The following is a 57671-nucleotide window of genomic DNA, read 5'->3' as shown; positions in this document are numbered from 1 at the left end:
CAGGCTCTGCTCGTTGGCCTGAGCGTTGGCAGCGGTCGCGATATTTCGAATCGACTTGCGACCCTCTACTTCGAGCAGACCCTGCAGATATTGCATCCCATTACGGCGCTGGTCGCTGCGAGAAAGGGAAGCAAATAACAAACCCGACATCTCGGAAAGAATGTCGCGAGATTCGGTGGCGTGCATCGACTTGTGCACCGATCGTGCATTACTTGCAGACACCACGGCAGCGTGCACGCCATCACAGCCTTAGCTCGGAGGGGACGAGGCAATGTCTAGAGAAGGAGGATCCGGATAGTTCTGGGATTTTAAAGCAGCCTACGCCTTTTTGGCATAGGAGTCACACATTTTGAGTAAGGGAGCACGTCATTAACAGTGCGCCCATGCTGACCACACATCAGCAATATCAAATCGGTGGTGACTACCCACCTAAAGCATTAGGCAAGCCTTCTGTCAACCAGTGCTCGACAGCGTCAGCAGCACAACGGTGCAGTCTCGCAAGCAAAAATTCTATTCAACAGCAGGGAGCTGCCTCATCAAAGGAAACCTCGCGCAGCCGCAAGAATCCGCGCGCTCGGCGGCACAGACGAAAACCGGTTGGCCGCTGGTGAGCGGCCAACCGGTGAGCACTACGCGACGGCGACGGCGGCGCCAAGCCGCCGTGACCGGCGCCGAGGCCAAGCAGCCACCCCGGCGCCGAGCGGATCAGCCGTTCTTGCCGTTCTGCAGCTCGCTGACGAAACCGGTCCGCCAGGAGGTGTACTTCGGCTGCCAATCAAGGCTGCGCTTGGCGTTGGAGTTGTCCGCGCCACGCAACTTGGTCATGAACGCCACGCCCCAGTCGCCCACGGCGAGCTTGGCCATCATGGCGGGCGCGCCCTTGGGCTTGCGCGCGCCGAGGATGTCAGCCAGCACCGGCAGCCAGACGCTCATCTGCGCCGGCTCGTCGTCGACGATGTTCAGGCTGCCAGTTCCATGGCTCTGCACCGCCGCCAGAATGGCAGTCGCCGCGTCGTATGAATGGGTGAAGGAGAAGGTGGAGGTGCCACCGCCGACCAGCGGAACCTTGCCGGCCCTCACCTGGTTGACGAAGGAGCCGTCGCTGGCGTAGATCGAACCCGGACCGTACAGGTGGCCGAACCGCAGCACCAAGCCGTTGGCTTGGGCGGTGAGCCGCTCGAGTTCTTGCAGAGCTTCGAGCACCGGGGCGAACTGCTTCGGGGGGGCCTGCCACAGCGGAGCGCCCTCGGCGGCCGGCGTGCTGGAACTGGGGTCATAGGCGTAGGCCAGGCCCTCGGTGACGACTCGGCCCACCCCGGCCTCCGAGGCCGCCTCGATCAGGTTACGAGTGCCCTCGGTACGCAGCCGATTGGTGGCCTCGAAGTCAGCGGCCAGCTTCTTGGGGTTGATCTCGGCCGGGATGGCGGTGGCGATATGGACTATGGCGTCGGGCGCTTGCTCGCGCACCACCCGGGTGATGGCGCCGCGGTCCAGGATGTCGGCGACCACAGCAGTCACGCCGACCTGATCCGGCGCCTGGCTACGACCCCGCGACACCGCGACGACCTCATGGCCGGCCGATATGAGCACCGGGACCAACTGCCTGCCGATGACTCCGGTCGCGCCCGCTACAAGAACTCGCATGATCCCCTCCGGGATTACCGCCCCGGAGCTGACCGGGGACCTGGATTATGGCGACTCACCTTTGGCGTTCAAAGCCCCAGGCCGTGACACGTCTGCCTGTCATTGTGAGAGCCCATATAGTGCTAATACCGGAGCGAGTGTAACGCATTCCGTAATTGCGACCCACTCCCGGTCCTCTGCTCAGGACCGGCTGGACACACCCAGCCGCATGGCGCCGTCCAGCCGGATGACCTCGCCGTTGAGCATCGAGTTCTCCACGATGTGAGCCACCAGCGAGGCGTACTCGTCGGCTTGGCCCAATCGCCTGGGGTGCGGCGTCTGGCGCACCAGCGCGTCGCGCGCCTCATCGGGCAGCTCACCCAGCATCGGGGTCTCGAACAAACCCGGCGCCACCGTCATGACGCGGATCGCGTGCCGGGCCAGGTCGCGAGCCAGCGGCAGGGTCATGCCGACGATGCCGGCCTTGGACGCCGCATACGCCGCCTGGCCCCGTTGACCGTCGTAGGCGGCGATGGAGGACGTGCAGACGATGACACCCCGATCGCCGAGCTGGGGGGTGTTGGCCGACATGGCCTGAGCCGCCAGCCGGACCACGTTGAACGTGCCCATCAGGTTCATGCGCACGATGTGGTCGAACTCCTCGAGCGCGAAGGGTTGCTCGCGGCCGAGCACGCTTCCGGTCCTGGCGACTCCGGCGCAGGTGACCGCGATGCCCAGCCGGCCCAGCCGCTGAGCGGCCTCGACAGCGGCCTGCACGTCCGCCGACTCGCTCACATCGCCGGCCACGAAACAGACGTCGCGGCCCAGCTCGGCCTGAGCCTTCTCGGCCCGCTCGGCCGAGCGGCCCATCAGCACCACCTGCCCCCCGGCGTCAAGCAGCCGCCGGGCCACTGCCAGCCCGAGACCGGAGGTGCCACCGGCGATGAGTGCGACGTTGCCCACGATGTCCATGCTGTCCGCTACCTTTCCTGCCCGCTCATCGGCTGCTCTTGCCCGCTCACGGGCGGTCTGGGCAAGGACACCGGCCGTCCGCGGCAGGCGGCGTCGTCGGAGACCGGCCGGGACGCCGCACCTGTGAAGCCAGGCGTCCGGCGCGCGAGGAACGCCGCGATGCCTTCGGCGGCGTCGGGGGTCCTGGCGACCCTGCTGAGGGTCAGCGACTCGTCCTCCAGCTGCTCGGCGAGCGAGCGCCGCGAGGACTCGGCCAGCAGCCGGTTGGTCTCACCGTATGCCTGGGTCGGGCCTTGAGCCAGTTGCTCGGCGATCGCCCGGGCCCGGCTCAGAGCCGAGCCGGGCGGCCCGGACTCGGTGCACAGCCCCCAGTCCACCGCCTCCTCGGCCGGCAGCACGTAACCGGCCAGGGTCATCCGCTGCGCGCGGCGCAGGCCCAGCAACCGAGGCAGCCGGTAACTCGTCGCCGCGTCAGGGGAAAGTCCGATTGCCGCGTAGGCCGAGCGGAACGTGCTGCCCGACTCGGTCACCGTCACATCGCCCAGGCAGGCCAGCCCCAGGCCGGCGCCCGCCACGTGGCCCTGGGCCGCCACGACCAGCGGCGCCGGCATCGCCGCCAGCCGCGCCATCGCCGCATGCAGGTAGCCGGTGACGGCGCCGAGGTGCTCCGGCAGGTCCGGCTGCCCCAGAAAGCTCTTGAGGTCCCCGCCCACGCAGAAATGGTCGCCGGCGCCTGAGATCAGCACACAACGGCTGGCGGCGGTGCGCTCCAGCAGCGTGGCGGCCAAGATCTCCCGGGCCAGCTCGAGGTCGATGGCGTTGCGCCGGTGCGGCCGGTTGAGCATGAGGTGGGTGAGCCCAGCTTGATACCTCACGCTCAGCCGACTGAACACCACGCTGTCGCTGTCGCTGTCGCGCTCGCCGTGACCGGCCGCGGTGTCGGCTGCTGTCAGCGCGGCCGCGGTGGCGGCGTCGGCTGCGGTCATGCGCGGCTCCTCCCGAAGCGGTTGGTGGCTGCTGTCGTCCGGGACAGCGGGCTCACCAGGGCCGGACGTAATCCTCGGCCTCAGGCCACCGGATGATCGTGCCGCCGTGGCTCATGCCGGCGCCGAAGGCGACCAGGGCCACCACGTCACCGGGCTTCACCCGACCCTCGTCCAGGGCCTCACGCAGCGCCAGGGGGACTCCCGAGCCCGAGGTGTTGCCCAGTCGCTGCACCGTCGTGTGCGTCTTCTCCGCCGGCAACCCGATCCGCTCCATGAGCGTGTGAATCAGGTGGTAGTTGGCCTGGTGGAAGATCACCAGGTCGATCTGGTCCATCACCAGCCCGCTGTTCTTCACCAGCTCCTCGACGAAGTCGGGGATGCGGTCGAGCGCGTAGTCCCGAACCGAGCGGCCGTGCATGTAGCAGAAGTTGTCGCCGAAGTGCGTCTGCTTCGGGTTGCCGTCCGGCCAGCTGCGCTTTTCCCTTTTGACAAAGGCAGTCTCGTACGTGGTGGGGTCACTGCGCATGAGGGCCGAGGACAGCCCCACCCCGGGCCGGGTGGGCTCGAGCAGGTAGCAGGCCGCCGCGTCACCGAAGATGACCCCGACCGTGCGGTCCTCGGGGTCAAAGAGCTTGGTGGTCACGTCGGAGAGCACCACGGCCACCCGCCGGTACTGTCCGGAGGCGACGAACTTGGCCCCGACGTCCAGCGCGAAGACGCCGCCGGGGCAGCCACCGCTGTTGACGTCGAAGCCGGGCACGTCGCGCATGCCCACCTTGCGCATGATGGCGACCGCCGCGGCCGGAATCATGTGGTCGGGCGTGTACGTCCCGCAGATCACCAGGTCGATCGAGTCAAGGTCCACGCCGGCTCGCTGGCAGGCGTCGACCAGCGCCGCGGCGCCGAGGTCTGAGGTCCCCTCTTCAGGCGCGGACCAGTGCCGGGTCTGAATGCCGATGTTCTCGTTGATCCAGGCGTCGGTCGTCTGCAGTCGGTTCTCGAGGTCGGCATTGGTCACTACGAGCTCGGGAATCCGGCCTCCGATGGCGGTGATCCCGACTCCGTAGCTCATGCCCTGTGTCATGTCTTGCATGGTGAAGAGCTCCTCGTAGCAGTCGTAAACGGTGGCTCTCGGCCTGGAATCGGCGACTAAGCCGAGATCGCGGGACTCCGAACACGAGCGAGCCTGTCCTCGTATGGCTGGCGGTCCCGGCTCGCCGGAAGGCGATCGAGACGGTGCGGCCGCGACGGGCGAGTTGTCACCCGATTGCCCCTGCTGGGACAAATCCGGCCAGCCGGACCGGACGACAACCATGGTCGGCGCGGATGACTGCTACCTGAAGGGCAATCAGAGTGCTCTATCTCCACCACCCGACGGGGTGGCCGAATAATGCGCCACCAGGCGCCCCTATTGGGTACCCCACCCGATGCGCCGAAAGAACTTGCGATATTTGGGGGTGAATTGTTGTATCCCTCAACCGCTCGTGTTTATGGTCAGGGCTCATTGACGCGCTCTCCGAGCACGTGATTTTCACTTTCCTAACGACAACGCGAGGAACCACCCTGTCTCGTGTTCGGCTGCCCTCCGCCTCGGATCGGCAGCCGACCGTTGGTCCCTAGCTATTTGGAGGCTAAGTGGACAGCGCCCTGTTCGACGCGGGGTCAGCACCCGCGGCGCAGCAACCCCAGTGGGAGGACCTCCCGCAGGTGTTGCGGGTCCGCGAGCAGCTGTCGGGCAAGCAGCCGCTGGTGCGTGCCGAGGACGTGGCTGCCCTGCGTGCGCTCCTGGCTCGGGTCGCTGACGGGCGCGCCCACGTCGTGCAGAGCGGCGACTGCGCCGAGGACCCCGAGGAGTGCGACCGGACCAGCGTGCTGCGCAAGGCGGCCCTGCTCGACCTGCTCGCCGCCACGATGACCCTCACCACCCATCGCCCGGTCCTGCGGGTCGGCCGGATAGGCGGGCAGTTCTGCAAGCCGCGCTCGATGAACACCGAAGAGGTCGGCGGCCTGGTGTTGCCGCCCTACCGAGGCCACCTGGTCAACCGGCCGATGCCCACTCTCGAGGCCCGACGGCCCGATCCTCAGCACATGCTGTCCGGGCACTCCGCCGCCAGCCAGGTCATGGATCACCTGGGTTGGCGCGACGCGGCGGCGCCCCCGGTGTCCCAAGGCCCGATCTGGACCAGCCACGAGGCCCTGCTGCTCGACTACGAGGTTCCGATGCTGCGGCCTGCCGAGGACGGCAAGCTGCTGCTGACCTCGACGCACTGGCCCTGGATCGGCGACCGCACCCGGCAGTTGGACGGCGCCCACGTCGCGCTGCTGGCAAGGCTGGTCAACCCGGTCGCCTGCAAGGTCGGACCACGCATGACGGCCGAGGACCTGCTGGCCCTGTGCCAGCGATTGGACCCGGACCGGGTTCCGGGCCGGCTGACCCTCATCGCCCGGATGGGCGCGAACTCCGTCAGCACCTTGCTGCCACCTCTGATCAGAGCTGTCCGAGCCGCCGGCCATCCGGTCATCTGGCTCAGTGACCCGATGCACGCCAACACGGTCAGGGCGCCATGCGGACTCAAGACCCGCTACCTGGAGTCGATCATTCGCGAGGTTCGCGACTTCCAGATCGCGGTTCGCGCCAGCGGCGGCACACCGGGTGGGCTGCATCTGGAGACCACTCCCAACAACGTCAGCGAGTGCGTGGCGAACGAGGCCGCGGTGCACGAAGTCCCCTACAACTACACCTCATTCTGCGATCCGCGGCTGACAGCGGAACAGGCTCTGCTGGTCGCCTCGGCATGGCAGTCCGAGTCCGAGCTCACCGCCTGTGTCGAAGCCGAGTTCGCGACCGGCGAGCCGGCCGACCCCGAGCTGCAGACGGCGGGATCCGGGCGCCGGATGGCCGGCCAGGCCCGGCTGGCTCCGGCGGCAACCCGGTTGGCGCCAGCACACCGGTAGCGGCGGCATATTAGGCAAGGCGGAGCGATGGAAAGCATGGACAACAAGACAGCGGTCGTGACCGGCGCAGCCAGCGGGATCGGTGAAGCCGTGGCGTGGGCACTCGGCCAGGCCGGTGTGACCGTCGCCGCGGTGGACCGGGACCGCGATCGGCTGGAGGCCGTCGTCGCCAAGATGTCGGCCGACGGCATCCGGGCCGAGGCGTTTCCCGCGGACGTGACCAGCTCCGCGCAGGTGCAGGCCGCGGTCGAGGAGATCGAGAACCGCCTGGGCCCGCTGGACTATCTCGTCAACGCCGCGGGCGTGCTTCGGATGGGACCGGCGCGCTCCCTCAGCGACACCGACTGGCATGACACCTTCGCGGTCAACGCCACCGGCGTCTTCCTGATGTGCCGGGCGGTGGTCAACCGGATGATCCCGCGACGGAGCGGGGCGATCGTCACCGTCGCGTCCAACGCCGCCAGTGTCGCGAGGATGGAGATGTCGGCCTACTGCGCTTCCAAGGCAGCGGCCACCATGTTCACCAAAAGCCTCGGCCTTGAGGTGGCCCAGTATGGAATCCGCTGCAATCTCGTGGCGCCGGGGTCTACCGACACCCCCATGCTGCAGTCGATGTGGCACGACGAGAACGGACCGAAGGCGACCCTGGAGGGCAACCTCGACGCTTACAAGGTGGGCATTCCGCTGCGCAAGCTGGCCCGCCCGTCCGACATCGCCGACGCGGTGGCGTTCCTGCTGTCCGACCGTGCCGGCCATATCACCATGCACGAACTCACAGTCGACGGCGGCGCCACTCTCGGCGTGTGACCGCCCCATTCAAGCCACGCGCGGCGAAAAGAGGACCTTATGGCCGGAATCCCGACCATCGCTAACTACTTCCAACCGACAGTCGACAAGTTGCCCACCAACATCGCCACGTGGGTGCCAGACCCCGACCGGTCGGTGTTGCTGCTGCATGACATGCAGCGCTTCTTCCTGCGCCCTCTTCCCGAGCAGCTGCGGGGTGAACTGGTGTCCAACGCGGCGCAGGTGCGCCAGCAGTGCGCTGCGCTGGGCGTGCCGGTCGGCTACACCGCGCAGCCTGGTGACATGTCCCCGGAGCAGCGCGGGCTGCTCAACGCCTTCTGGGGCAAGGGCATGCGGGCGTCCGAAACCGACCGCAAGGTCGTCGAACCGCTCGCTCCCGGAGAGGATGACTGGAGCTTCACCAAGTGGCGCTACAGCGCGTTCCACCGCTCCGACCTGCTGAGCACGATGCGCCAGCACGGCCGTGATCAGCTGATCCTCTGCGGGGTCTATGCCCATATCGGAGTGCTGATGACCGCCGTCGACGCCTACAGCCATGACATCGAGACCTTCCTGGTCGCCGACGCGGTGGCCGACTTCAGCGAGCGGCACCATCTGCTGGCGCTGGAGTACGCGGCCAGCACGTGCGCCGTGGTGCTGAGCTCGAAAGAGATTTTCGCATGAGTGTTGTCTCTGTGGGCAGCGAGGTGCTGGATCAGATCTTCTGCCCCGACCCCCCGCCGTTCGCCGTTCTCTTTCGTCCCGAGGCCACCGGCAGGAACACCCTCACCGTCCTGCTCGGTGATGTGAGCCTGCCCGGATCGCTAGCCGAGCTTCCCCGGCCGGCACATGACAGCCTGACCGGGCCCCGGCACGAGGTGCTCGCGGTCATCCCGTACCGCCAGATAGCCGAACGCGGATACAGCTGCGTCGACGACGGAGCGCCGCTGATCGCGATGACGGTCACCAGCCAGGCGACCGTGACCCGCGGGCAGCTGACCGATCGGATCGACGACGCCCCGATCAGCCTCACCGTCGCAGGATTCGACATCGACGACGCCACCTACGCCGAGACGGTGCGTCGGGTCCTGGTCAACGAGATCGGCGAGGGCGTGGGCGCCAACTTCGTCATCAAGCGGTCCTTCGTGGCCGACATCAGCGAGTACACGCCGCAGAGCGCGCTGGTTCTGTTCTCGCGGCTGCTGGCGCGGGAGTCCGGCGCCTACTGGACATTCATCGTCCATGCCGGCGGGCGCACCTTTGTCGGCGCGACGCCGGAGCGGCACGTGAGCATGCGCGGCGGGACCGCCATGATGAATCCGATCAGCGGCACGTACCGCTACCCGGCATCAGGGGCGACCCTGGACGGCGTCCTGAAGTTCCTCACCGACGCCAAGGAGACCGACGAGCTGTACATGGTCGTCGACGAGGAACTCAAGATGATGGCTCAGATCTGCTCCGGTGGCGGCCGGGTGGTCGGGCCCTACCTGCGGGAGATGGCGCAGCTGGCCCACACCGAGTATTTCATCGAGGGCCATAGCGTCCTCGACCCACGCGACGTCCTGCGCGAGACGATGTTCGCGCCCACGGTGACCGGTGGCCCGTTGGAGAGCGCATGCCGGGTCATCAGCCGCTACGAGCCCGAAGGCCGCGGCTACTACAGCGGCGCTATCGCCCTCATCGGCCGCGACGAGCAAGGAGAGGCCACGCTGGACTCGGCCATCCTCATACGCAGCGCGGAGATCGACTCGACCGGGCGGTTGCGAGTCGGGGTCGGCGCCACTCTGGTCCGGCACTCCCGGCCCGAGGACGAGGTGCTCGAGACCCGGGCCAAGGCTGCCAGCCTCATCACGGCGCTGCAGGCCAACACCGCCGCCCGCTTCGGCGCCGACCCCCGGGTCCAGACCGCGCTGGCAGAGCGGAACTCGCTCATCGCCAAGTTCTGGCGCACCAGCGAGACCGGGCGCGCGACGGCCGATCCTGAGCTCGCCGGCCGCCGGGTGCTGGTAGTCGACGCCGAGGACACGTTCACCTCGATGCTCGACAACCAGCTGTGCGCGATGGGCCTGGACGTCACGGTGCGCAGGTTCGATCAGCCCTATGACTTCGAGGGCTATGACCTGGTCGTGATGGGTCCGGGCCCCGGAGACCCCCGAGACCTCAACGATCCCAAGATCGCCCATATGCACGCTGCCATGCGCCGGCTGATCCAGGACCGGCGGCCGCTGCTGGCGGTGTGCCTGAGCCACCAGGTGCTGAGCATGCAGCTGGGTCTCAGCCTGGTCCGCCGAGCGGTTCCCAACCAGGGGCTGCAACTGAGCATCGACCTTTTCGGCACGCCGGAACGAGTCGGTTTCTACAACGCGTTCGCGGCCCTGAGCAGCGAGGACAAACTCGACCATCCCAGCCTCGGGCTGATCGAGATCAGCCGTGAGGTCGAGACAGGTGAGGTGCATGCCCTGCGCGGGCACGGCTTCGCCTCCGTGCAGTTCCACGCCGAGTCGGTGTTGACCCAGGACGGGCCGGGCATCATCGCCGGCCTGCTACGCGCCGCCCTGACCGACCGGGTGCTCTCACCGGGCTAACCTCACCCTGCTAGCCGCCGTGTGACACCGCTGGAAGAGGAGACGCCGTTGCCTACCGCCAACCGAATCGACGTTCACCACCACATCATCCCCCCCGGCTACGGCGATTGGCTGCGTGAGCAGGGCCTCGGCGCCGAGGGAGCGCCGCTGCCGTCCTGGTCGAAGGAGCAGGCGCTGGCGGTGATGGACCGGCACGGTATCGCCGCCGCGCTGCTCTCGCTGTCCGGGCCCGGGGTGCATCTCGGCGATGACGAGCAGGCCCGGGCCAAGGCCCGCGAGATCAACTCCTACACCGCTGAAGTGGTCGCCTCGGCGCCCGACCGCTTCGGCTTCTTCGCCACGGTGACGCTTCCCGACGTCGAGGGCGCGGTCGCCGAGGCCGGCTATGCCCTCGACGAGCTGCAGGCCGACGGCGTCATCCTGTTCGCCAACAGCGGCGGCCTCTACCTCGGCGACCCCGCCTTCGAGCCGCTGCTGGCCGCGCTGGAGGCGCGCTCGGCGACGGTGCTGGTCCACCCGGGCGAGCTTCCCGGCGGGGGTGTCGCCGGCCTGCCGCCGGTCGCCGTGGACTACCCGTTCGACACCACCCGGGCCGCGGTCAACCTGGCGATGACCGGGGCGCTGAGCCGGTACCCGAGCATCAAGTTCATCCTGCCGCACGGTGGCGGTTTCCTTCCGTACCAGGCCTACCGCGTCGCGCCCGTGATCGCGCAGGGCGGCGATCCGGGCGCCGCTCTGCAGACCCTGCGCCAGTTCTACTTCGACACCGGCCTGTGCGGCTCCCCGGCCGCGCTGCCGAGCCTGCTCGCCTTCGCCGACCCGCAACGGCTGATGTACGGCAGCGACTGGCCTTACGCGCCGGAGTTCGCCATCGACTACTTCGACGGCCTCTTCGACGCCTATCCCATGGACGCCGAGTCCCGCGTCCGGATCGAACGCGCCAATGCCGAGGCGCTGTTCCCCCGGTTGGCAGGCGGCGGCCGCTGAGCGTGCCCGGCCGGGCGCGCCGAGCCGGTGGGCGGGCGCGGGCCTGCGATGGCAGCCGGGTCAGCCCCGCAGCGCGCCGTCGACGAGCGGGCCTGCCATACCGGTGTAGCGAGCGGGATCGCACAGCTGGGCCAGCTGCTGAGCCGTCAGCAGCCCTGAGATCTCCTCGTCGTCGGCCAGCACCTCGTCCAGGGCGCGCCCGGCGTCGCTGGCGGTCCGGGATGCCTCGTCCAGCCGGCGCCTGGCCTCGGCCTTGCCCAGCAGCGGAGTCAGCACGGCGACGATCCGCTCCGACACCACCTGGCCGCCGGTCAGGCCGAGGTTGGATCGCATTGTCTCCGGCAGCACCGTCAAGCCCTCGACTAGCTCGGCAGCCGTGTGCGCGGCGCCGCCGGTGAGCCGCAGGCACTCCCGCAGCGGTTGCCATTCCGCGTGCCAGGCCCCTGCCGAGCGCTCGTCCTCCGAAAGCAGGCAGTAGGTCAACCCGGCGGCCAGCGCCGGCACCTGGATGGCGACGCTGCGCACCAGGGTCGACAGCACCGGATTGCGCTTGTGCGGCATGGCCGAGGACGCGCCCCGGCCGGCGACCGTGGGCTCTGCCAGCTCGCCGACCTCGGTCCGGGACAGGGACTGGACATCGACAGCGATCTTGCCCAGGGCGCCCGCCGTCAAGGTCAGCGCGGCGGCCAGGTCCGCGATCGGCGTGCGCAGCGCGTGCCAGGGCAGCGGGGGCCGCGCCAAGCCGGTCTCCGCCGCGAACGCGGAGAGCAGCCGGTCCAAGTACTCAGCCGGCTCCGGCGGCGGATTCTCACTGTCCAGGCTGGCGTACTCCAGGTAGCCGGCCAGGGTGCCGGCCGCTCCGCCGAGCGCGAAGGGCAGGCCGCCTTCGACAAGCGCGGCCAGTCGCTGGTCGGCCGCCAGCAACAGCTGACGCCAGCCGGCGGCTTTGAGGCCGAACGTGGTGGGAACCGCGTGCAGGCCCAGCGTCCGGCCGGCCATGACCGTGTCGCGATGGCCTTGGGCCAACGCGGCAAGCGCGGCGATCGTCCGGGCCAGCTCTGCCCGGATCAGCCGCAGCGCGCGGACGGCGACCAGCATGGCGCCGGTGTCGAAGATGTCCTGGCTGGTGGAGCCGCGGTGCACGTACTCGGCTGCGGCAGGATCGTCCTGGGCCACCACGGCGGTGAACGCGCGTACCAGGGCCACCACCGGATTGGCGTTCTCACGGGCGGCCAGGGCTACCGCCCGAAGGTCGATCCGATCGGCTCGCGCGGCGGCCGTGATGGCCTGGGCCGCGGACTCCGGCACGACGCCAAGGCGTGCCTGAGCCCGAGCCAGCGCGGCTTCGGCGTCCAGCATCGCCTGCAACCACGCCTGATCGCAGACCAGCGCCTCGATCGGCGTGCCGGCCCGGGCCGGTGAGAGCAACCCCACGTCCATCAGGAACGCGGGTTGCCCGGTCATACCAGCACGCCGAGCAGATCCGTCTCCTCCGTCGGCGGTTGCAACCCCAAGGGCACCTCAGCCACCGGCGGCAGCGCCAGGATCGCACGCGCGATGGCGTCAGAGTCGGAGAGGATCACCGAGTCCACTCCCGGCCGGATGCCCGCGGCCGTCACCCAGTGGACCGACTCGGTCGGCACCCCGTATGCGAAGCGGCGCGGATGAGCGCGGCCCTGGCCGTCGATGAGGTGATACGGACGCTTCGTGACCGCCAATCCCCCGGTCTCATAGGCCATCCCTGATTGCCCGGGTATCCGGTAGATCGCCGCCTGCTCGGTTTCCAGCAGGTGCGCCAGCAGCGGATCGGCGGTGCGACGAAGGTCGGGCTCGGGCAACCGGGCTTCGATCAGCACCGTGGCACGGATCGGCGGACCGGGCACGACGGTCGAACGCGCCACGAATGCCGGGTTGTCGGTGTCGATCCGGACTTCGGTGCCGGGTCCGGTGATCTCCAGGACGCCTGCCTCGATGAGCGCGATCATCTCCTGGATGCGCGAGGACGGCGGACCGATGGACAGGAACGCGTTGAGCGGCGTGTACCAGCCTTCGAGATCGTCACGATGGGAACTGCCTTCCAGCCCCGCGTGATCCACCGCGAGGCGGATCTCGTTACGCAGGTCGCGCAGGACGTCCAGGGCCGACTTCAACGGGCTGCTGAGGTTGCCGGTCTCGGCCTCTTCGACGTCACGGGCCAGATAGCCCAGCAGCCAGGCGCGGAAGTCCTCCCGGTCGGTGAAGACCCGATCGCCGTAGGGCTTGGCCAACTCCTGCCAACTCCACCACTGCGAGCGGGGGATGCGGTACTCGGCGAGCAGGTGTGACCGATCCGCTGTCGGCGGCAGGCTCAGGTACCTCTCGGTCAGCTCGCTGGCCTCCTCGCCGCGCCCGTGCTTGGTGAGCAGGGTGGCGTAGTACACGCTCTCGACCTCGACGGCGATGAGGGGCCACAGGTCCCGGCCGAAGTTGACCGGCCGCTCGTCGGAGGCGCTGCGCAACTTCGCGATGTGGTCCGGGGTCAGCAGCCTCGGGGTGTGCCGGCCGTAGGCGCCCTTCTCGTTCTGGCCGCGCGAGTGGTAAGGGACACCTCGCCGCGAGAAGGCGAAAAGCTTCGGCTCCTGCCCCGAGGGGTGGTAGGTCAACCGGCCGGCCTCGCGCTGGAACGATCCGCCGCGGCCGACGGTGAACAGCGCCATGTGGTCGAAGAAATTCAAACCCAGCCCGCGCAGCAGGACGTTCTGTCCCGCCTGGACCACGCTGAGGTCCAGGTCGGCGGGGTTGGCCGGCGTCAGGTAGGTGAGGTAGTGGATCCGGGCCAGGCTCGCCGTGCGGGCCTCCCGCGGAGTGAGCTTGGCGGGCACGTGGCCCTGCGCCAGCACGATCGCGTCCAGGTCGTGCAGCCGGCTGCCGTCCTCGAGGCGGATCCCCTGCGGGCCGCCGGGGACGCCGTGGGTGTCGGCCATCGCGATGGCCCGCGAGCGGTGCACCTCAAACCTCAGATGCTCCGGGGCGTTGGCCAGGATCCGGTTGAAGCTGTCCCGAAGGTAGCGCCCGTAAAGTGCCCGGGTCGGGTAGTTGTCAGGACCCAGCAGCCGGGCCGCCTCCAGCGTCGCCTTGTCGTAGTCGGCTGACTCTTCCACGTCCGCCAGGCTCTGCGCCCAGTCGAACAGGCTGGGCCCGGGCTCGATCGGCCCGCTGATCGAGGCGCTGTCATCGGTGTAGACGGTGATCTGCGAAGCCACCGTGTTCATCAGCAAATGGCCGGACTGCTCAGGACGCCACACCGCGCCGGAGCCGGGAGCTGCCGGGTCGACGATATGCACGACGAGCTTGGCGCAGGACTTCACCGCCCGCTCATTGGCGCACAGGCGCTCCAGCACGGAGAGCCCGCGCGGGCCGCCACCGACGATGCAGACCTCGAACTGGTTGTCGGCGCTCATACGCTGACGTTCCTTTCAGCTGGGCAAGCTCGGCAACGCCGGATCAAGCGCGAGCGTCGGGTCAACCGACTGAAGCGACCTGGGTGACGAGCGAATCGGGCACGTCGTGCATCCACGCGACGTGATCGTGCAATTGCTCCGCCGACATCGCGGCGAGCATGGCGTTTCTGGCTTCGGCCTCGGCGCCGTGCGGGTGCCACAGCCGGGTGCTCTCGCGGGCCGCGAGCTGGATGCGAGCCGTGCGCTGCCGGCGTTCGGCGGTGTACTCCTGAAACCGTTGGGCGAAGTGGTCGCTGGGACACCTCAGCAGGCGACCGAGCAGGACCGCGTCCTCCAGCGCCTGGCAGGCGCCCTGGGCCGTGTAATGAAGCATCGGGTGCGCCGCGTCGCCGAGCAGCGCCACCCGTCCCTCGGCCCAGGTGTCCACCGGGTCGCGGTCCAGCAACGCCCAGGATTTCCAGCCGTCGCCGAGCGCGATCAACCGGCGCACGGTCTCTGACATCAGAGCGAACTCGGCCTGGACGAACTCCGCCGGAACCGGCACTGCGGCCAGCGGTTCGGTCACGCCGTTCTCGCGGCTCGCGGCCAGATTGAGGTAGCGGCCACCGGCGATCGGGTAGTGCACCAGGTGCCGGCCCGGCCCAGCCCACCAGCAGACCGACCTGAGGCGCCGAAGATCGTCGGGCACCTGCTCCATAGCGACCATGCTGCGGTAGACGGTGAGACCCGAGACCCGCGGATCACCGTCGCCGACCAGCTGCCGGCGGATGGCGGAGTGGATGCCGTCCGCGCCGATGACCGCGGCGCCGCGTACTCGCTCACCGGTGCTGAGGACGACGGCGGCGCCCGTCGCGCCCTGCTCATACCCGGTCGCCGCGCAGTCACTGCGTAGCTGGACGTCGGGCGCGGCCGAGCAGGCGTCCAACAGCAGCTGGTGCAGCTCGGCGCGGTGCACGACCAGGTAGGGACTGCCGAATCGCTGCTGGTAGGAGTCGGTGAGCGGCAGGCTGGTGACGTGCTGGTCGCTCAGCCCGTCCATGAAACGGAGCTCGTCCATCTGCATGGCGGTGGCGCGGACCGTCGCGCCCAGGCCCAGCTCGTCCAGGGCGTGAATGCCATTGGGCGCGATCTGGATTCCGGCGCCGATCTCGGCGAACCGCTCGGCCCGTTCCAGGACCAGGACCTCGTGCCCGGCGCTTGCCACGCTCAGCGCGGCCGCCAAGCCGCCGATGCCGCCGCCGACGACGATGATCCGGGCGGCCTCACCGGCGTGACCGGCGGTCACGCGTCCTGGCCCCGGGACGCCAGCATCTTGGCGAGCTCGAGCCGCTTGATCTTGATGGTCGCGGTCTGGGGCAGGTCCTCCAACCGCCACTGCACCGGGTCTGCCATCGGGGGCAGGCCCACCGCTGCCTTGCGCCAGGCGTCAAGGTCCAGGGACTGGTCTCCCTTGACCGACACCACCGGAACGGCCACCCCGTCGGGACCGGCGACGATGACCACTTCCTTCAGCTCCGACAGCTTGCCGAACAACGCGTCCTCGACCGCCAGGGTGCTGCCGAACCCCTCGATCAGGTCGACCTCGCGGTCCAGCAGGTGCACGCAGCCGCACTTGGTGCGGTACCCGACATCGCCCATCCGCCACCAGCCGCCATCAGAGACCTGGCGGTCATAGCGCTCCTGCTCGTCGAGATAGGTCTTTATCCGCCCGTCGCTGCGCACCTCGATGTAGCCCGGGTTCTCCTCCGACGGGGGCATTCCGTTGCGGCTGACCACCCGAACGCCGGTCATGCCCGGAAACGGCATCCCGACGCACCGGCCGTCGTCGCGATCGGAGTGCCGGCGGGTGAACGCCCGGAACAGCGCGGGCCCCACCTCGCTCTGGCCGTAGATCTGGCCGAACATCGGGGCCTTGCGCTCGGTCGCCTTGAGCAGGCGATGGACCGTCCGCGGGTGGATGGCGTCGAAGGTGCTGCTGAAGAACTTGACATTGGCCAGCGGGCGACGTGGGTCATCGGCCATGTCCTCCCACGCCATGAAGGAGTTCGGATGGGCCTCCACGATGCCCGGCCGCAGCTCGGCGAACAGGTCCGCGGCCTTGGCGGGGTCTGAGTCCACCAGCACCAGGATGTGGAAGCCGCGAAGCAGGGAGATGGCCAGTGCGGTGAACAGCCGTGAGTGCACGAACGAGACATGGATGGCGACCGTCTCGCCCTTGCGCAAGAAGGGCGTCACCGCCGCCACCTGCGGCCGGTACCGTGCCTGCAGGGTGCGGCCGGTGTGCACAGCGAGCTTCGGGGTGCCAGTGGTGCCCGAGGTGTGGGTGATCAGCGCAGGCTCGTCCGGCGAGACGGTGACCGCGGCGATCCGCCGGCAGCCGGCCAGCGACCGCAACGTCGTCGCCGACGGGTTTTCCCCCGAGGTGAGAAGCACTTTCTGGGCGAGCTCGAAGACCGTCTCGGGCAGCTCATCAGAAAGCTTGGCCTGATCGGTGACCAGGAACGGCCTGCCGGTGCGACGGATGAGCTCGACCACGGTGTCGCCGTCCAGCATCGGCGAGAGCAGGACCGGAACCGCTCCTATGCGGGAGACGGCGCAGGCCAGCAAAGTGATGTCGAAGCCGTCTGTCTTGTAGACCACCACGCGCTCACCGGTGCGCACGCCCGCGGCCCACAGCCGCGAGGCGACCTCGGCGACCAGGTCGGCGACCTGGGCGATGCTCAGCCGCCGCCCCAGCTCCGGAGCGACGTCGAGTTCGTGATCGAGAGTCATCGTGTTGCCAGGATGCCGAGCTGCGCCGCGGTCGAAGAGCGTTCCCAAGCGAATGCCGGGATTCGCTATGCGCTGTAACAACAAAGTAGTCAAACCTCTCCTCGGTCGACACGTCCAAGCAGACGTGTCTGGCGCACCTGGCGCCGCGGCGTGATGTGCAACCGCTTGGAGTCACTGCCGTTCAAAGGCACTGCCGTTCAGGTCACTCCCGTTCGAGAACGTCCTTGAGCCGGCGCACGGTCTCGCCGAGCTCGCGCTCCAGCTTCGCGCTCCACTCCTTGAAGAACAGCTGCTTGTCTTCCGGCGACATCTCCGACGTGATCTCCCGGATGCCCTCGGTCGGGTCGCCCATCCGGAAGTGGTGGACGAGCAGGCAGCCCTCCGGCGCGGGCTCGAGGTCGAAGCCCCAGACACTCTGCTGCTTGTGACCGGCCTTGTTGCGGATCGCCCATGCGAAGCTGCGGCCAGGCTCGGCGGTGACCACCTCGGAGTCGGTGGTCCACTCTCCGCGCACCACCGGCGCCCAGGCCACCACCTCGGGCGTGCGGAAGTTCTCACCTCGGAACACCGCCCCGACCGTGGCCGGCACGCCGGACACCCAGCTACCGCCGCGGCACTCCGAACTCCACTCGCCGCTGCGGCCGAGGTCGGTGATGACGGCGTACACCTGCTCCGGAGTGCGCGCGACCAGGGTCTCGGCGCGAATCTGGAACAACGGCGCAGCAGAGGGACTTGTGTCGGTCATAGGGCATAGCTTGTAGAGAAAGGCATCCTGAGACCAAAGTCCGGGCAGATGGTCTGTCAAGTCGGTGCGCTCAGCCGGCCTGGGGATCACTGGCGGCGCCGCGCAGCCGGGCGGCCGCCTGAGCCAGCGCGGCGCCCGCGGCCTCGACGAGCAGGTGGACCACCTCGGCAGCGGGCAGCGGCTCGGCGAGGGGGTAGGCCTGGCCGGCCCACAGGTGAACGCCATCGGGGTCACCGTGCTGCCGCGCCGCCACCCGCAGTGGCTGGGTCAGGTGATGCACCTCGGGATAACCGGTCGGCGCATCGCTGGAATGCTCACGCAGGAACCGGTTGACGACGCCTCGTGCGGTGCGGCCGGTGAACGCGCGCGTCAGGGCAGTGGGCGCCACACCGTGCGCGAGCGCCTCGCGATGCACCGCCACGGTCGCCGCCTCCGGACACAGCAGAAAGGCCGTTCCGAGCTGCGCGGCGTCGGCGCCGGCGGCCAGCACGCCGGCGACCGCCTCACCGGTGGCGATGCCCCCGGCGGCCACCAGCGCAAGCTCGCTGCCGACGGATCGGCGCACGAGTTGCAGTAGCGCCAGCAGCCCGACCTCACCGGGCATCTCATCGTCGAACCCGCCTCGGTGACCGCCCGCCTCGACCCCCTGGACCACCAGCGCGTCAGCGCCGGCGGCGGCCGCGACGCCGGCCTCGTCGGCTGTCGTCACCGTCACCCACACCGACGCCCCCGACTCGTGCAGCCGCCTGACATCCGCCGGTGTCGGGCATCCGAAGACGAAGGACACGACCGGAACCTTCTCGGCGCAGAGCAGATCGAGCTTCTCGCCGTAGCGGTCGTCGTCCCAACGCGGCTCACCGAGCGCGGCGCCGGTGCGCTCGGCTTCACCGCGCAGCGTCCGGGCGTACGCCGCGACCCGCGCGGGGTCAGCGCTCGGGCCAGGTGGGGCGAAGACATTGACGCCGAAGGGCAGGCCTTCAGCCAGGAGCGCGCGGAGCTGGACAAGCTCATCGCGGACCGCGTCGACGGTCTTGTAACCGGCGGCGAGGAAACCGAGCCCACCGGCGCCGGACACCGCCGCGGCCAGCGCCGGAGTCGACGGGCCGCCGGCCATCGGAGCTTGGACGATCGGAGAAGGGAGCGTGTCGAGCGTGAAGGTGCCCATGTCGGACAGGATGCCAAACAGCGACGGCCCGGTGCCAGGCGCCGAGGACGTCGCCGAAGGCGAGAACCTGAAGCGCCGCAGGCGAGAACCTGAAGCGCCGCAGGCGAGAACCAGGAGCGGCGCAGGCCCTTGCGTTCAGGGCCTGGGGGGTGGAGCCGCCTTAGGGAATCGAACCCTAGACCTTCTCATTACGAGTGAGACGCTCTGCCGACTGAGCTAAGGCGGCGCACGGCGAACCGCGACCGCAGAAGTCTATCCGCTTCGACGCGGCCGTGAAGACCCAGGCGCCCGCCTGGGCCCGAGGAGCGGCGGGCGCGCCCAGCCGTGCACGTCATGGGGCACACTGCCTAGGCATGAACTGGGGTGACGTTCCAGCCTGGGTGGCGATCGCGGTGTCGCTGGCCGCTGTCGGCCAATCCTGGCGGGCCGAGCGCAGAGCGCGGGAAGCCACAGCAGGCGCCGCGAGTCTTGAGGTCTCCTTGCAACGCATCGCCGACGCGCTGGATCGGTCACGGGCCGGCGCGTCGCCTCAGAGCAGCGCGGCCACCTCCATGCAGCCGCGAGCCTCCTCAGACGGCTCAGCGGCGCCGCTACCGGAGTTCAGCGTCGAGTTCGTGTCCGGGCACGCCTACCGGGTGCGCAACGTCAGCACGGTGCGGGCCACTGGAGTGAGCGTGTCGATCGAGCAGTCGCCTGCAGGCATGGCTCGCGAGCTGCCGGCTGGGGTGGATCTGGCGCCGTTGGCTTCGACCGCCCCCTTCCTGATCATCGACAGCTGGCAGCACCAGGCGCCGGGAGAAGTGCTCGTGACCTGTGACCAGCTGCCCGGACTCGTTCGGGCGCCGCTGCCGCCTCGCCGATAGCCCTTGCCGACCACGCCGCGGTTCGTCCGGCTACGGGGCTTGGTGCTCGGCGGCCGGTGAGGCGTCTGAGCCGCCTGAGGCGCCGCTGCCGGACGGGCTGGCCTGCGCCGAGCCCACGGTGCCGTCACCGTAGAACTCGTCGTGGGCCTTGCGCGAGGAGCACACCGAGGCCATCGCGCAGCTGGTCCGGCGGCCGTCGGCGTTCATCCGGAGCACCAGCGAGTCGGTCGGCACCGAATGCCCCACGACAGTGGCCTCACCTTCGGGGGTGGAGACGCATGATCCGACCGCCGGGGCGTTCTCGGCGAAGTCCTGATAGAGCGGGTGCTCGAACTTCAGGCAGCACATCAGCCGGCCACAGGCCCCGGAGATCCGCAGCGGGTTCAGCGGGAGCTCCTGCTCCTTGGCCATCCGCACCGACACCGGCTCAAAGTCGACCATGAACGTCGAACAGCACAGGTCCCGGCCGCACGAGCCGATGCCCCCGATCACCCGGGCCTCATCGCGCGCCGATAGCTGGCGCAGCTCGACCCGGCCCTTCAGGGTCGCGCCGAGGTCGCGCACCAGCGAGCGGAAGTCGACCCGGTGCGGGGCGGAGAAGTAGACCACCGTGCGGTTGTCGGTCAGCACGTGATCGATCCCGACGATCTTCATGGGCAGGCCGTGGGCGCGGATCAACCGCCTGGCCGCCACCCGCGCCTCAGCGCGTTTCTTGCGGCCGTCGGCCAGCGCGGTGAGGTGCTCTGGCTCTGCCAGCCCGGTCAGCCGGGGCAAGCCGCCGATGTCCTGTGGGCTCCACTGCGGCGCCCACATCACCTGCGCGACCTCGGGGCCCTCGGTCGTGGGGTACAGCACGTAGTCCCCGACCGCCGGCGTCAGCGCGCCGGGATCGGCGTAGTAGAGCCGACCGCGGTCGGTGAAAGTCACCGCACAGATCAGCCCCATGCTGGGAGCCTAATCCCTGCTGGGGTGAATCGGTGCTCTCAGGGACGGCCGCGAGCCGCGGCGGGCGCGTCCGCGTCGCGATCCGAGCGCGCCCGGGATCGACCTCAGGGCAGTCGAAGTGCCGCGGTCAACGCCTCGACGGCGATCTTGGGTTTGACGTTCAGCTCAATGGCCTCCCGGCAGGCCAGCACCTGCTCCAGCCGCACCAGCGCTCCCGCCTGGTCTAGCGAGCGGGCGACCAGCGACACGTCGGAGGCGACCTCGGGGTGCGCGGCCAGCACCGGCGAGCCGGCCTGGGCCAGCAGCACGTCCCGGTAGAAGCTGGCCAGGTCGACCAGGGCGCGGTCCAAAGCATCGCGCTGCAGCCGGGTCGCCCGGGATTTCTGCCGCTTCTCCAGGTCCTTCAGCGCCCCGGCGCTGCCGCGGGCCGCCGCCGTCGCGCCTTTGCCGGTGCCGCCGGCGCCCAGGGCGAGTTTGAGCTCGTCGGCCTCGGACACGTCGAGGTCTCGGGTCAGCGCCCGGGCCTCAGCCTCGGCCGTCTGCACCAGGTGGTCGGCGGCCTCGAAGCAGGCGTTGAGCGAGTTCAGCCGGGCCGGGATCGCCAGCACCTCTGCCCGCCGCTGCCGGGCCTGGTCGTCGCGGGCCAGCCGTCTGGCCCGCCCGACATGGCCCTGAGACGCCTGGGCCGCCCAGCCGGCGGTGACCGGGTCTATCCCGTCGGCGACCAGCACCTCGGCGATCGCCTCGGCCGGCGGGATCCGCAACCCCACCACCCGGCACCTGGACCGGATGGTGACGATCACGTCGTCAGGATGGGTCGAGGGCGCGCACAGCAGGAAGACGGTGCGCTCCGACGGCTCCTCGATCGCCTTCAGCAGGGCGTTGGCCGCGCCTTCGGTGAGCCGGTCGGCGTCCTCGATGACCACCACCTGCCAGCGTCCCAGTGACGGCCGGCGGGCCGCCATCGCCACCACGGCCCGCATCTCGCCGACGCCGATGGACAGCCCCTCGGGCACCACCGAGCGGACATCGGGATGCGAGCCTGCCTGCACCGAATGGCAGGCGCCGCACTCGCCGCAGCCTGGCGCCGCCACTGGATCGGCCGCCAGCAGCTGCTCGGCCCGGTCGCACTGCAGGGCGGCGGCCAGCGCCCGGGCAGCCACCGAGCGGCCGGAGCCGGCCGGGCCGGTGAACAGCCAGGCGTGCGTCACCGCGCCTGCGAGCACCGGACGTCCGGCGACCACATCGGCAGCCGCCCGGGCCGTCCGGGACAGCTCGGTGACGGCGCCTCGCTGGCCGATCAGCGCGTCGAACACGCTCACTTGGGCGCCTCCGCCACATCGGATGAGCCGAGCCGGGCCTCGGCGGCGGCGCTGGCTGCCCCCGCCGACGCGACCGGCGCGGGCAGCACCGCAAGCACCCTGGCGCCGATGTCGGCCGCCAGCTCGGTGATCGGGCGGCTGCCGTCGAGCACCAGGTAGCGGTTCGGGTCCGACTCGGCCAAGGACAGGAAAGCGGCCCGCACCCGGTCGTGGAATTCCACGGCTTCGCGCTCCAGCCGGTCCAGGCCACCGCTGTCGGCGCCGGCCTGCCGGCGGCGCACCCGCGCCAGCCCGATCTCGGCCGGAACGTCGAGCAGCACCGTCAGGTCCGGCACCAGCTCCTCGGTGGCCCACCGCGACAGCCGTTTGACCTCGTCCATGGCCAGCGTCCGGCCGGCGCCCTGGTAGGCCAGCGACGAGTCGACGAACCGGTCGGTGATCACCACCTCGCCGCGGTCCAACGCCGGCCGGATCACCGTGGCGACGTGCTGGGCCCGGTCGGCTGCGAACAGCAGCGCCTCGGCGCGTGGCGCGATCGGCTCGTCGCTGTCGAGCAGCAGCCGGCGGATCTGCCGGCCCAAGACGGTGGCGCCCGGTTCATGGGTGACCACCACAGCGCGCCCGGTAGCCCCGATCGCCTCAGCCAGCAGCGTGATCTGGCTGGACTTGCCGGCGCCCTCACCGCCCTCGAAGGCGATCAGCACCCCGCCGGACTGCAGCCGCCGCCGGCCCGAGGAGTCCCGGCGCAGCGCGGTCACCAGGTCGGCCAGCACCGGCACCGCGCTTCGCTGGTCCATCAACCGGTAGGCCAGCACGCCGGCCGTCACCGCCAGCACCCCGGCTCCCAGTAGCACGATCCGGGTGCCGTCGACGGTCTCGGAGGTGCCGGGCAGCCGCCGCTGGCCGATGGTGCCCACCAGCACCGGCACCGCCGCCAGCGCCAGGATCATCACCACCCGCACCATGGACTGGATGAAGGCGAAGACCCGGCCCCGCATCTCGTCGGAGATCTCCGACCCCAGCAGCGTGATGCCGGCCAGGTACCCGACGCCTGCCCCGAAGCCGACCCCCAGGACCGTGATCATCGCCAGCACGACGTGGGGCATGAGGGCCATCAGCGCCAGGCAACTGCCGGCCAGCACGATGGCCAGGCCGAACAGCCGTCGCCGGGACACCTCGCGGGCCACCCGCGGGCCCAGCGCCATGCCCAGGCCCAGCCCCACGAACACCGTTCCGAACAGCACTCCGTAGGCCGCGTCGCCACCGCCGAGGCTCCGGACGTAGGTCTTGCCCGCTCCGATAACCGCCCCACCGGCCGCGAACGCGCCGAGGATGCCCAGGATCAGCCCCCGCAGCAGGTCGGTCGTCCGGACGAACTGAGCGCCCTCTGCCAGCATCGCCCAGAGGCTGGGCTGGCTCTCCGCCCGTCCGGCGCCGCGCGAGCCGGAGAGCTGTTTGATGAAGAACAATGTCAGCGCGCTGACCCCGAAAGTGGCGGCGTTGAAGTACAGCGCCAGATCGACCTGGTGGGTTCCGAAGAAGCTGAACCGGCCGGCGAAGGCCGTCGAGATCAGCGCCAGCAGGCTGAACAGGGCAGCGGCCAGCACCGGAGTGAGCCCGTAGGTGGTGATCAGGCTCAGCTGGTTCGCCGACTCCAGCTGGTCACGGCGCACCAGGTTCGGCACCGAGGCGTCCTTGGCAGGATTCCAGAACAAGCCGATGCACTCGATCAGGAAGGTCGCCGCGAACAGCACCGGCAGCGTCGAGAAGATCGGGATCGCCACGAACAGCAAGCACCGCAGCAGGTCGGTGATGACCATCGTGTAGCGCCGGTCGAACCGGTCGGCGAAGGCGCCCGCGAGCGGGCCGAGGATGACAGAGGGCAGCAACCGGACGACCAGCACGCCGCCGAGGGCGTAGTTCTGAGCCTGGTAGCCGGTGGCGAGCTGGGTGGCCAGCGCGGTGGTGGCCAGCAGGCCCAGCCAGTCGCCGAGGCTGGACAGCCCGGTGCAGTACCAGAGCCGGCGGAAGGCGGTGTTTCTCAGGACGCCCCTGATCGCGCCGGAGCCCGACACCATCGCCGTGGCGTCACGGTTGGGGCCGGTGGCGTCACCGGCAGTGGCGGCTGGTTCGGCTGAGATGGCTCACTCCTGGTCGTCACTGGTGCTCGGCGGGCCTCAGCCTATCGGCCCGGCCCTCTCGTGCCGCTGGAGAGCCGGGCCCGCTCAGCTATCGCTCAGCGTGTGCAGCAGCCGGCGCAGGCCAGCGGCCAGCGACCTGCGTTGAGCCTCGGACAGCCCGCTGAGCAATGCCTGCTCAGAGGACAGCAGCGCCTGGAAGGCAGCGTCGACCCGGCGCCTGCCGAGCGCGGTCAGCTGGATCAGCGACTGCCGGCCGTCCTCGGGGTGGCCCCGCCGGGTGATCAGGTTGCGCTCGGCCAGCCGGTCCAGCCGGTTGGTCATGGTGCCCGAGGTGACGTGGGTGGCCTCGATCAGCTGGCCGGGGGTGCGCTCGTAGGGCCGGCCGGACCGGCGTAGCGCGGCGAGCACATCGAACTCGTGACTGGCCAGGCCGTGCTCGGCGAAGGCCTGCGCGCGCCGTTCGTCGAGCAACTGGGCCAACCGGCCGATCCGGCTCAGGATGTGCAAGGGCGCGACGTCCAGGTCAGGACGCTCGGCCAGCCACGCCGCGGCGATCAGGTCCACTTCGTCAGCCATAGCGGCAGCCTAGCAATATATCTTGACATCAAGGGATAGTCTCTTGATATCAAGATGTCTATGCCGATGAGAGAGTGGGTAGCCGATGCGATGGGATCCGGCTCAGTACGCGATGTTCAGCGATGAGCGCAGCCGGCCGTTCTTCGACCTGACCGGTCAGATCCACGCCGAGCAGCCTGCCGAGGTGGTCGATCTGGGCTGCGGCGCCGGTGAGCTGACCGCCGCCCTGGCCCGGCGCTGGCCGTCCGCGACCGTCCGCGGCCTGGACGCCTCGCCGGAGATGATCGAGCGCGCCGGGGAGTTCGCGGGCGGCCGGCTGAGCTTCGGCCTGGCCGACGCCGCCGACTTCGACGCCAGCGGGGTGGACGTGCTAATCAGCAACGCCCTGCTGCAGTGGGTTCCCGAGCACCAGGCGCTGCTGCGCCGGTGGGCGGGCGAGCTCAACGCCGGCGGCTGGCTGGCCTTTCAGGCGCCGGCCAACTTCGGCTCGCCGTCACACCGGCTGATGCGCGAGCTGGCGGGCTCGGACCGCTGGCGCGGCAGGCTGGCCGGCGTGCTGCGCCACGACGTGGTCGCCGAGCCGGCCGAGTACCTGGAGCTGCTGGCCGAGGCCGGGCTGCGGGTCAACGCCTGGCAGACGTCCTACCTGCACGTGCTCTCCGGGCCAGACCCGGTGCTGGACTGGGTCCGCGGCACCGGCCTGCGGCCCGTGCTGCAGGCGTTGGGCGACGGCGAGGCGGCCGAGTTCGAGGGCGAGTACGCCGCGCTGCTGCGCCAGGCCTACCCGGCCCAGCCGTTCGGCACGGTGTTTCCGTTTCTGCGGACGTTCGTCGTGGCACACAAGCCCGCGGCGGAGCGGAAGGCCTGATCGTGATTCTGGGAATCGATCACGTGCAGGTGGCCATCCCGGCCGGCGGCGAGGACGCGGCCCGGGCGTTCTACGGCTCGCTGCTGGGGATGACCGAGGTTCAGAAGCCGGCGGCGCTGGCCGGCCGAGGTGGCTGCTGGCTCCGTTCCGGCGCCGCCGTGCTGCACCTGGGCGTCGAGGAGCCGTTCAGCCCGGCCCGCAAGGCGCACCCGGCATTCGGAGTCGCCCAGCTGGACGCGCTGTGTGACTCGCTGTCAGCGGCCGGCCATCACTGCGTGCCGGCCGACGGCGAGATACCGGGCGTCCGCCGGTTCCACACCTTCGACCCGTTCGGCAACCGGATCGAGTTCCAGCAGGCCTGAGCGTGGCTGCCCGGTTGCTGCCGGTTAAGTCCAGCATGATTGCGGAATGTCTGATGAGCCGGCGAATGACGAGGAGCGATGGCTAGCGGCCGAGGTTGCCGCAGGCCGACTCGCAGACTTCACGGGTCGTCCCGGCGGTGGGGGTGAGCTGGTCAAGATACGCGGCGAGTTCCTTCGCTCGCTAGCGCTGTCCGCCACCCGCCCGGCTGGTATAGGTGTTCGCGGTGCTCGCATCACCGGAACCTTGGACCTTCGGTTATGCCAGCTATCGGGCCCACTCGTGCTGCGAAATTGTGTATTCGTCGAGCTGCTCGATCTCAGTAAGGCGTTGCTCGTAGACGTCGATCTGTCCGGCAGTCAGATGCCCGGCCTGAACGCTGCTGGCGCAGATATTCGACATGGTGTGATCCTGCGGTCGGTGGCAATAGATGGTCCGACGGAGTTGGGCAGCATAACCATCGGCGGCACCCTGAGTCTCACTGGCGGCACTTTCACCAACCCTAACGGCGACGCAATCAGCGCCGACGGCGCACACATCAAAGGCGCTGTGTTCTGCCGAGCCGGATTCCACGCCGAGGGCGAAGTCCGCCTGATCGGCGCCACCATCGGCGGCCAACTCAACCTCACCGGCGGCACCTTCACCAACCCCGGCGGGTACGCGATCAGCGCCGACCAGGCACACATCAGAAGCGGCGTCTTCTGCCAAGCCGACTTTCACGCCGAGGGCGGAGTCACCTTTCACGGCACTACGATCGACGGCCAACTCGATCTCACCGGCGGCACCTTCACCAACCCCAACGGCAACGCAATCAGCGCCGAGGGCGCACACATCAAAGGAAGCATATTCTGCGGAGCTGGATTCCACGCCAAAGGCGAAGTCCGCCTGCTCGGCGTCACCATCGGTGGCCAACTCAACCTCACCGGCGGCACCTTCACCAATCCCGACAACGACGCGATCAAAGCCGATCAGGCACACATCAAGGGCGGCGTGTTCTGCGGAGCCGGGTTCCACGCCGAAGGCGAAGTCCGCCTGCTCGGCGTCACCATCGGCGGCCAACTCAGTCTCAGCGGCGGCGCCTTCACCAATCCCAACGGCCGCGCGATCAGCGCAGACGGCGCCCACGTCACAGGAGACGTGTTCTGCAGAGCCGGATTCAAGGCAGATGGCGAAGTCCGCTTACCCGGCGCCACCATCGGCGGCCAACTCGCACTCACCGGCGGCACCTTCACCAACCCGCACGGAAATGCGATCAACGCGGAACGCGCAACCATTGGCACCCTTGTCCTAAACAATAGTAAGTCGACAGGACGAATTGTCCTGCTCGGTGCCCACACGGGTTATCTCTCTGACGACCTAAACAGTTGGCATCAACTCTCCTCGGCCTCATTACTGGACTTCACCTACGACCGGGTTATCACCCAGGGCTGGTCGACAAAGGATCGATTGCTGTGGTTGCAGAAAGACCCGGAATACCGGGCTCAGCCGTACGAGCAGCTTGCCCAGACGCTGCGAGCCCAAGGCCACGAGCGCGAGGCGCGCCAGGTCATGGTGGCCAGGAACCGCCGCCGGAGAAAGCAACAGACCTGGTACCGCAAGATTCCGGAGTACCTGTTCGACTGGCTGCTCGTCTACGGTTACCACCCGCTGCAGCGGACACTTCCCGCACTGGGGTTGCTCTACGCGTTAGGCCTGTTTCTGTTTTTCTCAGCTCAGCATAATCACGCGATCATCGCCACCCGGGCTGCGATACACCAGTCGGCAACGACCTCGGGAACCACCGCAGGCGGTGTGGCCACCTCGCCGCCGACCGCGGCGGGACAACCACGTCCGGTCACTGCGACCGCCACCTGCCCATCCGACTACCCGTGCTTTTCACCGTGGGCCTTCACGGCTGACGCCCTGATCCCGCTCGTCAACACCCACCAGACCGACTTCTGGGCCGTGTCCGGTTCTCAAAAGATTGGCTTCTGGGCGATTCTCTACAGCTGGCTGGCCGCTCCCCTGGGTTGGCTGCTCACCACCGCTGCTGCTCTCGGATTCACCGGGCTGATCCGCCGCGACTGAGCCGCCGCCGACAGGCTCAGCCGCCGGGGCGCAGCCGGCCCCTCGTCAGGTCCACCAGGGTAAGCCGGTTGCCGAACGGATCGCTCACCACGGCGACCTTGCCCACCGCGATGTCATCCGGTCCCGAGACCACCGTGCCGCCGGCCCGCGTGATCACCGCGACCGCGTCGTCGACGTCCTCGACCAGCAGGTCGGTCTCGGGGTCGACGTCGAGCGCGAGGACCAGCTCGGTCTCGGAGTCGCCGAACCCCAGCGCCACCATCGTCTCGGTGCGCCAGAGCAGCTCGTGGCCCAGCGCGTCGTGATAGAAGGCAAGCCCTTCCTCAAGCGAGGGCACCCGCACCACGACGGCGTCCACGGCCCGGAACAACGGCTCCGGCGGCTGCCCGGTCATGCCGATCCGGTCCGGCCGGCAGGTCGCGCGCCGCCGGTCTCGCTCGCCACGATCTTCGCCACGGCCCACAGGTAGCGGCGGTTGATCAGCCACGCCCCCACCCGAGCCAGCGGGCCGGCAAGGCGGATCAGCAGCTTGTTCGGGCGGGCGAAGGACTCCACTGTCACCAGCACCCGGTCATCGGCGTCCCAGTCCACCATGAAGCTCTCCTCGCCCTCTTCGGGGTGGTCGGGCCGGGTGCGGTAACGAAAGCCGCGCCGGCGCGGCTCGTCCAGCACCGAGATCACGTCGCAGGAGCCGCGCATCGCCACCGGGCCGACGCCGAAGCGCAGCCGGACCACGTCACCGACCCGCACCGTGTCGGTCGGCATGGTCATCTTGACGCCGGCCTTGCGGTGCATCCGCAGGCTGAGCACTGCCCGGGACGCCGACTCGAAGGCCGCCGAGCCGTGCCCGACCGGGCCGGAGAGCTTCATGCGGTGATAGCGGGAGGCCACGCTTCCAGTGTGCCGCACGCCCGTCCCGGTCGGGCCGTTCCACGCCTTCCCGGGCCTACCAAGCGGGTCAGGTCGGCTCCGCGCCTGCCGCCACGGGCGCCTTCTTGGCGGCGGCCTTGGTGGCAGGAGTCTTGGCAGCCTTCTTGGCGACCGTCTTCTTCGCGGCCGCCTTCTTGGCCGGCGTCTTCTTCGCGGCCGTCCGCTTGGCGGCCTTCTTCACCGGCCCGCGAGCCCGCCGGTCGGCCAGCAGCTCAGAGGCCCGCTCGTCGGTGAGCGCCTCGACCGAGTCGTCGCGGCGCAACGAGGCGTTGGTCTCGCCGTCGGTGACGTAGGGCCCGAACCGGCCGTCCTTGACCACCATCGGCTTCTGCGAGACCGGGTCGACCCCGAGCTCCTTCAGCGGTGGCGCGGCGGCGGCCCGGCGGCCCCGCAGCTTGGGCTGGGCGAAGATCGCCAGCGCCTCGTCCAGGGTGACGGTGAACAGCTGCTCCTCCGACTCCAGGGACCGGGAGTCCGTGCCGCGCTTGATGTAGGGGCCGTAGCGGCCGTTCTGGGCGGTGATCTCGGCGGCCTTGCGGTCCTCGGCCGTCGGGTCGATCCCCACCACCCGGGGCAGGGTCAGCAGCTTGGCGGCGTCCTCGACGGTCAGGGTGTCCAACGACATCGTCTTGAACAGCGACGCGGTCCGCTCACCGTCGGTGACGTAGGGCCCGAACCGGCCGTTCTTGCCGGTGATCTCACGACCGGTCTCGGGATCGACCCCGATCTCGAAGTCACCCGACGGCGCAGACAGCAGCTCCTCGACCTTCTCCGGCGTCAGCTCGTCCGGCGCCAGGTCCTCAGGGACCGAGGCGCGGCGCTCGGACTCCGCGCCGCCCTGCTGCACGTAGGGCCCGTAGCGCCCGACCCGCACCACGATGTCGCTGTCGGGTCCGAACAGCTGGAGCGAGTTGACGCCACGGGCGTCGATGTCTTCCAGGCGCTCGGCGATCAGCTTCTTCAACCCGCCCTGAGAGGAGATCCGGCCGTCGTCGACGCCCTTCTCGGCCTGCCTCTCAGCCTCGTTGGCGCCGAAGTAGAACCTGCGCAGCCAGTCGACCCGCGACGTGGCGCCGCCGGCGATCGAGTCCAGGTCGTTCTCGACGGAGGCGGTGAAGCCGTAGTCCACCAGCCGGGCGAAGTGCCCCTCAAGCAGGCCGACCACCGCGAAGGCCACCCAGGACGGCACCAGCGCGGCGCCCTTCTTCCAGACGTAGCCGCGGTCCTGGATCGTCTGCATGATCGAGGCGTAGGTGGACGGCCGGCCGATCCCGAGCTCCTCCATCGCCTTCACCAGCGACGCCTCGGTGTAGCGCGACGGCGGGCTGGTCGAGTGCCCGGTCGGCTCCAGCGAGCGCACCCCGAGCCCGTCGCCGCGGTCCAGTTGCGGCAGCCGCTTCTCGCTGTCGTCACGGCCGGACTCCGCCGAGCCGCCAGCGGAAGCAGAGGAGTCGACTGTCTCATCCTGGTCCTCGACGTAGGCCCGCAGGAACCCTGGGAAGGTGATGGTCCGCCCGGAGGTGGCGAACTCGGCCCGCTCCCCGGCCACCGAGGACCCGGCCAGCCGGATCGACATGGTGGTGCCGACCGCGTCGGACATCTGCGAGGCCAGGGTGCGCTGCCAGATCAGCTCGTAGAGGCGGAACTCGTCCGAAGACAGCGCCGAGGCCAGCTGGCCGGGAGTGCGGAAGGAGTCGCCGGCCGGCCGGATGGCCTCGTGCGCCTCCTGGGCGTTCTTGACCTTGCGGCTGTAGTGGCGCGGCTCGGCCGGGACGTAGGCGTCGCCGTAGAGGTCGCGGGCCTGGGAGCGGGCCGCCGTCAACGCCGTCTCGGACAGGTTCGTCGAGTCGGTGCGCATGTAGGTGATGTAGCCGTTCTCGTACAGCCGCTGGGCCACCCGCATGGTGACCTGGGAGGACCAGCGCAGCTTGCGGCCGGCCTCCTGCTGCAGCGTCGAGGTCATGAACGGCGGGTAGGGCCGGCGCCGGTAGGGCTTCTCCTCGACCCGGGTCACCGAGAAGTCGACGCCTGCCAGCCGGGCTGCCAGGCCACGGGCGCCGGACTCGTCCAGGTGCAGCACCTCGCTGGAGGCGCGACCGGTCGCGGGGTCGAAGTCCTTGCCGGTGGCGATCCGCTCGTCGTCCAGGGCCACCAGGGTGGCGCTGAAATGCTCGGGATCGCCATCCTTGCGCACAGCGGGAGTGAAGGAGCCTTCGATGTCCCAGTAGTTCGCGGTGTGAAAGGCCATCCGCTGCCGCTCGCGCTCGACCACGATCCTGGTGGCCACCGACTGCACCCGGCCGGCCGACAGCCGCGGCAGCACCTTCTTCCACAGCACCGGTGACACTTCGTAGCCATAAAGCCGGTCCAGGATCCGGCGGGTCTCCTGAGCGTCGACCAGGTGGGCGTCGATGTCGCGCGGCTCGGCCACCGCCCGGGCGATCGCGGCCGGGGTGATCTCGTGGAACACCATCCGGCGGACCGGGACGGTGGGCTTGAGGGTCTGCACCAGGTGCCAGGCGATCGCCTCGCCCTCGCGGTCCTCATCAGTGGCCAGGTAGATCTCGTCGGCGTCCTTGACCAGGGCCTTGAGCTTGCTGACCTGCTGCTTGCGGTCGGGGCTGATCACGTACAGCGGCTCGAAATCGGCTTCGGTGTTGACGCCCAGCCTGGCCCACGGCTGACCCTTGTAGGCGGCCGGCACATCAGCGGCGTTGCGGGGCAGGTCCCTGATATGGCCTATGGACGCCTCGACGGTGTACCCCGGGCCGAGGTAACCGCCGATCGTCTTCGCCTTCGCAGGGGACTCCACGATCACCAGCTTGTTGCCGGTGCCCGCCTTCTTCCCGCGTGCCTGTGCCACCGCTTCTCCTGTCTGTGATCACTTACGGTGATCGCGTCTGTGATCACTTACGGTGATCGGGGTACTGCCACCATGGTGCACGGTGCTGCGGCGGACGGTACCCCACCCGTGCCTTGACCCGCCGTGAGCGACCCCTCCCGCGCCTTTTCCGAGCAAGGCCGGGCAGTGCTCGATCCTGCCCTCCGGCCGCCGCACTGAGGCTCAGATCACGACGCTGAGAGCCAACACCACCAGGATGCCGCTCACCGAGAGGATGGTCTCCATGATCGACCAGGACTTGATGTTCTGGCTGACCGACAGCCCGAAGTACTGCTTGGTCAGCCAGAATCCGGCGTCGTTGACATGGGAGAAGAACAGCGAGCCGGCGCCGATCGCAAGCACCAGCAGCGACAGGTGCGTGCTGCTCAGCGTCTGGGCGACCGGCTCCAGGATGCCCGCGGTGGTGATCGTGGCGACGGTCGCCGAGCCGGTCGCCAGCCGGATCAGCACCGCCACGAACCAGGCCAGCAACAGCGGCGAGACGGTGCTGCCCTCCACCCAGGACGCGATGATCTTGGAGATGCCGCTGTCGACCAGCACCTGCTTGAGGCCGCCGCCGGCCGCCACGATCAGCAGGATGCCGGCGATCGGCGGCAGCGCCTCGTCGACCGTTCTGGACAACCGCTCCTTGTCGAAGCCGAGTCCGATGCCGAAGGTGTAGATCGCCAGCAGCACCGCCAGCAGCAGGGCGATCAGCGGGGTGCCGACGAAGTCCAGCGTGCGCTTTGCGACCCCGTTGCCGTTCTCGTTCACCACCTCGGCGATCGCTTTGGCCAGCATCAGCACGACCGGCAGCAGCACGGTGGTCAGGGTGACCGCGAAGCTCGGCCGGCGGTAGCGCGGCCGGGACTCCGACGGGACCAGGTCATCGGCGCTGACCGCGACCGAGCCGGCCCCGGTGCCGCTGCCGAGCGCTGATCCGCCCGCGCCGCCCGTGGCGGCCGAGGCGCCGGCGCCAGGCCTGGCGGCGTCGAGGCGGGCTTGCTCCGCGGCCGCGGCGTCTCCCAGGAACAGCTCGGGCACCGGCACGTCGACCCAGCGGGCGGCGAACCGGGAGAACAGCGGTCCACCGACTACCACGGTCGGCACCGCTACCAGCACCCCGAGACCCAGGGTCAGTCCCAGATCGGCGTTCAGCGCCCCCACCGCCGCCAGCGGGCCCGGGTGCGGCGGCACGAAGCCGTGCATGGCCGACAACCCGGCCAGGGTCGGAATCGCCACTCGCATCAGCGGCAGTCCGGAGCGCCGGGCCACCAGCAGGATGACCGGCATCAGCAGCACCAGGCCGATCTCGAAGAACATCGGCAGGCCGATGATCATGCCGACCAGGGCCATCGCCCAGGGCAGCGCCCGGTCGCTGGACCGGCCGACGATCGTGTCGACGAGCTGGTCGGCGCCGCCGGAGTCGGCCAGCAGCTTTCCGAAGATGGCGCCCAGCGCGATGAGAGTTCCGACGCTGGCGACGGTGGCGCCGACGCCGGCGCCGAAACTGGTCACCGTCTTGTCCATGCCGAGCCCGGCGATCGCGCCGACCAGCAACGCGCCGATGGTCAGGCTCAGGAACGGGTGCAATTTGGTGAAGGTGATCAGCGCGATGATCACCGCGATGCCGATCAAGGCGGCCAGGATCAGCCGGGTGTCCTGGCTGCCAGAACTTTCAGCCGCCGCGATCAGCTGCACTGCGGTGCCGGTCACTGAACCTCCTTGAGGAATTGTTCGACGATCTGCTCGGGGCCCAGGGTGAAGTCGAGGGCCACCCCGAACTCATCCGGCCCCAGCGGTTCGAGGGTGGCGTACTGCGACTGCACCAGCGATGCCGGCATGTAGTGGTTGCGCCGGTGCCCGACCCGCTCGCTGACCACGTCGGCAGAGCCGGCCAGGTGCAGGAAGCACAGCCGGCCAGAGGCCGTCCTGAGGACGTCGCGGTAGCTGCGCCGCAGGGCCGAGCACGCCAGCACGGCCCCGTCCTGCTCGCCGCGCAGCCAGTCGGCCAGCCTGTCCAGCCACGGCCAGCGGTCGGCGTCGGTCAGCGGATGCCCGGCGGCCATCTTGGCCTTGAGCTCCGGGGTGTGAAAGTCGTCGGCGTCGGCGAACGGGACCCCGAGCTGCTGGGCCAGGATCACCCCGACCGTGGTCTTGCCGCTGCCCGACACGCCCATCACGACCACCGTGGGGTGGATGCCGATGTCCATGAACCCGAATTTAGCGCTCGCCGCAGGCCGGTGCGCGCTAGCCGCGCGGCCAGTCCCGGCCGCAGCCGGCCGGCGGCGCGCCGATCAGCTCGGCCAACCGGCGCAGCCGCTTCACCGAGGTGACCCGCCACCCGGCGCCGGTCCGGCTGCCGATCTCGACGGCGGCCACGCCCAGCCTGGCCAGTTGAGCGCCGGCCACCCGGTGCAGCGCGCCGTCGGGGTCGCTCATGCGAAGCAGAAAGCCCGCCTCCTCGGCCACGCCGGCCGTGATCGCCCACAACCGCAGGCCCGACGCGTTGAGCGCCAGATCGGCCGGCGGCGCCAGATTCGCCCCCTTGGTCCAGCGCCGCGCGTGCGGGCTGAGCCGGGTGGTGATCTCGGTGCGCACCGCGATCAGGTCACCGGGCGCCTCGGCGGTGTCGGAGTCCAGACCCCGGTCGGCGAACTCCGCCCGCAGCGCCTGCGCCCGCCAGCGCTCGGCTACCAGGACCGAGAGCCGGGCAGCCGAGCCCGCGTCGGTCCGCACCCAATCGCCACCGGCGATCAGCACCCCGTCCAGATCCTCGACAAGGGGGTCCGCGGCTTCGGCGCCGAACAGGGAGAACTGCACGCCGTGATTGTCCACCACCGCGCGCCAGGGGCTCGGCGGTGGCGGGACGCCGGCACGGCGCGGCCGGGGCGGCGAGGGCGGCGAACCTCAGCGTCATGCTCAGCGGTCGCCGGGGCGCTCGCACAGCATGACGCCCGATCGAGGGCCTGACCGGGCCGTCTGGCAGCCGGCAGACCGTCCGGCAGCAGAAAGGAGGGCCTGCCACCGATTACGGTGACAGGCCCTCCTTGGTCAACTGCGGCAGCTCGTCCTCAGCGTCACTGCCAGTGGTCCAGGATCAGCCCTCAGACGGTGGTACGGGAGCCCGCCGTCAGACGGTGGTCGCCGCGGCGTGGACCTGCGTCGGGTCGTCGTTGAGGCTGGACGCCCGCCGCTTGGCGATCAGGATGGCCGCGATGATGACGGCCACGGCGATCAGGGCGATGAGGATCCGGACGCCCACGTTGGCGTCCTCGCCGACCGAGAACTGGACGATGGCCGGCGCGATCAGCACCGACACCAGGTTCATCACCTTGATCAGCGGGTTGATCGCCGGTCCCGCGGTGTCCTTGAACGGGTCGCCGACGGTGTCTCCGATGACGGTCGCGGCGTGGGCGTCAGAGCCCTTGCCGCCGTGGTTGCCGTCCTCGACCAGCTTCTTGGCGTTGTCCCACGCGCCGCCGGAGTTGGCCAGGAACACGGCCATCAGGGTGCCGGTGGCGATGGCGCCGCCGAGGTAGCCGGCCAGCGGGCCGACGCCCAGTCCGAACCCGACGGCGATGGGAGCCATCACCGCGAGCAGGCCGGGGGTGACCAGCTCGCGAAGCGAGTCACGGGTGCAGATGTCGACGACCCGGCCGTACTCGGGCCGCTCGGTGCCGTCCATGATGCCCGGCCGGGTGGCGAACTGGCGGCGCACCTCGTAGACCACGGCGCCGGCTGCCCGGGACACCGCGTTGACGGCCAGGCCGGAGAACATGAACACCACGGCCGCGCCGATGATGACGCCCACCAGGGTGTTCGGGCTGACGATCGTGGTGGCGAAGTTGGTGTTGTTGGTGATGTCACCACTGGCCTTGTCGACCGCCTCGCGGATGGCGTCCTGGTACGAGCCGAACAACGCGGTCGCCGCCAGCACCGCGGTGGCGATCGCGATGCCCTTGGTGATCGCCTTGGTGGTGTTGCCGACCGCGTCGAGCTCGGTCAGGATCTGGGCGCCGGCCGGGCTGACGTCCCCGGACATCTCGGCGATGCCCTGGGCGTTGTCCGAGACCGGGCCGAAGGTGTCCATCGCCACGATCACGCCGACCGTGGTGAGCAGCCCGCAACCGGCCAAGGCCACCGCGAACAGGGCGACCGAGATCGAGGAGCCACCGAGCAGGAACGCGCCGAACACAGCGGCCCCGATGACCAGGGCGGTGTAGACGGCCGACTCGAAGCCGATGGAGATACCGGACAGGATCACGGTGGCGGCGCCGGTCAGCGAGCTGCGTCCAACGTCCTGCACAGCCTTGCCCTCGGTGCCGGTGTAGACGCCGGTCAGCCACAGGATCACCGCGGCCAGCACGATTCCGATGATCACCGCGGAGATGGCGATCACAGCCGGGTTGCCGGTGTGCTCGGCGAGGCTGGCGCCGTTGAAGTCCTCGCCGACTCCCTTGAGCTCGGAGAACTCGCTCGGCAGGTAGGTGAAGGCGGCGATGGCGCAGAGCACCACCGAGATCGCGGCGGAGATGTAGAAGCTGCGGTTGATGGTTTTCAGGCCGCCCTCGTTGGGCCGGGCCCGGGTGATGAAGACGCCGATGATCGCGGTGATCACGCCGATGGCAGGCACGATCAGCGGGAACAGCAGGCCCTTGGTCCCGAAGGCCACCGAGCCCAGGATCAGCGAGGCGACCAGGGTCACGGCGTAGGACTCGAAGAGGTCTGCCGCCATGCCGGCGCAGTCACCGACGTTGTCACCGACGTTGTCGGCGATGGTCGCGGCGTTGCGCGGGTCGTCCTCGGGGATGCCGGCCTCGACCTTGCCCACCAGGTCAGCGCCGACGTCAGCGGCCTTGGTGAAGATGCCGCCGCCGACACGCATGAACATGGCCAGGGTCGCGGCGCCGAAGCCGAAGCCCTCGAGCACCTTGGGCGCGTCGTCGGTGTAGGCGAACACGACGACGGCCACACCCAGCAGGCCCAGGCCCACGGTGGCCATGCCGACCGCGCCGCCGGTCCGGAACGCGATCCGGATCGCGCGTTCGCGGCCCTCGTTGTTGGCCGCGGCGGCTACCCGCAGGTTGGCGCGAGTGGCCAGCCACATGCCGAAGTACCCGATGGCGCCTGAGAAGCCGGCGCCGACCAGGAAGAAGATCGAGCGGCCGATCCGCTGGGCGGCGTCGTCGGCCGGTAGCGCGAACAGCAGCAGGAAGACGACCGCGACCACCACCGAAAGCGTCTTGAACTGACGCTTGAGGTAGGCCTGAGCGCCTTCCTGGACCGCCTCGGCGATCTCGACCATCTTCGGCGTGCCCTGGTTAGCGCTCAGAACTTCGCGGAACAGGACGAATGAGAAGATCAGCGCGATGATGGCCACGAGGCCGATCACCGCCACCAGTCCCCTGTCGCCACCAGAGAACACCGAATCGGTGAGCTCTGCCTGGGCGACAAGCGCCGGGTGGGATAAAGCCATAACGCGTACTCCTTAGGCCATCGAAACCAGCTTGACGAATCGCCCGACAGCTCGGCATAGCGGCTTGCCCGGGGTCAGGGCCGAAGCTGCTTAGCGGCGAATTCTCCATCGGTGCGGCTGCGGCGCAGTCTAGGGGACGCCTTGAGCGTCCGTGCGCAGGCTCCCGCCCGGCGAGGTGCTACTTGTCACACACTCGGTGGCCAGCTGCCCTGCCGGCCACTGCCCGACCGTCTCGCGTGAGCGCGGTCAGCCTCTCACAACCGCGACCACGCCAACCCTGGAGTCATGAGATCAGCCGGTCACGCGGCCACGACTCAGCCGGCCGCGATCGCCTGCGGCACCGTGGGATAGATGTCGAAGACGGCGTCGAGCCCGGTGATCCGAAACAGCTTGAGCGTGCGCGCTGACCCGCAGACGAGCCTGAGCACGGCGCCGGACTGCTGGGCCTGGTTGCGGACCGCGACCAACGCCCCGAGGCCGGTCGAGTCGATGAACGCCAGCCAGCTCAGATCGACCACGACCGACTGCTGACCGGAGCCGATGATCTGGAACAGCCGGTCCTGCAACTGGGTGGCCGAGTGCACGTCCACCTCGCCGCGGACCTCCAGCACGGTCTGGGCGCCGGTGCTGGACGCGGTCAAGCTCAGGTTCATCCCGGCGTCCTCCGCCATCCTCGACTTCTCAGCAGTTCGTGCTGGTGAGCATACGTTCCGCCCGACGGCTGGTAGCGCTTACGCGCAGGTCATCTCCCGGCGGTCGGCGCGCTGGCCCGACCTGGCGCGCGCCACCTCGGCGAGAGCCCAGAATGGAGAGCCGGCCGAACGCGCCGGCGCGAGCAGGCAGCCTCAACAGGCAGGAGGAGACCGATCGACACCGAGCACCCGCTGCTGGCCGCCCTGCTCACCGGCTGCCCGCCCGGCGAGACGCCGCTGCGCCACGTCGAGCAGGTTCAGCCACGCCCGTTGACCCCGGCTGCCTGGCCGTCCTGGGCAGCGCCAGAGCTCCTCGCCGCGCTGGCGGCCACCGGCATCGACGCGCCCTGGCCGCATCAGGTCGAGGCAGCCGAGCACGCCTGGGCAGGGGACTCGGTGGTGATCGCCACCGGCACGGCGTCGGGCAAGTCGCTGGCCTACCAGCTGCCGATGCTGTCGGCGGTGCTGGCCGAGAGCAGGTCCCGAGCGCTGTACCTGTCCCCCACCAAAGCCCTGGCCGCCGACCAGCACCGCGCGCTGAGCGCCCTGGGCCTGCCCGGTCTCCGGGCGGCCACCCTGGACGGCGACACCCCGTTCGAGGAGCGGGACTGGATTCGCCAGCACGCCAACGTGGTGCTGTCCAATCCCGACCTGCTGCACCGGACGCTGCTGCCCCAGCACCAGCGGTACTCCGGCTTCCTGCGCCGGCTGCGGTTCGTGGTGATCGACGAGTGCCACCACTACCGGGGCCTGTTCGGCTCCCACGTGTCGCTGGTGCTGCGCAGGCTGCGCCGGCTGTGCGCGGCCTACGGCGCCGCGCCGGTGTTCGTGCTGGCCTCGGCGACCTCGGCCACCCCCGGGCAGTCGGCCTCGCGGCTGGTCGGGCTGCCGGTGCGGACGGTGGATTCGGACCGCTCGCCGCGAGGCCCGCGGACCTTCGCGTTGTGGGAGCCGCCGCTGGCGGTGCGGGGCAGCAGCCAGGACGCTGAGCAGCCAGCGCCGATCCGGCGGGCCGCCGGGTCCGAGGCCGCCCGCCTGCTGGCCGACCTGGTGATCGCCGGCGCGCGCACCCTGGTGTTCACGCGGTCCCGGCGCGGCGCGGAGCTCACCGCGCTGAGCGCCAAGAACCACCTGGTCGAGGCCGGCGCGGCCGAGTTGGCAGACCGGGTCGCCGCCTACCGGGGCGGCTACCTGGCCCAGGAGCGCCGGGCGCTGGAGCGCTCGCTGACCAGCGGCGAGCTGCTGGGGGTGGCCACCACGAACGCTCTGGAGCTGGGCATCGACATCACCGGCCTGGACGCGGTGGTGCTGGCCGGCTATCCCGGAACGCTGGCCTCGCTGTGGCAACAGGCCGGTCGGGCCGGGCGCCGCGGCCAGGACGCGCTGGTGGTCTTCGTCGCCCGCGACGACCCGCTGGACACCTACCTGGTGAACAACCCGGCGGCCATCTTCGCCCGGCCGGTGGAGGCGAGCGTGACCGACCCGGCCAACCCGCACGTGCTGGGCCCGCAACTGTGCTGCGCGGCGGCCGAGCTGGCGTTGACCCCCGCCGACGTCGAGCTGTTCGGCGGCCCGGCGGCCGAGCCGGTGCTGGCCGCGCTGGTGGAACGGGGGCTGCTGCGCCGGCGGCCGGCCGGCTGGTTCTGGACCGACCGCAACCGCCCGAGCGCGAACCTGCGCGGCGCCGGTCAGCCGGTCACGGTGGTGGAGTCGGCCTCCGGCTCGCTGCTGGGCACCGTAGACGCCGGCACCGCCCCGGCCACCGTGCATCCGGCGGCGGTGTACCTGCACCAGGGCAGCTCGTTCGTGGTGGAGGAGTTGGACTTAGAGCACGGGGCGGCGCTGGTGCGTCCGGAGGAGCCGCCGTGGACCACCTGCGCGCAGGAGATCACCGACATCGCGATCCTGGCCACCGAGCAGAGCGCCATGCTGGACGGGGTCAGCGTTCAGTTCGGCACGGTCGAGGTCTCTCACCAGGTCGTCAGCTACCAGCGCCGCCGGTTCAGCGGTGAGCTGCTGGACGAGACGCCGCTGGACATGCCGCTGCAGCGGCTGGTCACCAAAGCCGTCTGGTACACCCTGGACGAGGCCTGTGTCGCCGAGGCCGGACTGGATCAGCCCGGGCTTCCCGGCGCTCTGCACGCCGCCGAGCACGCCGCCATCGGGTTGCTCCCGCTGTTCGCCAGCTGTGACCGCTGGGACATCGGCGGCGTGTCCACCGCCCAGCACGCCGACACCGGCCGGCCCACCGTCTTCGTCTACGACGGCCATCCTGGCGGCGCGGGCTTCGCGGCGCGCGGTCATGCGGTGCTGCCCGACTGGCTGGCCGCCACCCGGGCGGCCATCGCCGGCTGCGAGTGCCTGACCGGCTGCCCGTCCTGCATCCAGTCGCCCAAGTGCGGCAACGGCAATCACCCGCTGGACAAGGCCGGGGCTTTACTGGTGCTCGACGCGGTGCTGTCACGGGTGATCACCCGGTGATCGCCTCGCGTCCGGGGGCTACCGCTCGTCCCCGCAGCAGCGGATAGTCAGCCGGGGCGGATAGTCAGCGGGGCGCTTGTCCCACCACGAGAGACGCAGTGAGCACCGAGGAGGCGCAGTGAACACGGTGACGCGGACCGCTGACTTCAGCGCTGGAACGCCTGGGGTCCGCTTCGCGACCCAGGCTCGACCCGGTTCGCCGGAGGAGGAGAGCCTGCAGCGGATTCAGGCAGCCCTGTCCGGTGGCGTCGTCTCGCTGCCCAGCAGCACCGACATCGCGCACCTGGCGCTCAACACCGTGCAGGTGGTCGACGGTTCCTCTTATTCGGTCATCACCTTGTGGGTGCCCCAAGCGCAGGAGTCCGACGCGGTGGCAGCGCTGAAGGCGGAGGACTTCGACATCGAGTGAGGACCCGCTCCGCACGCGTATCGCGTCGCGTTGACGGTCGTCCCGAATTCGCTAGGCTCGTTCCGGTCGCGGCGTGCCTCAGCAGCGCGCGATCACCCTCGTCCTCAGGAGACCCATGTCCGCCTTCGCACTGACCGACGAGCAACGAGCGTACGTGCGGCAGGTGCGAGAGGTCGCCGTGCAGTCGCTGGTCCCGCTTGCCGAGCAGGGCGTCGAGGGCCGGGTGAACAGGCCGCTGCTGGAGGCGATGGGCAGCCACGGGTTGCTCAGCCGGCTGTTCGGCCCGACCGGGCGCTCAGCCGCGGCCATGGAGCTCTGCCTGCTGCGCGAGACCCTTGCCACGGTCTGCACCGACGCCGAGACGGCGCTGGCGTTGCAGGCCCTGGGCAGCTATCCGTTCGTGCTCTTCGGCAATGAGCCGGTCGCCGAGCGCTACCGCGAGGGCGTGGCCGCGGGCACCGTGGTGGCCTCGTTCGCGCTGTCAGAGGCCGAGGCCGGCTCCGACGCCGCCGCGCTGGGACTGCGGGCCGAGCCCGAGGGCGAGGGATGGCGGCTGACCGGTGAGAAGACCTGGATCTCCAACGCCCCCGAGGCCGACGTCTACACGGTGTTCGCCCGCACCACCGCCGACGCCCGCGCCCGCGGCATCACCGCCTTCGTGGTCGCCGGGAACGCGCCGGGCCTGACCGGCCAGGCACTGGACATGCTGGCGCCGCACGCGATCGGCCGGTTGACCTTCGACGGCGTCCGGGTCGAGCGGGCCGACGTCCTGGGCGAGGTGGACGCGGGCTTCAAGGTCGCGATGCGCACGCTCGACGTGCTGCGTCCCAGCGTCGGCGCCTTCGCGGTCGGCATGGCCCAGGCCGCCCTGGACGCCGCCATCGAGCACACGACCAGCCGGCAGGCCTTCGGCGGCGTGCTCAGCGACCAGCAGGCGGTCAGCCACCTGCTCGCCGAGATGGCAACCCGGGTCGAGGCCAGCCGGCTGCTGGTCTACGCCGCGGCCGCGGCCTATGACGCCGGCGCCGCTGCCGAGCTGCTCACCCGCAAGGCGGCGATGGCCAAGCTGTTCGCCACCGAGAGCGCCCAGTTCGTCGTCGACGCGGCCGTGCAGTTGCACGGGGCCCGGGCCCTGCAACGCGGCCACCTGCTCGAGCGGCTGTACCGCGACGTCCGCGCGCCGCGGATCTATGAAGGCGCCTCCGAGGTGCAGCGCACCATCATCGGCCGCTCACTGACGCAGGCCGCGACCAGCGAAAGGGCCGAGCAGGCATGACGAACAGGTTCCGGGCCTCCGTGCCGCTCACCGAGGACTGGCAGCACTTCGACTTCGCGGTGGCCGACGGCATCGCCACGGTGACGCTCAACCGGCCCGAGAAGCTCAACCCGCTGACCTTTGAGAGTTACGCCGACCTGCGCGACCTGGTGCTGCAGCTGCCCTACCGCGACGACGTGCGGGTGCTGGTGATCCGCGGCGCCGGCAAGGCCTTCTGCGCCGGGGGCGACGTCAACGAGATCATCGGCGAGCTGATCAAGATGCGCCCGCGCGAGTTGATGGCGTTCACCAAGATGACCGGCGACCTGATCCGGGCGATGCGCGAGGTCTCGGTCCCGATCGTGTCCGGCATCCAGGGCATCGCGGCCGGCGCAGGCTCGGTGGTGGCGCTGGCCTCGGACTTCCGGGTGGTGACCCGGTCGGCTCGCTTCGCCTTCTTGTTCACCAAGGTGGGGCTGTCCGGCGGTGACATGGGCGCGGCCTACCTGCTGCCCCGGATGGTCGGCGCCGGCCGGGCCACCCAACTGCTCATGCTCGGCGACACGATCGACGCCGCCACCGCCGAGAAGTACGGCCTGGTCAGCGAGCTGGTCGACGACGACGAGCTGGACGCCGCGGTCGCCAAGCTGGCCACCCGGCTGGCCGAGGGGCCGAGCCTGGCTTACGCCCAGACCAAGGCGCTGATCACCCGCGAGCTGGACATGTCGCTGGCCGGCGCGATGGAGCTGGACGCCATGACCCAGGCGCTGCTGATGACCACCGATGACCACGCCGAGTTTCACGCGGCGTTCAACGAGCGCCGGCCGCCCCGCTGGACCGGGCGTTGACGGCCCCTGAGGCCGGGCGGATCTGCCTGGTCGCCGGCGCCAGCCGCGGGATCGGCGCGGCGGTCGCCCTGGCGCTGTCACGCGAGGGCCACCGGGTGGCGCTGCTCGGTCGCGACGGCGCCACCCTGGACGAGGTCGGCGCCGGACTGCCGGGACCGAGCCTCACCGTGCCGGCCGATGTGACCGACGCCGACGCCATCGAGGCCGCCTTCAGCCGGATCGAACGGGAATGGGGGCCGGTCGAGGTGCTGGTCTGCAATGCGGGCGCCGGGACCGCCGCCGCGATCGTCGACACCTCCGACGATGACTGGGCCCGGATGCTCGAGCTCAACCTCACCGCCCCGTTCCGGCTGATGCGCCGGGCGCTGCCGTCGATGACCGGCAGCGGCTGGGGCCGGATCGTCGTCATCGCCTCGGTGGTGGCCAAGCGCGGCGAGGCGCAGGTGGCGGCCTACACCGCGTCCAAGCACGGCGTGCTCGGCCTGGTGCGCGCGGCGGCCGCCGAGCTGGCCCGCTCCGGGGTGACCGTCAACGCCGTCTGCCCCGGTTACGTCGACACCCCGATGACCGATGCGACCATCGAGGCGATCGCCGCCCGCAGCGGTCGCGGCACAGACGACGCGCGCGCCACGCTGGCCCGCAGGCAGCCGATCGGGCGGTTGATCGAGCCCGACGAGGTGGCCGACGCCGTGCGGTTCTGCTTGGCCAACGCCGCGGTGACCGGCCAGGGAATCAACGTAGACGGAGGATCGGTGCAGTCATGAGCGAGGATCGCAGCGAGCCCCAGCGAGCGAGGACCGGAGCGAATCGGTGCGATGAGCGCTCGCGCGAAGAGCAGGGGAAAGCATGAGCGAGGAGCTGAGCTCCGCAGTGCGAGCACCGCGAAGATGGACCGGAGCGAATCGGCGCGATGAGCGCTCGCGCGAAGAGCAGGGGAAAGCATGACTTTGGAGCGGATCAATCCCGAGGAGCTCGGCCGGCCGTCGGGGTTCGCGCACGCGGTGCGCGCCACCGACACCGCGCGGGTCTACCTGGCCGGGCAGACCGCGCTCGACAAGGCCGGCGCCATCGTCGGCGACACGATCGTCGAGCAGTTCGAGCAGGCGCTGAGCAACCTGCTGACCGCGCTGGCCGCCGCCGGCGGCGGCCCCGAGCACCTGGCCACCGTCACGATCTACATCGTCGACGTCGCCGACTACCGGGCCAATGCCCGCGAGATCGGCGCGGTCTGGCGGCGACTGGCCGGCACCGAGTACCCGGCGATGGCCGGCATCGGCATAGCGCGGTTGTGGGACGAGGAAGCTCTCATCGAGCTGCAGGGCGTGGCCGAGATCCCGCGCTAAGAAAACCTGAGGCAGAGCAATCATCACCGTCGCCAGCGAAGGCGATGGAGTTGACCGATAGGCGCGTCATCTGGGTTACTAAGTTTCTTTTTTGCAGATTGTCCTAGGGGGAACGATGTTCAGGCATCGCCGCAACAACGGCCTGGCCGGGATCGTCATGCTGAACGGTGTCGTCTTGATGGCATTCGGCTCGACCCTGCCGTGGGGTCGGTTCGAGGTCGGGGGCACGAACAAGGAAACGTTGCCGTATGGGGGAAGTCATGAATTTGGCTTCGACCAGACGATCACCTCTGACGGCTCGCTGTCTGATTTCGGCCCCACCATCCTGGTCATCAGCGGCGTCGTGGCGCTGTGCGCCCTCGCGTTGTTCGCGACTCGCATTCGAGGCCTTGGCGCCTTGTGGCGAGTCATCTCGCTTGTGTCGCTGGTTCCCGTCGCGCTGGTGGTCGGCTCATTGTGGTCGGTCTTCGATGATGACCCTGGCACTGAGATGGAGGGGACGGATTCAGCGCTCGTACGGGCCTTCGGCCTCGCTATGAGGACCAATGCGGTCTCCTCCAGCATTGAGCCAGGGCTTTTCCTGATCACGATCGGGTGTGGCGTCGCGGTGGTGGGTTCGCTGATTCCCGCCTTCCGGTCGAAGGAAGTCATCCACCCCGAAGACCGGCAGGCGCCCAAGCACGGAGATTTTCTCGCGCCGGAGGGAAGTCGCAGTCCCTAGGCTGTGCCCACCGGTCCAGCAGGCGCAAGGCGCCTCAGTCGTGAATCGCGCGCAGCACGTGCCGGTGCGCCGGCTGGCGCAACGCGTCGCTGAGCTCGCCGAACAACTTCGCCGCCGCGACGCCGTCCCAGCGAGCGGGCAGCACCTCGGCCGGCAGGCCGGGATCGAGGTAGCGCAGCCGCCGCCACGCGGTCACCATCCGGACGTACTCGGCGAAGGCCTCGCCGCCTGCCGGCGGCCGGCTGGCCAGCCGGCGCCTGACCGGCCGGTAGTGGCCGAGGAACTGGGCGTACTTCGCGGCGAGGTCATCCAGATCCCACCAGTCCCGCACCCGGCCGGCCAGTTCGGCGTAGCCGAGGTACTGGCCGCAGAAGATGTCGACGTAGCCGGACAGCCGCTGGCGGGCCAGCACCTCGCTGACCTCGTCTGCCAGCGCCCCCGGCGCCAGCCAGACGCCGGGGGCGACCGGGCCGAAACCGAGCCTGGCCAGCCTGGTCCGCAGCTCATGCCGCTTGCCCCGCTCGGCCTCCGGCACCGTGAAGACGACCTGCACCCATCCGTCGGCCAGGCTGGCGTGCCGCTGGTCGAAGATCCGCCGATCGCCCTCGCGCATCGCCTCCAGGGTGGACGGTGAGAGCGCGTACCCGGCGGCCGCGCCGATCCGCAGGCTGTGCAGGGTGTCGCGGCGCTTGAGCCGGGAGATCGAGGAGCGCACCGCCTGGCTGTCCACACCCAGGTCGCTCATCAGTCGCACCACCGAGGCGATCGGCAGCCAGTTCGGCTTCTCGCGCGCGTACAGGCCGTAGACCGTGACGATCAGTTGACGGGGCTGGGCCTCGGCGATCGAGTCGTCCTGGAGGCCTTTCGGCTTTGCGTCGCTGCTCATCAGCTTTGCGTCGCTGCTCATCGCAACCCGCGGTCGCCAATCCGGCCGATATCGAAGTATCGCGTGTTCTTGACTGTCGTCACAACTAGAGCATACTGGCAAAGGCCCCGTGGAGAAGGAGGCGACCGCAATGGAGCTCTCCCCGTCAGCGCACGTTGACTCGTTCTGCCGGGACAACCTGCCGCCGCAGGAGCAGTGGCCCGACTTCTCCTTCGAGCTTCCGGAGCTGCGTTACCCGCAGCGGCTCAACTGCGCCGCGGCGCTGCTCGACGAGGTGGTGGCCCAGCACGGCGCCGACCGTCCGGCCCTGCACAGCGCGCAGGAGTCCTGGAGCTACGGCCAGCTGCTGGCCCGCGCCAACCAACTGGCCCATTACCTCAGTGCGGACGCCGGCCTGCTGCCCGGCCATCGGGTCCTGCTGCGCGGGCCGAACAACCCGTGGCTGGTGGCCTGCTGGTTCGCGGTGCTCAAGGCCGGCGGCGTGGTGGTGACCACTGTGCCGATGCTGCGCAGCGGCGAGATCACCCCGCTGATCGAGCTGACCCGCGCCAACCTGGCGCTGTGCGATCACCGGTTCGCCACCGATCTGGCGACCGCGGCCGGCGAGATGCAGGTGCTGCTGTACGGCGGCGGGGACGCCGAGGACCTGATCGGCAAATGCGCGGGCAAGCCGACCGATTTCACCAACGTCGACACCGCGGCCGACGACGTCGCGATGCTGGCGCCGACCTCGGGCACGACCGGGACCCCGAAGGCGACGATGCACTTTCACCGCGACGTGCTGGCGATCGCCGACACGTTCGGCAAGCACATCGTGGCCGGCCGGCCCGACGACGTCTTCACCGGCACGCCGCCGCTGGCCTTCACCTTCGGCCTCGGCGGCCTGCTGGTGTTCCCGCTGCGGATCGGGGCCTCGACGCTGCTGATCGAACGGGCCACCCCCACCGAGCTCGCCGAGGCCGTCGAACGCTTCGGCGCGAGCGTGCTGTTCACCGCGCCGACTGCCTACCGGGCGATCCTGCGAGCCGGGCAGCAGCACCGGCTGGCCAGCGTGCGGCGCGCGGTGTCGGCCGGCGAGCACCTCCCCCAGCCGGTGTGGCAGGAACTGCGCGACAAGACCGGCATCGAGCTCATCGACGGCATCGGCAGCACCGAGATGCTGCACGTGTTCATCTCGGCGGCCGACGGCGACATCCGCCCGGGCGCGACCGGCAAGGCGGTGCCGGGCTACACCGCGGCGGTGCTCGACGCCGAGGGCAACCCGGCGCCGGACGGCACTGCCGGCCGGTTGGCCGTCGTAGGGCCGACCGGCTGCCGTTACCTGGCCGACCCGCGGCAGGCGGTCTACGTCCAGCACCGGTGGAACGTCACCGGCGACACCTACATCCGCGACGCTGACGGCTACTTCTGGTACCAGGCCCGCAGTGACGACATGATCGTCTCCTCGGGGTACAACATCGCCGCGCCCGAGGTCGAGCGGGCCCTGGAGCAGCACCCGGACGTGGTGGAGTGCGCGGTGGTGGGCCGGCCTGACGCCGAACGCGGCTCGACCGTGCACGCCGTCGTGGTCCTGCGCGAGGGCGCCGCCCAGGACGCGATGAAGGTCACCGAGCTGCAGGACTTCACCAAGCAGACGATCGCGCCCTACAAGTACCCACGCTCCATCGAGTTCGCCGCGGCGCTGCCGCGCACCTCTACCGGCAAGGTTCAGCGCTTCCGGCTTCGTCAGTCCGAAGCCGCGCGCTGACGCGCTCCCCGAATCGGCCGTGCCAGCCGGCAAACAGCGTCCGGCTGGCACGGCGCTCGAGCGCAGGAAGGAACGACGACGCATGCGTATCGCAGTCATCGGCGGCGGCCCGGGCGGGCTGTACTTCGCCGCGCTCGCCAAGGCATTGGACCCCGAGGCCGAGATCCGGGTGTGGGAGCGCAACGCCGCCGAGGACACCTTCGGCTTCGGCGTCGTGTTCAGCGACGAGACCCTCGGCGGCATCGAGCACGCCGACCCGGTGATCTACGCCCGGATGGCCGAGCAGTTCGCGCGCTGGGACGACATCGACATCCACTTCCGCGGCGCCCTGACCACCGTCGGCGGCCAGGGCTTCGCGGCCATGAGCCGCAAGACGCTGCTTCAGCTGCTGCAGGAGCGCTGCGCCGAGCTCGGGGTGGACGTCCGGTTCCGCACTGAGGCGCCCGATGTCGACACCCTCAGCCGGGACTATGACCTGGTGCTGGCCTGCGACGGCGCGAACTCGGCGGTGCGCATCAAGTACGCCGACGTCTTCAGGCCGTCGCTGGAGGTGGGCCGCAACAAGTACATGTGGCTGGGCACCGACCTGGTGTTCGAGGCCTTCAAGTTCTACATCTGCCAGACGCCGTACGGGGTCATGCAGGTGCACGGCTACCCCTATGACGCCACCGGCAGCACCTTCATCGTCGAGATGCACGACGACGTCTGGCGCCGGGCCGGGTTCGACGAGTCGGCCTCGACCACGTTCGCGCCGGGAGTCAGCGACGAGAAGTCCGTGGCCCGGGTCCAGGAGCTGATCGGCGACATCCTGCAGGGCCACCAGATCCTGAAGAACAACTCCAAGTGGCAGAGCTTCACCACGATCTCCAACGACACCTGGCGAAACGGCAACGTGGTGCTGCTCGGCGACGCCGCGCACACCGCGCACTTCTCGATCGGCTCGGGCACCAAGCTGGCGATGGAGGACGCGCTCGCGCTCGTCGCCTGCCTGCACGAGCATCCCGACGTCCAGACTGCCCTGCAGGCCTACGAGGCCGAGCGGCGTCCGGTGGTGCTCTCGACACAGCGTGCGGCCCAAGCCAGCCTGGACTGGTTCGAGAACATCAGGCACTACGTCGACCAGCCGATGGAGCAGTTCGCGTTCAACATCGTGACCCGCAGCCGCCGCATCACCTATGACAACCTGCGGCTGCGCGACCCGGAGTTCCTCGCAGGCATGGACGCCTGGTTCGCGCGGCACGAACGTGATCGGCACGGGGTTGACGGGGCCGCCCAGGCCGGCCGGCCTGACCGGCGAGGCCCACTTGAGCAGGAGACCCCAGCGGCGGCCGGCGCCTGCCCGCCGATGTTCCACCCGTTCCGGCTCGGTCAGCTTGAGCTGAAGAACCGGGTCGTGGTCTCGCCGATGGACACCTACTCGGCAGTCGACGGGATGCCCGGGGACTTTCACCTGGTGCACCTGGGCGCCCGGGCGCTCGGCGGCGCCGGGTTGGTGATGACCGAGATGGTCTGCGTCTCACCCACGGCGCGGATCACCCCGGGCTGCACGGGCATCTACACCCCCGAGCAGGAGCAGGCGTGGGCGCGGGTGACGGACTTCGTTCACCGCAGCAGCACCGCCAAGATCGGCCTTCAGCTCGGCCACTCCGGCCGCAAGGGCTCGACCAAGCTGATGTGGGAGGGCATCGACGAGCCGCTGCCTGAGGGCAACTGGGAGATCGTCGGCCCGTCACCGCTGCCCTACACGCCGGCCAACCCCGCGCCGCGCGAGCTGACCGAGGCCGAGCTGGACGAGATCAAGGCGGACTTCGTAGCCGCTGCCGAGGCGGGCGCCCGCGCCGGCTTCGACATGCTCGAGCTGCACTGCGCGCACGGCTACCTGCTTTCCTCGTTCCTCTCCCCGCTGTCCAACGTCCGCACCGATCACTACGGCGGCGAGTTGGCCAACCGGCTGCGCTTCCCGCTCGAGGTCTTCGACGCGGTGCGCGCCGCGTGGCCGGCCGAGCGCCCGATCAGCGTGCGGATCTCGGCGACCGACTGGCACGAGGGCGGCAACGACGTCGAGGCGGCGGTCGCAATCGCCGAGGCGTTCGCCGAGCACGGCGCCGACGCCATCCACGTCTCCACCGGTCAGGTGGTCAAGGAGGAGAAGCCGGCCTTCGGGCGCAGCTACCAGACGCCGTACGCCGACCGGATCCGCAACGACGTGGGCGAGCGCTACGGCGTCGCGGTGATCGCGGTGGGCGCCATCGCCTCCTATGACGACGTCAACTCGGTGCTGCTGGCTGGTCGCGCCGACCTGGTCGCCGTCGGCCGGCCCCACCTGTATGACCCGCACTGGACGCTGCACGCCGCCGCCGAGCAGGAGTACCGCGGCGCCGGCGCGGACTGGCCGGTGCAGTACCGGGCCGGCAGCCGGAAACCGCCGACCGGCCGCACCGACGGTCCCCGGCCACGGCTGACCCTGCTCCGCCAACCGGAAGCCGGCACCCGGCACGCCCGCTGGCGGCCGGCCCGCTGAGCCGAGTGCCTCGGCCGACGCGCGGCTCACCACGTACCCTCGCCGTCACCCTCGGCTCGCGCCGGCCGGACCGTGGCTGCCGACCTACCCTGCCAGGGTTGGCGTCCGGCCCGGGATCGCGAGGACACCGTCCGGGCGCCCAGCAGTGGAAAGGAGACCAGGCGGCTGAGTCGCACCGCGACACTGCCACTGCGCCCGGAGGCGTCCAGCCGGGCAGAGCACGACACCAGGACCGCGGCATTGGCCGCGGCGACCCGGGCCGCGGTCGCGCACGGCTGCTCCACCCGGCCGATCTGGTGAGCCGCGGCCAGCGCCGCCAGATCTGCCGCCCCTTCCAACCGGTGCCGCGCCAGCACGGCCGATCCGCGGGCTGCCGCCACCAAGGCAAGGATGAGGATCACCGAGCTGAAGCCGAGCACCCAGACGGTGGCAGCCCCGCGGTCTGACCGGCAGCTCACGGGGCTACCCCGGGCTCGGTGGCTGCCACCGCGGTCTCGGTGATGGCCACCGGCGGCAGCCAGCTCACCGGGCGCAGCGTCAGCCGCACCGTCACCGTGGTGTCGAGGGCCCCTGCGGTGGTGCTCAGCGTCACCGGCCGGCCGGCCGCTGACCGGGCTCGCTCGGCGGCCGAACCCGGGTCGCCCCGGGCGATCGCCTTGGCCGCCTCACTGGCTGCGTCGACGCAGCGCATCCGAGCCTGGCCGACGCTGACCGCGGCGACCCCCGCCAGCGTCAGCATGAGCAGCACCGGCAAACTCATCGCGGTCTCGGCGGTCACCATGCCCGCGTCGGAACTGGCCCGCATCTGCCGCCTGCCGATCACAGCGAGACGTTCAGCGCCGAGGTGAGGATGTGCGACAGCGCGGCCTGCACTGCTGAGCTGCGCACCACCTTGAGCAGGACCGCCGCGAAGGCCACCGCAGCCACCGTGCCGACCGCGTATTCCGCGGTTGTCATACCGGCCTCGGCGCCGTCTTCCAGCCGCCGCGCCACTGCCCGTTTGTATCGCCGGTAAATTCTGTCCACAGCGCCCATGCTCAACTCCTTCGACGGTGTGTCCCAACCTGAGGCACGTTTCGAGCCTGGCAGCCCGCGCCGGCCATGTCGGCGTCTCGGTTTCGGATGTGGATGACACATCAGCCTGTGGGCAACCGCCGCGACCGCGGGCACCCCTGCGCTCTCGCACGGGGTACCTCCGACAAGTTACGACCGTGGGTGGGGGCCCACAGGCGCGTGAATGGCGCCTAGCCGTACGAGTTCACCGTCGGCGTTCGTGCTCAGCGTGAACGCCGATGGCAGGACGCCGCCTCCTCGCGCGCGAACGGCGTCGGCACACGCGACGGTGGGGCCCTTGCTAGTCAAATTTGCCGAGAGTCGGCTTCGTCCTGAGCTAGGGGATGATCCTGCGTGGCATCCGGGCTGGAGCCGAACAAGTCACGGCGATCTCGGCCTAATGCTCGGCCCGCTCACTCAGCCCTGGGATCGCATCCGGGGTATCTCACCGGCGTCACGTTCGTTGGCGGTCAAGAGCACGACACTGAGCGCGATCACCCACAAGATGACGGGGTAGATGACCCATCGCTCAGCGCCTCCCTCCCCCAATCGGGCCACCGGCGCCCACTCGATGAGAAACGTTCCAACCGCCAGAGAGGTGAGGGAGACGATGCCGAGGCATCGGAAGATGACGCGAAGCGGCCCGGCGTGCGACTTGGCGGTGAGTAACGCTCCGACACCACCTGACACAAAAGCGATCATGGCGAACAGCGTGTGCAGCGCGAGGTGATTGCCGGGGACTAATCCCACACCGATCATTCCCAATCCGAGAAATGCCAGCGGTATCGTCAGCCTTCTCCCGTGGCCCTCTTGCTGAAGGAGATGCACCGAGACTGCGAAGGCCAGTCCCGCCAGCACCATGGTGGCGTTGAAGACCATCGCCGACGGTTGCCGTACGACGTTGTCCGGTCGCATCGCCGCGAGATCGCTGACGCTGCTTGTGTGGGTGTTGTAGTGGACGGTCACCGGGTAGAGGGCTTCGGCGGTGATTATGCCCATCAGCACCGCCGCGGCGCCGGCGAAGAGCAGTACGCCGGGCAGGGCGGTGGAGCGAGAGGCCGTGGGCAGGGACACCGCGGCAGGGGCGCCAGTCGTCATAGTTCATCGTGGTATCGGTCCACCGATGATGGGTAGTGCCGAACGTCCTCGCGTGGCTGGAACTAGCGGTCAACGCGGGATTTCGGTTCTGACGTTGCGACGCGGGTCCGGGATGTCACTGGCTCGGGGCTTCACGTTCGCGCTCGGATGCAGCGCGATCGGTAAGCGCGCTGTGACGGTCGCGTTCTGCATTGGTGCGTTCGAGAGCTCCGGCCCTGCGATCCCCTCGAGCGCTGCGCCGATCGGTCGCAGCCTCTTTCCGCCCCGAGGCGGATCGGCGCAGCGTGTCCGCGCTGACCGCGGATCCAAGAAGTCGCTCGGACTCCTCGGCCGCCCTATCACGATCGGCTGCTTCGTCATCGCGGAGGACGGCGCCGTGATCACGCTGCTCGGCTGTCCGGTCGCGCTGGTAGGCCGCGTCGTCTCGGCGGTTGGCGGCTCTGTCTCGGTCCTCGGCTGCCTGATCTTGCCGGGCGCCGTCCCCGCCAGTCTTGCCAGCCACTAGAGCCCCCGCCTGTGATACGCCACGTCTGCCCACGGTAGCTGGGATCTCACTCCGGCCTCAATTGCACTGATCACGTCGGCCTGGACCGGCCCTCGCTCGCCTTCAGAGGGTGTGCGCCCTCGGGTCAGGCGTCGCGGCGCTTCAACGAAAACGTAGCAGCCAGTAGCAGGGCGAGGGTCCAGAGGCAAAACACCCCGAGGCCCTGCCATGGTGACAGCACGCCTCCGGAGACGCGGTGCGGGGAGGCGATGAGGCTGCCGGCTTCGGAGGGCATGTAGGCGTGTACGTATCTGCCTATATCGCCGGGCAACAGTTGGGTCAGCGGGGCAAGGATCAGCACGAAGCCGATGACGCCGGTGACCCCTGCTGCGGTGTGACGGACCAAGGTGCCGATCGCGATCGCGAACGTGCCGAGCAGGGACAGGTACAGGCCGCCGCCGATCACCGCCCGCAGCACACCCGGATCACTGAGGGAGATTGCGATCCGGCTTCTGATAATCGCCTGGCCGAGAAAAAACGAGGGAAAGGCAGCGATCTCGCCGACTAAAAACACTACGGCCGCGAAAACTCCGGCCTTCGCGACCAGCATCGGGGTGCGTTTCGGAACGGCGAGCAGGCTGGCCCGGATGGTGCCGCTGCCATACTCGCCGGTGACGAGGAGTACGCCCAGAATGCACACCGCGAGTTGACTGAACTGGAAGCCGGAACCGAGGATGGCCCGGCCCGGATCAGACGTCAGCGATTGTCGTTGAGCGGCGGTGGCGGTGTCCCACTGCGCCATCGTCAGCCCGAGCAACAGCGCGGTGAACCCCAACGTCAGCAGGACGAGCAGCGACAACGCCCACCGGGTCGATCGCAACGAACGCAGCTTCGTCCATTCCGACAGCACCACACCGGCGGTGGCGCCCCGGCGGGTCGACCGGCCCGTTTCTTGCGACGTTCCGCGCTCGGTGCCCAGGCTGACGGTGCTCATCGGACACTCGTGGCATGAGTGCGTTCGATGAACGCGTCTTCGAGCGAGGCGAGCTGCGGCGTCAGTTCGGACAGGACCAGGCCGGCGTGGGCGGCAAGCTCGCCCACCCGGGCGGCGTCCATGGATTTCACCTGCAGCGCCCCGTCGGCTTCGGTATGGACCTGCCCGCCGGCAGCGGTGATCAGGTCACCCAGCGCTGGGCCATTCGATGACCGGACCAGGACCGAGCGGTGGGTGTCGTCCCTGATGAACTCGGCTGTGCTGCAGGCGGCGAGCAGCCGGCCGTGGGCGATGACAACGAGATGATCGGCGGTCACGGCCATCTCGCTCATCAAGTGACTGGACACGAAGACGGTGCGGCCCTCGGAGGCGAGCCGTCTGAGTAGGTCGCGGATCCAGAGGATGCCGTCGGGATCGAGTCCGTTGACCGGTTCGTCCAGTACGAGCACCTGGGGATCACCGAGCAGGGCAGCGGCCAGCCCGAGCCGTTGGCCCATCCCGAGAGAAAACCCCCCGGCCCTCTCGTGGGCCGCGTCGGCCAGACCGACCAGGTCGAGAACCTCTGTGACCCGCCGGCGGGGCAACCCCTGGGTCTGGGCAAGGTAAAGCAGATGGTCAAAGGCTGACCGCCCGGGATGGACAGCACCCGCGTCGAGAAGCGCGCCGACGACGCGTAACGGCCGGATGAGACTGGCGTAGCCGACCCCGCCGATCGTGCAGTGACCACTCGATGGCCGGTCCAGCCCCAGGATGAGACGCATCGTGGTCGATTTGCCTGCGCCGTTGGGACCCAAGAACCCGGTCACCGTCCCGGGTCGCACCGTGAATGAAAGATTGTCGACGACTAGTTTTCGCCCATACCGCTTGCTCAAACCCCTGACCTCGATGGGCCGGGGTGGCACCGAGCACACAGACGTCGACGGGTGAGGCGCCTCGTGTTGATCCAGGGTGTACGTCATGACACCAGCTTGTCGGTCACGCAGCCCTCGTCCCAGAGCACAACGTCCTGGCTAGGGCCGACCCGAGCTCGGCTGAGGGGACCCGGCGCCGGAGCGCCGGCCGAGACAGGCACCCTCGCGCGCGCGACAGTCGGCCGGCCGATTCAGCTTCTTATCCAGGGACGCCCCCGAGCACCTGCCCTGCCACGCCGAGCAACACCGGAACCACGCCGAGGCATACGAAGGCTGGCAGGAAGCAGAGCCCTAGCGGCAGCAGCGACCACACTCCGACCCGCTCGGCTCGCGCCAGCGCATCGGCCTGATGCCGAGCACGCAGCTCGACGGCGACCGCCGCCAACCCGCTGGCCAGCCGGGCGCCGCTGGCGGCGCACCGGCGGCCGCAGTCAGCGACCGGGCTGTAACCGGGAACCGAGTGCAGGGTCGCCCAGGCGGCCGCCGGATCGCTGCCCAACTGCAGCAGCCGGCCTACCCTGTCCAGCGGGTCGACAGCCCGCCGCAGGCTGTCTGTGCCGTGCTGCCGCACCGCCGCGACGACTCCCTCAACAGCCAGCTCCGGTGGCGCGCCGGCTGTGAGCGCGCTCACCAGCAGATCCAGCGCCAATGCCGCAGAGCGCGCGTCGGGCGGGCGGTCGGCCACTCGGTCCTTCGGCTGCCGGCCTGTCAGCCAGCCGACGGACCGCCGCTCGTGCGACCCGGCCGTGCTCCGAACCCCTGGGTCGCGATGCCGAGCCATCGCCGCGGGGCGCCCGGGCCGCAGCACTGCCCACATCACCGCCAGGGCCAGCCATGAGAGCGGAGTCATCCCAACGCCCGCAGGGCACGCCGGCTGAGCGCCAGCGTCCACGCCATGCCCGTCAGGTCGAGCACCACTCCGGCGACGAGCGCGCCCAGGCCGGCGGTGGTGTGCAGCAGCACCCGCTCGGGATGGGCGCCCATGGCAGCGCCCATCGCGACGCCGATGAGCGGGAGGCCGGCCAGCAACAATGCCGAACTGCGCGGTCCGGCCAGCGCCGTCCGGACCGCTCGGTAGGTCCGCTGATCGGCGGCCAGGTCGGCTTGCACGCCGGCCAACGGCTGGCTCAGCGGGGCTCCGCTGCTGGCCGCTGCGGCGCAGGCCACCGCCAGCGAGGCCAGCGTGGCGTCGGTCCGCAGCGCGGCAGCGACCTCACTGCCATCATCGGCCAGCGTCGCGGCGCGAGCGAGCACGGCTGCGAACCGTCCCGAGGCCGTGGCTGCAGCGCTGAACGCCGCGGCGACCGTCGCTCCGGCGGCGTACTCGTCCTGCAGGGCGCCGACAGCGGCGGCCAGCTCGGCTCGGCGCCGTTCGCCGTCGCGCTCGGCCGAGAGCAGCCGGAGGCACCTGAGCAGCACCCAGCAGGTGATCGCCGCCAGCAGGCCGGGAACGGGGCCGGCGGTGACCGCCGCAGTCACGCCAGCCAGCGAGCCGGCAACCGCGCCGCCGAGCCAGCCGTCCGTCAGCGCCTGCCGCGCCCGCTGTGGCAGCCGACGTGCCCGGCGGGGCGCTGGGTTGCTGCCTCTGCCGGCGATCAGCCACTCCAGCCGGCGCTGGGCCAGCGCCGGGGCAGGTGCGGCCAACAGGCCGGCGCCGAGCAGGGCCAGCGTCAGCGCAGGCATCAGCCCACGCCCGTCAGCAGGGTGGGGACCTCGACCTCAGCGGCTTCGAGCAGTGACCGCAACGCCCCGGCCGCCGGGCCCGCACCCGCCGTCCTGGTCCAGGCCAGACCAGGCTCGCAGGCAAGGGAGTCAGCCGGCCACAGCGCCACCTGTTCGACCCGGCGCAGCCCGTCCCGGGCCCGGCGGATGTGCACCAGCACATCGAGCGCGCTCGCCGCCTGCGCCGCGAGCGCCTGCGCGGGCATGCCGCCGAGGGCAGCCAGAGCGACCAGCCGCGCCATCACGTCGGTGACCGAGTTGGCGTGCACGGTGGCCGCCCCGCCGGCATGGCCGGTGTTGAGCGCGGCCAGCAGCTCGACGATCTCAGCACCTCGGAACTCTCCGACGACCAGGCGGTCCGCGCGCATCCGTAGCGCCTGGCGCACCAACTCGCGCAGCTCGACGGCGCCGGCGCCCTCGACATTGGCAGACCGGGCCAGCAGCGCGACCACGTGCGGATGGCGCACCCCGAGTTCGGCGGTGTCCTCGATCGTGATGATCCGCTCGACCGGGCTCACGGTGGCCAGCAACGCGGCCAGCAGGGTCGTCTTGCCCGTTCCCGTGCCACCGCTGATCAGCAGCGTCAGCCTGGCCTGGACCAGCGCGGCCAGCAGCTCGGCCAGCTCAGCAGGCATGGCGCCCAGCCCGACCAGGTCGCCCATCGTCAGCCTGCGTCGAGCGAGCACCCGCAAGGACAGCGTCGGATGGGCCACCAGCGGCGGCAGGATGGCATGCAGCCGCGTTCCGTCCGGCAGCACAGCGTCGGCGAACGGCGCCGCGTCATCCAGGCGTCGGCCGGCCTGAGCCGCCAGCCGGGTGGCCAGGCGACGCACGGCCGCGTCGGAGTCGAACCGCACCGGCGCGCGCTCAAGCCCGGTCCCCCGGTCCACCCACACCTGGTCCGGGGCGTTGACCAGCACGTCGGTCACCCCGGCACCGGCCAGCAAGTCCTCCAGCGGGCCCGCGCCGGTCAGCTCGGCGGCGAGCCGGCCGGACAGCTCCGAGCGCCCGCCGGAATCCAGCAGCAGCGCCGATTCCTGTCCGGCCAGCTCGCCGAG

The 57671-nt window shown here is 70.0% G+C and carries 52 protein-coding genes and 1 tRNA gene (1 of these 53 running past the window's edge); 19 read left to right on the top strand and 34 right to left on the bottom strand.

Annotated features, from left to right (window positions below):
• The 5 genes from VGB75_07000 to VGB75_06980 form a co-directional block, all read right to left on the bottom strand.
• Window positions 1–150: the 5' end (the start) of a transposase gene (locus tag VGB75_07000; GenBank protein HEY0166774.1), read on the bottom strand. The gene continues 987 nt to the left of window position 1, outside the view; only the first 150 of its 1137 coding nucleotides appear in the window; it begins with the start codon at window positions 148–150; its stop codon lies off the left edge, out of view.
• Window positions 151–705: 555 nt separating this feature from the next.
• Window positions 706–1644, bottom strand: coding sequence for an NAD(P)-dependent oxidoreductase (locus tag VGB75_06995; GenBank protein HEY0166773.1), 939 nt, complete (start codon window positions 1642–1644; stop codon window positions 706–708).
• Window positions 1645–1824: 180 nt separating this feature from the next.
• Window positions 1825–2595: an SDR family NAD(P)-dependent oxidoreductase gene (locus VGB75_06990; protein HEY0166772.1), complete on the bottom strand. Its 771-nt coding sequence runs from the start codon at window positions 2593–2595 to the stop codon at window positions 1825–1827.
• Window positions 2596–2603: 8 nt separating this feature from the next.
• Window positions 2604–3581, bottom strand: a complete 978-nt coding sequence (locus VGB75_06985) for an enoyl-CoA hydratase-related protein (GenBank protein ID HEY0166771.1) — start codon at window positions 3579–3581, stop codon at window positions 2604–2606.
• A 52-nt stretch (window positions 3582–3633) separates the two neighbouring features.
• Complete coding sequence (locus VGB75_06980; protein HEY0166770.1) at window positions 3634–4674, bottom strand: ketoacyl-ACP synthase III; 1041 nt, start codon at window positions 4672–4674, stop codon at window positions 3634–3636.
• Window positions 4675–5216: 542 nt separating this feature from the next.
• Here VGB75_06980 and VGB75_06975 point away from each other — a divergent pair.
• Genes VGB75_06975 through VGB75_06955 form a run of 5 tightly spaced genes read left to right on the top strand, consistent with a single transcriptional unit; the run spans window position 5217 to window position 10894 of the window.
• Entirely contained in the window at window positions 5217–6536 is a 1320-nt protein-coding gene (locus tag VGB75_06975; protein HEY0166769.1) for a 3-deoxy-7-phosphoheptulonate synthase, read from the top strand.
• 27 nt (window positions 6537–6563) lie between these two features.
• Window positions 6564–7343: a 2,3-dihydro-2,3-dihydroxybenzoate dehydrogenase gene (locus VGB75_06970; GenBank protein HEY0166768.1), complete on the top strand. Its 780-nt coding sequence runs from the start codon at window positions 6564–6566 to the stop codon at window positions 7341–7343.
• A gap of 39 nt (window positions 7344–7382) precedes the next feature.
• On the top strand, window positions 7383–8006 hold the full coding sequence (locus tag VGB75_06965) for an isochorismatase family protein (GenBank protein ID HEY0166767.1): 624 nt from the start codon (window positions 7383–7385) through the stop codon (window positions 8004–8006).
• Complete coding sequence (locus VGB75_06960) at window positions 8003–9907, top strand: anthranilate synthase family protein (GenBank protein HEY0166766.1); 1905 nt, start codon at window positions 8003–8005, stop codon at window positions 9905–9907. Before VGB75_06965 ends, VGB75_06960 begins: the two co-directional genes overlap by 4 nt.
• A 48-nt stretch (window positions 9908–9955) precedes the next feature.
• Entirely contained in the window at window positions 9956–10894 is a 939-nt protein-coding gene (locus VGB75_06955) for an amidohydrolase family protein (GenBank protein HEY0166765.1), read from the top strand.
• Window positions 10895–10954: 60 nt separating this feature from the next.
• Here the strand turns inward: VGB75_06955 and pcaB are convergent, their stop codons facing one another.
• The 7 genes from pcaB to VGB75_06920 form a co-directional block, all read right to left on the bottom strand.
• Window positions 10955–12358 carry a 3-carboxy-cis,cis-muconate cycloisomerase gene (gene pcaB / locus VGB75_06950; protein ID HEY0166764.1) on the bottom strand — a complete coding sequence of 468 codons (1404 nt, stop codon included), beginning with the start codon at window positions 12356–12358 and terminating at the stop codon, window positions 10955–10957.
• Window positions 12355–14334, bottom strand: coding sequence for an FAD/NAD(P)-binding protein (locus VGB75_06945; GenBank protein HEY0166763.1), 1980 nt, complete (start codon window positions 14332–14334; stop codon window positions 12355–12357). Before VGB75_06945 ends, pcaB begins: the two co-directional genes overlap by 4 nt.
• Before the next feature lie 61 nt (window positions 14335–14395).
• Entirely contained in the window at window positions 14396–15619 is a 1224-nt protein-coding gene (locus VGB75_06940) for an FAD-dependent monooxygenase (GenBank protein ID HEY0166762.1), read from the bottom strand.
• Window positions 15616–17154, bottom strand: coding sequence for a class I adenylate-forming enzyme family protein (locus VGB75_06935; protein ID HEY0166761.1), 1539 nt, complete (start codon window positions 17152–17154; stop codon window positions 15616–15618). The genes VGB75_06940 and VGB75_06935 overlap by 4 nt, the downstream gene beginning before the upstream one ends.
• A gap of 154 nt (window positions 17155–17308) precedes the next feature.
• Window positions 17309–17851, bottom strand: a complete 543-nt coding sequence (locus VGB75_06930; GenBank protein ID HEY0166760.1) for an SRPBCC family protein — start codon at window positions 17849–17851, stop codon at window positions 17309–17311.
• Window positions 17852–17921: 70 nt separating this feature from the next.
• Window positions 17922–19016 (bottom strand): nitronate monooxygenase, encoded by a 1095-nt coding sequence (locus VGB75_06925; protein HEY0166759.1) that lies wholly within the window; start codon window positions 19014–19016, stop codon window positions 17922–17924.
• Window positions 19017–19166: 150 nt separating this feature from the next.
• Window positions 19167–19242, bottom strand: a tRNA-Thr gene (locus VGB75_06920).
• 127 nt (window positions 19243–19369) lie between these two features.
• Here VGB75_06920 and VGB75_06915 point away from each other — a divergent pair.
• Window positions 19370–19879: a hypothetical protein gene (locus VGB75_06915; protein HEY0166758.1), complete on the top strand. Its 510-nt coding sequence runs from the start codon at window positions 19370–19372 to the stop codon at window positions 19877–19879.
• A gap of 30 nt (window positions 19880–19909) precedes the next feature.
• Here the strand turns inward: VGB75_06915 and ricT are convergent, their stop codons facing one another.
• The 4 genes from ricT to VGB75_06895 form a co-directional block, all read right to left on the bottom strand.
• Entirely contained in the window at window positions 19910–20824 is a 915-nt protein-coding gene (gene ricT / locus VGB75_06910; protein HEY0166757.1) for a regulatory iron-sulfur-containing complex subunit RicT, read from the bottom strand.
• A 104-nt stretch (window positions 20825–20928) separates the two neighbouring features.
• A complete protein-coding gene (locus VGB75_06905; GenBank protein HEY0166756.1) occupies window positions 20929–22146 on the bottom strand; it encodes a DNA polymerase III subunit delta' in 1218 nt (405 codons plus the stop codon).
• Complete coding sequence (gene tmk, locus VGB75_06900; protein ID HEY0166755.1) at window positions 22143–24224, bottom strand: dTMP kinase; 2082 nt, start codon at window positions 24222–24224, stop codon at window positions 22143–22145. The genes VGB75_06905 and tmk overlap by 4 nt, the downstream gene beginning before the upstream one ends.
• A gap of 147 nt (window positions 24225–24371) precedes the next feature.
• On the bottom strand, window positions 24372–24863 hold the full coding sequence (locus VGB75_06895; protein HEY0166754.1) for a MarR family transcriptional regulator: 492 nt from the start codon (window positions 24861–24863) through the stop codon (window positions 24372–24374).
• Window positions 24864–24948: 85 nt separating this feature from the next.
• On the opposite strand from VGB75_06895, the gene VGB75_06890 reads away from it, so the two are divergent.
• From VGB75_06890 to VGB75_06880, 3 genes are read left to right on the top strand one after another with little or no spacing between them, the layout of a single operon-like run.
• Window positions 24949–25731 carry a methyltransferase domain-containing protein gene (locus VGB75_06890; GenBank protein ID HEY0166753.1) on the top strand — a complete coding sequence of 261 codons (783 nt, stop codon included), beginning with the start codon at window positions 24949–24951 and terminating at the stop codon, window positions 25729–25731.
• A gap of 2 nt (window positions 25732–25733) precedes the next feature.
• Entirely contained in the window at window positions 25734–26093 is a 360-nt protein-coding gene (locus VGB75_06885) for a VOC family protein (GenBank protein ID HEY0166752.1), read from the top strand.
• Window positions 26094–26139: 46 nt separating this feature from the next.
• Entirely contained in the window at window positions 26140–28158 is a 2019-nt protein-coding gene (locus tag VGB75_06880; protein ID HEY0166751.1) for a hypothetical protein, read from the top strand.
• A gap of 16 nt (window positions 28159–28174) precedes the next feature.
• On the opposite strand, the gene VGB75_06875 is transcribed toward VGB75_06880, so the two are convergent.
• The 8 genes from VGB75_06875 to VGB75_06840 form a co-directional block, all read right to left on the bottom strand.
• The gene (locus tag VGB75_06875; protein ID HEY0166750.1) at window positions 28175–28552 is read right to left on the bottom strand and encodes a VOC family protein; all 378 of its coding nucleotides are present in this window, start codon (window positions 28550–28552) and stop codon (window positions 28175–28177) included.
• Entirely contained in the window at window positions 28549–29049 is a 501-nt protein-coding gene (locus VGB75_06870) for a DUF1990 domain-containing protein (protein HEY0166749.1), read from the bottom strand. Before VGB75_06870 ends, VGB75_06875 begins: the two co-directional genes overlap by 4 nt.
• Before the next feature lie 67 nt (window positions 29050–29116).
• A complete protein-coding gene (gene topA / locus VGB75_06865; GenBank protein ID HEY0166748.1) occupies window positions 29117–31951 on the bottom strand; it encodes a type I DNA topoisomerase in 2835 nt (944 codons plus the stop codon).
• Window positions 31952–32152: 201 nt separating this feature from the next.
• Window positions 32153–33685, bottom strand: coding sequence for an SLC13 family permease (locus tag VGB75_06860; protein HEY0166747.1), 1533 nt, complete (start codon window positions 33683–33685; stop codon window positions 32153–32155).
• Window positions 33682–34182, bottom strand: a complete 501-nt coding sequence (locus VGB75_06855; GenBank protein ID HEY0166746.1) for a gluconokinase — start codon at window positions 34180–34182, stop codon at window positions 33682–33684. The genes VGB75_06860 and VGB75_06855 overlap by 4 nt, the downstream gene beginning before the upstream one ends.
• 37 nt (window positions 34183–34219) lie before the next feature.
• Window positions 34220–34792 (bottom strand): hypothetical protein, encoded by a 573-nt coding sequence (locus VGB75_06850; GenBank protein HEY0166745.1) that lies wholly within the window; start codon window positions 34790–34792, stop codon window positions 34220–34222.
• A gap of 310 nt (window positions 34793–35102) precedes the next feature.
• Entirely contained in the window at window positions 35103–37448 is a 2346-nt protein-coding gene (locus VGB75_06845; GenBank protein ID HEY0166744.1) for a sodium-translocating pyrophosphatase, read from the bottom strand.
• Between the two features lie 314 nt (window positions 37449–37762).
• A complete protein-coding gene (locus VGB75_06840; GenBank protein ID HEY0166743.1) occupies window positions 37763–38119 on the bottom strand; it encodes an STAS domain-containing protein in 357 nt (118 codons plus the stop codon).
• Window positions 38120–38212: 93 nt separating this feature from the next.
• Here VGB75_06840 and VGB75_06835 point away from each other — a divergent pair, with 93 nt between their 5' ends.
• The 7 genes from VGB75_06835 to VGB75_06805 all read left to right on the top strand — a co-directional run bounded on the left by VGB75_06835 (window position 38213) and on the right by VGB75_06805 (window position 45197).
• Entirely contained in the window at window positions 38213–40621 is a 2409-nt protein-coding gene (locus VGB75_06835; protein ID HEY0166742.1) for a DEAD/DEAH box helicase, read from the top strand.
• A gap of 118 nt (window positions 40622–40739) precedes the next feature.
• A complete protein-coding gene (locus VGB75_06830) occupies window positions 40740–41030 on the top strand; it encodes a hypothetical protein (GenBank protein HEY0166741.1) in 291 nt (96 codons plus the stop codon).
• Between the two features lie 115 nt (window positions 41031–41145).
• On the top strand, window positions 41146–42306 hold the full coding sequence (locus VGB75_06825; GenBank protein HEY0166740.1) for an acyl-CoA dehydrogenase family protein: 1161 nt from the start codon (window positions 41146–41148) through the stop codon (window positions 42304–42306).
• Complete coding sequence (locus VGB75_06820) at window positions 42303–43133, top strand: enoyl-CoA hydratase family protein (protein HEY0166739.1); 831 nt, start codon at window positions 42303–42305, stop codon at window positions 43131–43133. Before VGB75_06825 ends, VGB75_06820 begins: the two co-directional genes overlap by 4 nt.
• Window positions 43130–43897 (top strand): SDR family NAD(P)-dependent oxidoreductase, encoded by a 768-nt coding sequence (locus VGB75_06815; GenBank protein ID HEY0166738.1) that lies wholly within the window; start codon window positions 43130–43132, stop codon window positions 43895–43897. The genes VGB75_06820 and VGB75_06815 overlap by 4 nt, the downstream gene beginning before the upstream one ends.
• 177 nt (window positions 43898–44074) lie before the next feature.
• On the top strand, window positions 44075–44476 hold the full coding sequence (locus tag VGB75_06810) for a RidA family protein (protein HEY0166737.1): 402 nt from the start codon (window positions 44075–44077) through the stop codon (window positions 44474–44476).
• A gap of 115 nt (window positions 44477–44591) precedes the next feature.
• The gene (locus tag VGB75_06805; GenBank protein HEY0166736.1) at window positions 44592–45197 is read left to right on the top strand and encodes a hypothetical protein; all 606 of its coding nucleotides are present in this window, start codon (window positions 44592–44594) and stop codon (window positions 45195–45197) included.
• A gap of 34 nt (window positions 45198–45231) precedes the next feature.
• Here VGB75_06805 and VGB75_06800 read toward each other — a convergent pair whose 3' ends face one another.
• A complete protein-coding gene (locus VGB75_06800; protein HEY0166735.1) occupies window positions 45232–46083 on the bottom strand; it encodes a PaaX family transcriptional regulator C-terminal domain-containing protein in 852 nt (283 codons plus the stop codon).
• 130 nt (window positions 46084–46213) lie between these two features.
• Here VGB75_06800 and VGB75_06795 point away from each other — a divergent pair, with 130 nt between their 5' ends.
• Together VGB75_06795 and VGB75_06790 are read left to right on the top strand one after the other, a co-directional pair.
• Entirely contained in the window at window positions 46214–47830 is a 1617-nt protein-coding gene (locus VGB75_06795; GenBank protein ID HEY0166734.1) for an AMP-binding protein, read from the top strand.
• A gap of 82 nt (window positions 47831–47912) precedes the next feature.
• Window positions 47913–50351 carry a bifunctional salicylyl-CoA 5-hydroxylase/oxidoreductase gene (locus VGB75_06790; protein ID HEY0166733.1) on the top strand — a complete coding sequence of 813 codons (2439 nt, stop codon included), beginning with the start codon at window positions 47913–47915 and terminating at the stop codon, window positions 50349–50351.
• Window positions 50352–50377: 26 nt separating this feature from the next.
• Here the strand turns inward: VGB75_06790 and VGB75_06785 are convergent, their stop codons facing one another.
• From VGB75_06785 to VGB75_06770, 4 genes are all read right to left on the bottom strand, one after another.
• Window positions 50378–50809 (bottom strand): Rv3654c family TadE-like protein, encoded by a 432-nt coding sequence (locus VGB75_06785; protein ID HEY0166732.1) that lies wholly within the window; start codon window positions 50807–50809, stop codon window positions 50378–50380.
• On the bottom strand, window positions 50806–51156 hold the full coding sequence (locus VGB75_06780; protein ID HEY0166731.1) for a TadE family type IV pilus minor pilin: 351 nt from the start codon (window positions 51154–51156) through the stop codon (window positions 50806–50808). The genes VGB75_06785 and VGB75_06780 overlap by 4 nt, the downstream gene beginning before the upstream one ends.
• A gap of 14 nt (window positions 51157–51170) precedes the next feature.
• Window positions 51171–51386: a DUF4244 domain-containing protein gene (locus VGB75_06775; protein ID HEY0166730.1), complete on the bottom strand. Its 216-nt coding sequence runs from the start codon at window positions 51384–51386 to the stop codon at window positions 51171–51173.
• A 435-nt stretch (window positions 51387–51821) separates the two neighbouring features.
• Window positions 51822–52502, bottom strand: coding sequence for a DUF998 domain-containing protein (locus VGB75_06770; protein HEY0166729.1), 681 nt, complete (start codon window positions 52500–52502; stop codon window positions 51822–51824).
• Between the two features lie 112 nt (window positions 52503–52614).
• Here VGB75_06770 and VGB75_06765 point away from each other — a divergent pair, with 112 nt between their 5' ends.
• Complete coding sequence (locus tag VGB75_06765; protein HEY0166728.1) at window positions 52615–53007, top strand: hypothetical protein; 393 nt, start codon at window positions 52615–52617, stop codon at window positions 53005–53007.
• 124 nt (window positions 53008–53131) lie between these two features.
• Here the strand turns inward: VGB75_06765 and VGB75_06760 are convergent, their stop codons facing one another.
• The 5 genes from VGB75_06760 to VGB75_06740 all read right to left on the bottom strand — a co-directional run.
• Complete coding sequence (locus VGB75_06760) at window positions 53132–53980, bottom strand: hypothetical protein (protein ID HEY0166727.1); 849 nt, start codon at window positions 53978–53980, stop codon at window positions 53132–53134.
• Window positions 53977–54882 (bottom strand): ABC transporter ATP-binding protein, encoded by a 906-nt coding sequence (locus tag VGB75_06755; GenBank protein HEY0166726.1) that lies wholly within the window; start codon window positions 54880–54882, stop codon window positions 53977–53979. Before VGB75_06755 ends, VGB75_06760 begins: the two co-directional genes overlap by 4 nt.
• Before the next feature lie 208 nt (window positions 54883–55090).
• Window positions 55091–55741, bottom strand: coding sequence for a type II secretion system F family protein (locus VGB75_06750; GenBank protein HEY0166725.1), 651 nt, complete (start codon window positions 55739–55741; stop codon window positions 55091–55093).
• The gene (locus tag VGB75_06745) at window positions 55738–56574 is read right to left on the bottom strand and encodes a type II secretion system F family protein (GenBank protein ID HEY0166724.1); all 837 of its coding nucleotides are present in this window, start codon (window positions 56572–56574) and stop codon (window positions 55738–55740) included. The genes VGB75_06750 and VGB75_06745 overlap by 4 nt, the downstream gene beginning before the upstream one ends.
• A partial coding sequence (locus VGB75_06740; protein HEY0166723.1) for a TadA family conjugal transfer-associated ATPase occupies window positions 56574–57671 on the bottom strand: 1098 nt, incomplete at its 5' end. The genes VGB75_06745 and VGB75_06740, both read right to left, overlap by 1 nt.

Origin of the sequence: Jatrophihabitans sp. (assembly GCA_036399055.1) — a bacterium.
Classification (GTDB): domain Bacteria; phylum Actinomycetota; class Actinomycetes; order Mycobacteriales; family Jatrophihabitantaceae; genus Jatrophihabitans_A.
This window is presented reverse-complemented; position numbering and strand designations above follow the sequence as displayed.

Coding starts and splice junctions, on each gene's coding strand:
- VGB75_06965 (HEY0166767.1), top strand. CDS start 7,383: ATGGCCGGAATCCCGACCATCGCTAACTACTTCCAACCGACAGTCGAC.
- VGB75_06750 (HEY0166725.1), bottom strand. CDS start 55,741: ATGACTCCGCTCTCATGGCTGGCCCTGGCGGTGATGTGGGCAGTGCTG.
- VGB75_06880 (HEY0166751.1), top strand. CDS start 26,140: ATGTCTGATGAGCCGGCGAATGACGAGGAGCGATGGCTAGCGGCCGAG.
- VGB75_06890 (HEY0166753.1), top strand. CDS start 24,949: ATGCGATGGGATCCGGCTCAGTACGCGATGTTCAGCGATGAGCGCAGC.
- ricT (HEY0166757.1), bottom strand. CDS start 20,824: ATGGGGCTGATCTGTGCGGTGACTTTCACCGACCGCGGTCGGCTCTAC.
- VGB75_06760 (HEY0166727.1), bottom strand. CDS start 53,980: ATGAGCACCGTCAGCCTGGGCACCGAGCGCGGAACGTCGCAAGAAACG.
- tmk (HEY0166755.1), bottom strand. CDS start 24,224: ATGGTGTCGGGCTCCGGCGCGATCAGGGGCGTCCTGAGAAACACCGCC.
- VGB75_06845 (HEY0166744.1), bottom strand. CDS start 37,448: ATGGCTTTATCCCACCCGGCGCTTGTCGCCCAGGCAGAGCTCACCGAT.
- VGB75_06770 (HEY0166729.1), bottom strand. CDS start 52,502: ATGACGACTGGCGCCCCTGCCGCGGTGTCCCTGCCCACGGCCTCTCGC.
- pcaB (HEY0166764.1), bottom strand. CDS start 12,358: ATGACCGGGCAACCCGCGTTCCTGATGGACGTGGGGTTGCTCTCACCG.
- VGB75_06990 (HEY0166772.1), bottom strand. CDS start 2,595: ATGGACATCGTGGGCAACGTCGCACTCATCGCCGGTGGCACCTCCGGT.
- VGB75_06820 (HEY0166739.1), top strand. CDS start 42,303: ATGACGAACAGGTTCCGGGCCTCCGTGCCGCTCACCGAGGACTGGCAG.
- VGB75_06840 (HEY0166743.1), bottom strand. CDS start 38,119: ATGGCGGAGGACGCCGGGATGAACCTGAGCTTGACCGCGTCCAGCACC.
- VGB75_06855 (HEY0166746.1), bottom strand. CDS start 34,182: ATGGACATCGGCATCCACCCCACGGTGGTCGTGATGGGCGTGTCGGGC.
- VGB75_06775 (HEY0166730.1), bottom strand. CDS start 51,386: ATGGGCGCTGTGGACAGAATTTACCGGCGATACAAACGGGCAGTGGCG.
- VGB75_06795 (HEY0166734.1), top strand. CDS start 46,214: ATGGAGCTCTCCCCGTCAGCGCACGTTGACTCGTTCTGCCGGGACAAC.
- VGB75_06980 (HEY0166770.1), bottom strand. CDS start 4,674: ATGCAAGACATGACACAGGGCATGAGCTACGGAGTCGGGATCACCGCC.
- VGB75_06875 (HEY0166750.1), bottom strand. CDS start 28,552: ATGACCGGGCAGCCGCCGGAGCCGTTGTTCCGGGCCGTGGACGCCGTC.
- VGB75_06780 (HEY0166731.1), bottom strand. CDS start 51,156: ATGCGGGCCAGTTCCGACGCGGGCATGGTGACCGCCGAGACCGCGATG.
- VGB75_06805 (HEY0166736.1), top strand. CDS start 44,592: ATGTTCAGGCATCGCCGCAACAACGGCCTGGCCGGGATCGTCATGCTG.
- VGB75_06995 (HEY0166773.1), bottom strand. CDS start 1,644: ATGCGAGTTCTTGTAGCGGGCGCGACCGGAGTCATCGGCAGGCAGTTG.
- VGB75_06790 (HEY0166733.1), top strand. CDS start 47,913: ATGCGTATCGCAGTCATCGGCGGCGGCCCGGGCGGGCTGTACTTCGCC.
- VGB75_06745 (HEY0166724.1), bottom strand. CDS start 56,574: ATGCCTGCGCTGACGCTGGCCCTGCTCGGCGCCGGCCTGTTGGCCGCA.
- VGB75_06915 (HEY0166758.1), top strand. CDS start 19,370: ATGAACTGGGGTGACGTTCCAGCCTGGGTGGCGATCGCGGTGTCGCTG.
- VGB75_06945 (HEY0166763.1), bottom strand. CDS start 14,334: ATGAGCGCCGACAACCAGTTCGAGGTCTGCATCGTCGGTGGCGGCCCG.
- VGB75_06985 (HEY0166771.1), bottom strand. CDS start 3,581: ATGACCGCAGCCGACGCCGCCACCGCGGCCGCGCTGACAGCAGCCGAC.
- VGB75_06960 (HEY0166766.1), top strand. CDS start 8,003: ATGAGTGTTGTCTCTGTGGGCAGCGAGGTGCTGGATCAGATCTTCTGC.
- VGB75_06765 (HEY0166728.1), top strand. CDS start 52,615: ATGTCACTGGCTCGGGGCTTCACGTTCGCGCTCGGATGCAGCGCGATC.
- VGB75_06970 (HEY0166768.1), top strand. CDS start 6,564: ATGGAAAGCATGGACAACAAGACAGCGGTCGTGACCGGCGCAGCCAGC.
- VGB75_06930 (HEY0166760.1), bottom strand. CDS start 17,851: ATGACCGACACAAGTCCCTCTGCTGCGCCGTTGTTCCAGATTCGCGCC.
- VGB75_06895 (HEY0166754.1), bottom strand. CDS start 24,863: ATGGCTGACGAAGTGGACCTGATCGCCGCGGCGTGGCTGGCCGAGCGT.
- VGB75_06800 (HEY0166735.1), bottom strand. CDS start 46,083: ATGAGCAGCGACGCAAAGCCGAAAGGCCTCCAGGACGACTCGATCGCC.
- VGB75_06925 (HEY0166759.1), bottom strand. CDS start 19,016: ATGGGCACCTTCACGCTCGACACGCTCCCTTCTCCGATCGTCCAAGCT.
- VGB75_06810 (HEY0166737.1), top strand. CDS start 44,075: ATGACTTTGGAGCGGATCAATCCCGAGGAGCTCGGCCGGCCGTCGGGG.
- VGB75_06825 (HEY0166740.1), top strand. CDS start 41,146: ATGTCCGCCTTCGCACTGACCGACGAGCAACGAGCGTACGTGCGGCAG.